The 57,671-nt window shown below is 35.2% G+C and carries 44 protein-coding genes and 2 tRNA genes; 28 read left to right on the forward strand and 18 right to left on the reverse strand.

What is annotated here, in order from left to right:
• The first annotated feature begins 143 nt into the window (after nt 1-143).
• Nucleotides 144-2,582: a helix-turn-helix domain-containing protein gene (locus HM983_RS10350; protein WP_179345370.1), complete on the forward strand. Its 2,439-nt coding sequence runs from the start codon at nt 144-146 to the stop codon at nt 2,580-2,582.
• 51 nt (nt 2,583-2,633) lie between these two features.
• On the opposite strand, the gene HM983_RS10355 is transcribed toward HM983_RS10350, so the two are convergent.
• Nucleotides 2,634-3,776 carry an acyl-CoA dehydrogenase gene (locus tag HM983_RS10355; protein ID WP_179345371.1) on the reverse strand — a complete coding sequence of 381 codons (1,143 nt, stop codon included), beginning with the start codon at nt 3,774-3,776 and terminating at the stop codon, nt 2,634-2,636.
• Nucleotides 3,777-3,870: 94 nt separating this feature from the next.
• On the opposite strand from HM983_RS10355, the gene HM983_RS10360 reads away from it, so the two are divergent.
• The 9 genes from HM983_RS10360 to HM983_RS10400 all read left to right on the forward strand — a co-directional run bounded on the left by HM983_RS10360 (nt 3,871) and on the right by HM983_RS10400 (nt 11,262).
• Nucleotides 3,871-4,938 carry an anhydro-N-acetylmuramic acid kinase gene (locus tag HM983_RS10360; protein ID WP_179345372.1) on the forward strand — a complete coding sequence of 356 codons (1,068 nt, stop codon included), beginning with the start codon at nt 3,871-3,873 and terminating at the stop codon, nt 4,936-4,938.
• Between the two features lie 74 nt (nt 4,939-5,012).
• A complete protein-coding gene (locus HM983_RS10365) occupies nt 5,013-6,239 on the forward strand; it encodes a Glu/Leu/Phe/Val dehydrogenase dimerization domain-containing protein (protein WP_179345934.1) in 1,227 nt (408 codons plus the stop codon).
• Between the two features lie 18 nt (nt 6,240-6,257).
• Nucleotides 6,258-7,649: a sodium:proton antiporter NhaD gene (gene nhaD / locus HM983_RS10370; protein WP_179345373.1), complete on the forward strand. Its 1,392-nt coding sequence runs from the start codon at nt 6,258-6,260 to the stop codon at nt 7,647-7,649.
• Nucleotides 7,650-7,713: 64 nt separating this feature from the next.
• Nucleotides 7,714-8,409, forward strand: coding sequence for a MotA/TolQ/ExbB proton channel family protein (locus HM983_RS10375; RefSeq protein ID WP_179345374.1), 696 nt, complete (start codon nt 7,714-7,716; stop codon nt 8,407-8,409).
• Between the two features lie 2 nt (nt 8,410-8,411).
• Entirely contained in the window at nt 8,412-8,804 is a 393-nt protein-coding gene (locus HM983_RS10380; protein WP_179345375.1) for an ExbD/TolR family protein, read from the forward strand.
• Between the two features lie 53 nt (nt 8,805-8,857).
• Entirely contained in the window at nt 8,858-9,706 is an 849-nt protein-coding gene (locus HM983_RS10385; protein ID WP_179345376.1) for an energy transducer TonB, read from the forward strand.
• A 3-nt stretch (nt 9,707-9,709) separates the two neighbouring features.
• The gene (locus HM983_RS10390; protein WP_179345377.1) at nt 9,710-10,927 is read left to right on the forward strand and encodes a bifunctional folylpolyglutamate synthase/dihydrofolate synthase; all 1,218 of its coding nucleotides are present in this window, start codon (nt 9,710-9,712) and stop codon (nt 10,925-10,927) included.
• 63 nt (nt 10,928-10,990) lie between these two features.
• Nucleotides 10,991-11,065 (forward strand) — tRNA-Val (locus tag HM983_RS10395).
• Nucleotides 11,066-11,187: 122 nt separating this feature from the next.
• Nucleotides 11,188-11,262: transfer RNA gene (locus tag HM983_RS10400), tRNA-Val, on the forward strand.
• 60 nt (nt 11,263-11,322) lie between these two features.
• Here HM983_RS10400 and HM983_RS10405 read toward each other — a convergent pair.
• Nucleotides 11,323-12,603 (reverse strand): UDP-N-acetylmuramoyl-tripeptide--D-alanyl-D-alanine ligase, encoded by a 1,281-nt coding sequence (locus HM983_RS10405; RefSeq protein ID WP_179345378.1) that lies wholly within the window; start codon nt 12,601-12,603, stop codon nt 11,323-11,325.
• A 63-nt stretch (nt 12,604-12,666) separates the two neighbouring features.
• On the reverse strand, nt 12,667-14,343 hold the full coding sequence (gene gldJ, locus HM983_RS10410) for a gliding motility lipoprotein GldJ (protein WP_179345379.1): 1,677 nt from the start codon (nt 14,341-14,343) through the stop codon (nt 12,667-12,669).
• A gap of 314 nt (nt 14,344-14,657) precedes the next feature.
• On the opposite strand from gldJ, the gene porU reads away from it, so the two are divergent.
• From porU to HM983_RS10450, 8 genes are all read left to right on the forward strand, one after another.
• On the forward strand, nt 14,658-18,524 hold the full coding sequence (gene porU, locus HM983_RS10415) for a type IX secretion system sortase PorU (protein WP_179345380.1): 3,867 nt from the start codon (nt 14,658-14,660) through the stop codon (nt 18,522-18,524).
• Nucleotides 18,525-18,588: 64 nt separating this feature from the next.
• Complete coding sequence (gene porV / locus HM983_RS10420) at nt 18,589-19,857, forward strand: type IX secretion system outer membrane channel protein PorV (RefSeq protein ID WP_179345381.1); 1,269 nt, start codon at nt 18,589-18,591, stop codon at nt 19,855-19,857.
• Between the two features lie 76 nt (nt 19,858-19,933).
• Nucleotides 19,934-20,416: a cytidine deaminase gene (cdd, locus tag HM983_RS10425; RefSeq protein WP_179345382.1), complete on the forward strand. Its 483-nt coding sequence runs from the start codon at nt 19,934-19,936 to the stop codon at nt 20,414-20,416.
• 162 nt (nt 20,417-20,578) lie between these two features.
• Entirely contained in the window at nt 20,579-21,580 is a 1,002-nt protein-coding gene (pdhA, locus tag HM983_RS10430; RefSeq protein WP_179345383.1) for a pyruvate dehydrogenase (acetyl-transferring) E1 component subunit alpha, read from the forward strand.
• Nucleotides 21,581-21,583: 3 nt separating this feature from the next.
• A complete protein-coding gene (locus HM983_RS10435) occupies nt 21,584-23,272 on the forward strand; it encodes a pyruvate dehydrogenase complex dihydrolipoamide acetyltransferase (protein WP_179345384.1) in 1,689 nt (562 codons plus the stop codon).
• Nucleotides 23,273-23,415: 143 nt separating this feature from the next.
• Entirely contained in the window at nt 23,416-24,474 is a 1,059-nt protein-coding gene (locus tag HM983_RS10440; RefSeq protein ID WP_179345385.1) for a M28 family metallopeptidase, read from the forward strand.
• Nucleotides 24,467-25,150 (forward strand): SDR family NAD(P)-dependent oxidoreductase, encoded by a 684-nt coding sequence (locus HM983_RS10445; protein ID WP_179345386.1) that lies wholly within the window; start codon nt 24,467-24,469, stop codon nt 25,148-25,150. Before HM983_RS10440 ends, HM983_RS10445 begins: the two co-directional genes overlap by 8 nt.
• A 52-nt stretch (nt 25,151-25,202) precedes the next feature.
• On the forward strand, nt 25,203-26,270 hold the full coding sequence (locus tag HM983_RS10450; protein ID WP_179345387.1) for a serine hydrolase domain-containing protein: 1,068 nt from the start codon (nt 25,203-25,205) through the stop codon (nt 26,268-26,270).
• Here the strand turns inward: HM983_RS10450 and HM983_RS10455 are convergent.
• On the reverse strand, nt 26,267-26,563 hold the full coding sequence (locus HM983_RS10455; protein ID WP_179345388.1) for a chaperone modulator CbpM: 297 nt from the start codon (nt 26,561-26,563) through the stop codon (nt 26,267-26,269). The genes HM983_RS10450 and HM983_RS10455 overlap by 4 nt on opposite strands.
• Before the next feature lie 2 nt (nt 26,564-26,565).
• The gene (locus HM983_RS10460) at nt 26,566-27,456 is read right to left on the reverse strand and encodes a DnaJ C-terminal domain-containing protein (RefSeq protein ID WP_179345389.1); all 891 of its coding nucleotides are present in this window, start codon (nt 27,454-27,456) and stop codon (nt 26,566-26,568) included.
• A 197-nt stretch (nt 27,457-27,653) separates the two neighbouring features.
• Here HM983_RS10460 and HM983_RS10465 point away from each other — a divergent pair, with 197 nt between their 5' ends.
• Genes HM983_RS10465 through HM983_RS10475 form a run of 3 tightly spaced genes read left to right on the forward strand, consistent with a single transcriptional unit; the run spans nt 27,654 to nt 30,827 of the window.
• Nucleotides 27,654-28,250, forward strand: coding sequence for a SprT-like domain-containing protein (locus HM983_RS10465; protein WP_179345390.1), 597 nt, complete (start codon nt 27,654-27,656; stop codon nt 28,248-28,250).
• A gap of 11 nt (nt 28,251-28,261) precedes the next feature.
• The gene (locus HM983_RS10470; RefSeq protein ID WP_246277506.1) at nt 28,262-29,350 is read left to right on the forward strand and encodes a mannose-1-phosphate guanylyltransferase; all 1,089 of its coding nucleotides are present in this window, start codon (nt 28,262-28,264) and stop codon (nt 29,348-29,350) included.
• A gap of 1 nt (nt 29,351) precedes the next feature.
• Nucleotides 29,352-30,827, forward strand: coding sequence for a DUF389 domain-containing protein (locus tag HM983_RS10475; protein ID WP_179345391.1), 1,476 nt, complete (start codon nt 29,352-29,354; stop codon nt 30,825-30,827).
• A 2-nt stretch (nt 30,828-30,829) separates the two neighbouring features.
• Here the strand turns inward: HM983_RS10475 and HM983_RS10480 are convergent, their stop codons facing one another.
• Nucleotides 30,830-31,597, reverse strand: coding sequence for an ABC transporter ATP-binding protein (locus HM983_RS10480; protein ID WP_179345392.1), 768 nt, complete (start codon nt 31,595-31,597; stop codon nt 30,830-30,832).
• A complete protein-coding gene (locus tag HM983_RS10485) occupies nt 31,597-32,334 on the reverse strand; it encodes an MlaE family ABC transporter permease (protein WP_179345393.1) in 738 nt (245 codons plus the stop codon). The genes HM983_RS10480 and HM983_RS10485 overlap by 1 nt, the downstream gene beginning before the upstream one ends.
• A 113-nt stretch (nt 32,335-32,447) precedes the next feature.
• On the opposite strand from HM983_RS10485, the gene pafA reads away from it, so the two are divergent.
• Entirely contained in the window at nt 32,448-34,115 is a 1,668-nt protein-coding gene (gene pafA / locus HM983_RS10490) for an alkaline phosphatase PafA (protein WP_179345394.1), read from the forward strand.
• Here pafA and HM983_RS10495 read toward each other — a convergent pair.
• The 4 genes from HM983_RS10495 to gcvP all read right to left on the reverse strand — a co-directional run bounded on the left by HM983_RS10495 (nt 34,112) and on the right by gcvP (nt 39,652).
• Nucleotides 34,112-34,960: a glycosyltransferase gene (locus tag HM983_RS10495; RefSeq protein WP_179345395.1), complete on the reverse strand. Its 849-nt coding sequence runs from the start codon at nt 34,958-34,960 to the stop codon at nt 34,112-34,114. The genes pafA and HM983_RS10495 overlap by 4 nt on opposite strands.
• A 45-nt stretch (nt 34,961-35,005) precedes the next feature.
• Entirely contained in the window at nt 35,006-35,548 is a 543-nt protein-coding gene (locus tag HM983_RS10500) for a methyltransferase domain-containing protein (RefSeq protein ID WP_179345396.1), read from the reverse strand.
• Nucleotides 35,549-35,578: 30 nt separating this feature from the next.
• Nucleotides 35,579-36,637, reverse strand: coding sequence for a 3-oxoacyl-ACP synthase III family protein (locus HM983_RS10505; RefSeq protein WP_179345397.1), 1,059 nt, complete (start codon nt 36,635-36,637; stop codon nt 35,579-35,581).
• Between the two features lie 165 nt (nt 36,638-36,802).
• Complete coding sequence (gene gcvP, locus HM983_RS10510) at nt 36,803-39,652, reverse strand: aminomethyl-transferring glycine dehydrogenase (RefSeq protein WP_179345398.1); 2,850 nt, start codon at nt 39,650-39,652, stop codon at nt 36,803-36,805.
• Between the two features lie 120 nt (nt 39,653-39,772).
• Here gcvP and HM983_RS10515 point away from each other — a divergent pair, with 120 nt between their 5' ends.
• On the forward strand, nt 39,773-40,606 hold the full coding sequence (locus tag HM983_RS10515; protein WP_179345399.1) for a UbiA prenyltransferase family protein: 834 nt from the start codon (nt 39,773-39,775) through the stop codon (nt 40,604-40,606).
• On the opposite strand, the gene HM983_RS10520 is transcribed toward HM983_RS10515, so the two are convergent.
• From HM983_RS10520 to HM983_RS10540, 5 genes are all read right to left on the reverse strand, one after another.
• The gene (locus HM983_RS10520) at nt 40,589-40,840 is read right to left on the reverse strand and encodes a hypothetical protein (RefSeq protein ID WP_179345400.1); all 252 of its coding nucleotides are present in this window, start codon (nt 40,838-40,840) and stop codon (nt 40,589-40,591) included. The genes HM983_RS10515 and HM983_RS10520 overlap by 18 nt on opposite strands.
• Nucleotides 40,841-40,843: 3 nt before the next feature.
• On the reverse strand, nt 40,844-41,398 hold the full coding sequence (locus tag HM983_RS10525) for a sigma-70 family RNA polymerase sigma factor (RefSeq protein WP_179345401.1): 555 nt from the start codon (nt 41,396-41,398) through the stop codon (nt 40,844-40,846).
• A gap of 396 nt (nt 41,399-41,794) precedes the next feature.
• The gene (locus tag HM983_RS10530) at nt 41,795-43,831 is read right to left on the reverse strand and encodes a M3 family metallopeptidase (protein ID WP_179345402.1); all 2,037 of its coding nucleotides are present in this window, start codon (nt 43,829-43,831) and stop codon (nt 41,795-41,797) included.
• Nucleotides 43,832-43,998: 167 nt separating this feature from the next.
• The gene (gene purE / locus HM983_RS10535; protein ID WP_179345403.1) at nt 43,999-44,478 is read right to left on the reverse strand and encodes a 5-(carboxyamino)imidazole ribonucleotide mutase; all 480 of its coding nucleotides are present in this window, start codon (nt 44,476-44,478) and stop codon (nt 43,999-44,001) included.
• A gap of 34 nt (nt 44,479-44,512) precedes the next feature.
• Nucleotides 44,513-45,670, reverse strand: coding sequence for a 5-(carboxyamino)imidazole ribonucleotide synthase (locus tag HM983_RS10540; RefSeq protein ID WP_179345404.1), 1,158 nt, complete (start codon nt 45,668-45,670; stop codon nt 44,513-44,515).
• Nucleotides 45,671-45,837: 167 nt separating this feature from the next.
• Between HM983_RS10540 and HM983_RS10545 the strand changes: the two genes are divergently transcribed.
• From HM983_RS10545 to HM983_RS10565, 5 genes are all read left to right on the forward strand, one after another.
• Nucleotides 45,838-46,947 (forward strand): adenylate kinase, encoded by a 1,110-nt coding sequence (locus HM983_RS10545; protein ID WP_179345405.1) that lies wholly within the window; start codon nt 45,838-45,840, stop codon nt 46,945-46,947.
• A 2-nt stretch (nt 46,948-46,949) separates the two neighbouring features.
• Complete coding sequence (locus HM983_RS10550; protein WP_179345406.1) at nt 46,950-47,159, forward strand: PLDc N-terminal domain-containing protein; 210 nt, start codon at nt 46,950-46,952, stop codon at nt 47,157-47,159.
• 44 nt (nt 47,160-47,203) lie between these two features.
• The gene (obgE, locus tag HM983_RS10555) at nt 47,204-48,202 is read left to right on the forward strand and encodes a GTPase ObgE (protein ID WP_179345407.1); all 999 of its coding nucleotides are present in this window, start codon (nt 47,204-47,206) and stop codon (nt 48,200-48,202) included.
• Nucleotides 48,203-48,257: 55 nt separating this feature from the next.
• Nucleotides 48,258-48,779: a DUF4136 domain-containing protein gene (locus HM983_RS10560; RefSeq protein WP_179345408.1), complete on the forward strand. Its 522-nt coding sequence runs from the start codon at nt 48,258-48,260 to the stop codon at nt 48,777-48,779.
• 188 nt (nt 48,780-48,967) lie between these two features.
• Nucleotides 48,968-49,693, forward strand: coding sequence for an SDR family oxidoreductase (locus HM983_RS10565; protein ID WP_179345409.1), 726 nt, complete (start codon nt 48,968-48,970; stop codon nt 49,691-49,693).
• 50 nt (nt 49,694-49,743) lie between these two features.
• Here the strand turns inward: HM983_RS10565 and HM983_RS10570 are convergent, their stop codons facing one another.
• The gene (locus HM983_RS10570; protein WP_179345410.1) at nt 49,744-51,315 is read right to left on the reverse strand and encodes a hypothetical protein; all 1,572 of its coding nucleotides are present in this window, start codon (nt 51,313-51,315) and stop codon (nt 49,744-49,746) included.
• Nucleotides 51,316-51,405: 90 nt separating this feature from the next.
• Complete coding sequence (locus HM983_RS10575; RefSeq protein ID WP_179345411.1) at nt 51,406-57,555, reverse strand: alpha-2-macroglobulin family protein; 6,150 nt, start codon at nt 57,553-57,555, stop codon at nt 51,406-51,408.
• Nucleotides 57,556-57,671: the final 116 nt, after the last annotated feature.

Consider the following 57,671-nt stretch of genomic DNA (forward strand, 5'->3'; position numbering starts at 1 on the left):
TGGTACTGCAATCCGTGGGAGAGTAGGTCGCCGCCTTTTTTGAGAACCCTTACTATTTAATTAGTAAGGGTTTTTTTTTTGATTACTACTTGAGCCCAAAAGATTCAATTTTACTATCTTAACGCTTCATCTATACATTGTCCATGAGGGTAAATAAGGAACTTGATCTTGCCTGGAATTTTGTTAATAATACCAATAGAAATATCTTCTTAACAGGGAAAGCTGGTACTGGCAAAACTACATTCTTACATAATTTAAAATTACAATCTCAAAAACGAACGGTAATTGTTGCGCCAACAGGTGTTGCAGCAATAAATGCCAAAGGTGTTACTATACACTCTTTTTTTCAGCTTCCTTTTGGTCCAATTTTACCTAATGACGATTTGGGCTCATCTTCTAATTTTAATAGAAGGATTAGTAAAACTAAAATCAACATAATTAAGTCTCTAGATCTATTAATTATAGATGAGATTAGTATGGTAAGAGCGGATATGTTAGATGGTCTAGATAAAACTTTAAGACGTTATAAAAATAGAAGTTTAGTTTTTGGCGGTGTACAATTGTTGATGATTGGTGATTTACAGCAATTATCTCCTGTAATTAAAGAAAGTGAATGGCAATTATTAAAACCTTTTTATAAAAATGCGTTTTTCTTCAGCAGTGAAGCTTTTCAAAACTGTAATCCTTTAACTATAGAACTTAAACATATTTATAGACAAGAAAATCCTTTGTTTATTGATATACTAAACGAAATACGAAATAATAATTTGAGTATATCTTCTGCTAAAGAATTGAACAAAAGGTATCTTCCAAATTTTGAACCTACCAAAGAAGATGGATATATTTCATTGACAACCCATAACAATAAAGCGATACAGTCGAACAAACAAGAACTGGAAAAATTAAAAGGTAAGGAGTATATATATAAAGCAAGAATAGATGGAAATTTTCCTGAACATTCATATCCAAATAAGGAAGAGCTGAAATTAAAGGTTGGAGCACAGGTCATGTTTATAAAGAATGATAGTTCTCCTGAAAAGCGATATTACAATGGTAAGATTGGTAAAGTAATTTTGTTAGAGAAAGACGAAGTTATTGTGAATTGCCCTGATGATGATTTCAATATTGTAACAAAATCAGAAACTTGGGAGAACATAAAATACACAGTAGACTCTGAATCGAAAGCTATTACCGAGGACAAAATAGGTAGTTATTCTCAAATTCCATTACGCTTGGCTTGGGCTATTACTATTCATAAAAGTCAAGGATTAACTTTTGAAAAAGCTATAATCGATGCTCAGGGAGCCTTTGCTCATGGCCAAACCTATGTGGCATTAAGCCGTTGTAAATCTTTGGAGGGATTGGTTTTAAAAAGCAAAATTGAGCCCAATCAGATTATTAGTGATCGAGATGTTATTGACTTCAATAAAAATGCTGAAGCAAACCAACCCAACGAAAGTATTTTACAACAATCTAAACGTGAATATCAGCTTCAGTTAATTTTAGAAGTTTTTGATTTTTATAAGTTTTTATATCCTGCTGGTCGAATTTTAGATATCTATTACAAGAATAGGGGAAGTATAGAAGGTATAGTAGAGCAACCAATAAATACAATAAAAGAAAGCACAACTAATTTGCTAAAGGTCAGTAACGGTTTTAAATCTCAATTACAAACATTGGTGAGTGATAAGGAAATTCCAGAATCTAACGATATTGTTCAAGAACGATTTATAAAGGCCGTAACGTATTTCAAAGAACAGACGAAGTCTAACATAGAGACAGCATTAAACGATTTTAGTTTTACCACTGATAATAAAGCTATTCAAAAAGATATCGAAAAACAATTAGATAATCTTGAAGAATTATTAGAAACAAAACTATCTTATTTTGAAGGTTTGAAAGATGCTTTTAATACGGATCAATTTTTAACTCTGAGAGCAAAATCGGTCTTCTTGGGAAAAGAGAAACCAAAAAAACAGAGAAAGACAATTATTGATGGGACAACTAATGTTGAACTGTTTGAATTACTACGAGAGCTAAGAAATCAAATTGCAAAACGAGAAGATTTAGTACACTTTCAGGTATTTACACAAAAGTCTTTGTATGCTATGTGCGAAATTTTACCTACTACAATACAAGAATTAAAAGCAATTCATGGAATGGGTAAGACTAGAATAGCAAAATATGGAGACGAGATATTAAAAGTGATAATTGATTATTGTGATGAAAATGATATTCAAACTTCTACTGATGTGTCTGTTTTTGAGGATTTAAAACCAAAAAAACGAAAAGGGGACACCAAGAAAATATCTTTAGATTTATTTAAATCAGGAAAATCAATTGATCAAATTGCTTTAGAGCGCGAGCTGAATACCAACACTATATTTGGACACTTAGCCAGTTTTATTTCTTCTGGTGAAGTAAAAGTTCCGGATTTAATGTCTGAATCAAGCTATTCAGAATTAAAGAAAATTATTCCAACTAAAACTTTTGAAAATCTTTCAGATTTAAAGCACCAAATCGATGATAAATTCTCTTATGCTGAAATTCGATTAGTCATCAATGAATTAGCTGAAAACTAAAAAAGCTTCAAAATTTAATTCTGAAGCTTTTACATTTATATTCAATTAAAATTATCCTTTAATTAATCCTCGAGAAATTACAATCTTCTGAATTTCTGAGGTCCCTTCATAAATCTGGGTAATTTTGGCGTCACGCATTAAGCGCTCAACATGATATTCCTTTACAAATCCGTTTCCACCATGAATTTGCACTGCTTCAACGGTGTGTTCCATAGCAACTTTACTTGCGTATAATTTTGCCATTGCACTAGACATATCGTAATTATTACCTTGGTCTTTGTCCCAAGCAGCTTTCATGACTAGCATTCGAGCAGCTTCAATCTCTGTGTACATATCTGCCAATTTAAACGCAATGGCTTGGTGATTACAAATTTCAGTGCCAAATGCCTTTCGTTCTTTAGAATACTTCAATGATAACTCATAAGCACCTGCAGCAATACCCAATGCTTGTGCAGCGATACCAATACGTCCTCCAGAAAGTGTTTTCATGGCAAATCTAAATCCAAAACCATCATCACCAATTCTATTTTCTTTTGGCACTTTGACATCATTAAATTGTAATGTGTGTGTATCACTACCACGAATACCTAATTTATCTTCCTTCGGTCCAATATCAAAACCTTCCATGCCTTTTTCAATAATAAAAGCATTGATGCCGTGCGATCCTTTATGCTTGTCTGTTTGTGCAATTACTAAATACACATCAGAACGTCCACCATTTGTAATCCAATTTTTAGTGCCATTTAGCAAATAGTGGTCACCTTTATCGATAGCAGTAGTTTTTTGAGATGTTGCATCACTACCAGCTTCGGGCTCACTTAAACAGAAGGCTCCAATTTGCTCGCCTGTTGCAAGTTTGGTCAGATATTTTTGCTTTTGTTCTTCACTTCCATAAGCCTCGAGACCATAACAAACCAATGAGTTATTAACGGAGACCATAACTGAAGCAGAAGCATCGATTTTTGATAGTTCCTCCATAATCAATACGTAAGAAATCGCATCCATACCACTTCCTCCATATTTAGGATCTACCATGATACCCATAAACCCTAATTGGCCCATTTTTCTAACCAATTCATCCGGAAAGGTTTGTGAGTTATCACGTTCTATAACACCTGGGAGTAATTCGGTTTGTGCAAAATCACGAGCTGCGTCGCGAATCATTATATGCTCTTCTGTTAAACTAAAGTCCATAAAATCTAATAATTGTTATTGATTCGATAAAAAATTCATGCAAAGATAATTGTTTATTGTGGTATTTTCAATAAGGAATATTATTTTTACTAATATGCTAAAAAGTAAGTACTATGTTATAGGTGTTATGTCCGGAACATCTCTGGACGGAATTGATTTAATTTATGCCAAATTTAACTTTAGCAAAAACTGGAGTTTTAATCTCATTGGTTCGGAAACCATAAATTATGCAGAACATTGGAAAACTACTTTGAGTGGATTGGTGAATCAGTCAGCCGATGAATTATTACATGTTGATATTGAATATTCTAAATATTTGGCAACAGTAATCACTAAATTTATCAAAGAACACAACATAGAGTTTATAGATTTTATCTCGTCCCACGGCCATACTGCTCTGCATCAACCGCAGAAAGGTCTCACATATCAAATCGGAAATCAACAAATTTTAGCTAATGAAATTGGCAAAAAAATCATTTGCGATTTTAGGGTCCAAGATGTGAAATTTGGTGGACAAGGTGCACCGTTAGTGCCAATCGGTGACCGATTACTTTTTAAAAAGTATAAATACTGTCTTAATCTAGGAGGGTTTGCCAATATTTCGTTCGAAAGTAAAAATGAAAGAATAGCCTATGACATCTGTCCGGTAAATATTATTTTAAATCATTACGTCAATAATTTAGCACTAGAATTTGATGATAAAGGGATAATTGCTTCATCAGGAAAAATAAATATAGATTTGCTGAATCAATTGAATCAATTGAGCTTTTACGCTGATGAACCACCAAAATCTTTGGGGTTGGAATGGGTTAAACTTAAAATTCTACCACTTATTGATTCATTTCAACTTGAAATAAAGGATGTATTAAGAACTTTTGTTGAGCACATCGCTGTGCAAATTGCTGCTAATTTAAAGGATAATAACGCTGAAGTTTTAATAACTGGAGGGGGAGTGTACAACGATTTTTTAATTGACCGATTAAAATTTCGTACATCAATAACCATGGTTATTCCTGATAACGAAATTGTTGAATTCAAAGAAGCTTTGATTTTTGGCTTTTTGGGTGTCTTAAAAGAGAGAGGCGAAGTCAACTGTCTTAAAAGTGTTACTGGAGCGGATCGGAATCATTCGTCAGGGAAAATTTTGCTTCCTAGCCCTTAAATTTTATTTTGAATTAACTTTTAAGGCTTTAGAGTTTTTTATATTTGCTGAAACTAACTAATCATTATAAATTGATAAAGGAATTACTTCAAACGTACGAGAACAAGTCACCAGAAATAGTGTTCCATTGGAACGATCCCGAAACAGATGCAGAAGGTTGGACAGTAATTAACTCGCTTAGAGGTGGTGCCGCTGGTGGTGGGACGCGAATGCGAAAAGGACTGGATAAAAATGAAGTTTTATCGCTTGCCAAAACAATGGAGGTAAAGTTCACGGTATCAGGACCTGCGATTGGAGGTGCCAAATCCGGAATCAATTTTGATCCACAAGACCCGCGAAAAAAGGGTGTTTTAGAGCGCTGGTACGCAGCCGTTTCACCCTTGTTAAAAAGCTATTACGGAACTGGTGGAGATTTAAATGTCGACGAAATTCATGAAGTGATTCCCATCACAGAAGAAAGTGGAGTATGGCATCCGCAAGAAGGTGTTTTTGAAGGTCACTTTAAACCAACACAAGCCGATAAAATCAATAGAATTGGACAGTTGAGGCACGGTGTAATCAAAGTGATTGAAAATCCTGAATATTCACCAGATGTTTCAAGAAAATATACTGTCGCTGATATGATTACAGGTTACGGTGTAGCTGTGGCTGCGAAGCATTTTTATGATATTAAGGAAGATTCCATAGAGGAAAAGCGTGTGGTAGTGCAAGGTTTTGGAAACGTTGGTGCTGCAGCAGCATTTTATTTTTCTAAAATGGGTGCAAAAGTCGTTGGAATTATTGATATAGCAGGAGGGCTTATTAGTGAAGAAGGCTTTTCTTTTGAAGAAATTACTCAATTATATCTAAATAAAACGGGTAATACTTTAGTTGCCGATAATCTCATACCATTTGCAGAAATAAATGAAAAAATCTGGTCATTACAAACGGAAGTTTTTGCACCATGTGCGGCTTCAAGATTAATTACTCAAAATCAAATTGACCAAATGATTAGTACAGGACTGGAAGTTATTACTTGCGGAGCCAACGTGCCTTTTGCTGATAAAGAAATATTCTTTGGTTCTATAATGGAACATACAGACCAGAAAGTAAGTTTAATACCGGATTTTATTTCCAATTGCGGAATGGCGAGGGTTTTTGCTTACTTTATGGAACGTAAAGTACAAATGACGGATGAAGCCATTTTCAACGATACTTCAAAAGTAATTAGAAAAGCCATTAAAAAAGTAGACGAAATAAACCCAAATAAAACCGGTATTAGCGAAACAGCTTTTGAAATTGCATTAAGACAACTAATATAATTATAAACTACCCAAAATATGACAACAGTAATAATTCTTGTATTTGTTTTTGGCTATTTGGCCATAACCTTAGAGCATAATATAAAAATAGATAAACTCATTCCCGCACTTGTAATGATGGCCATCAGTTGGGCATTGATATCGTTAGGTATCGATGATTTTCAAGAGTGGTTCGACTCTGCAAGCCATGGTTTGGTAGAAGGTTTTGCAAATTTCGGTCATGAAGCCAAAATGGAATGGATGGAAGAGACACTGCTACATCATCTGGGTAAAACGGCAGAAATATTGGTGTTTTTATTAGGTGCCATGACAATCGTTGAAATAATCGATTATTTTGATGGTTTTTCAACAATTAAATCAGCGGTAAACTTTAATAGTAGAAGAAAATTACTATGGATGTTTGCTTGTTTAGCATTTGTTCTATCTGCCATAATTGACAACCTTACTGCAACAATAGTATTAATTTCCATTCTTCAAAAAATAGTAAAAGACAGGGATATTCGAATTTGGTATGCAGGTTTAATCATTATTGCGGCTAACGCAGGTGGTGCTTGGTCTCCAATTGGTGATGTAACGACTACAATGCTTTGGATCGGTGATAAAGTTTCAACAGGAAAACTGTTCGTTTATTTATTTATACCATCATTGTTGTGTATGATAGTTCCTACCTTAATTGCATCCTATTTAAAACCATTTCGAGGCACTTTAGAGTTACAGGAAGAAGATGATAAACCAAAAAGCAAGTTCAGTTCTACAATGTTGTTTTTGGGATTGGGAGCAATTGTTTTTGTGCCAATTTTTAAAGTAATTACACATTTACCACCATATGTAGGTATGATGTTATCTTTGGGTGTTGTAGCCATATTTGCAGAAATTTATAGTAATTCAAAATTTGCCATTACTCAAGCCGTTTCAGAAGAACATGATGCACACGCTAGCCATAGCCCAGTGCATTCTTCATTGTCAAAAATTGAATTGCCAAGTATCTTGTTTTTCTTGGGAATTTTAATGGCAGTTGCCGCTTTAGAATCTTTAGGAATTCTTTTTAATTTCGCAGGTTCGCTTCAAGAATCTATGCCAATGATGGGCACCGAATTACATGGTGAAGGCGTTTCGGATTTAGTAGTATTGTTATTAGGTGTGGGATCAGCTGTTATTGATAATGTGCCATTAGTTGCAGCCAGTTTAGGAATGTTCTCTGAGCCTATGGATAACGAATTATGGCATTTTATAGCCTATTCTGCAGGTACAGGTGGTAGTATGCTTATTATTGGTTCTGCTGCTGGAGTTGTTGCAATGGGAATGGAAAAAATTGATTTTTTCTGGTATTTGAAAAAGATTTCTTGGTTGGCATTCATTGGCTTCCTCGCAGGTGCGGCTGCCTTCATGGTAACAAGAGGTTTATTTTAAATATACTTAAGCGAAATTCTTAGCGTTATAACACATAGAACTTAAAATTTAAACATTTCAGTATATGATATTACCCAGTAATATTCAGGAGGGAGCAGATATTGCTACTGACGGTGAGTCGGTAGAAAAAACACTCTCTATCATTGAGCTTATCACAAGTGGTGGTACTGCAGGAATGGTAATAATTCTTATTCTTTTTCTTCTCTTAATTGTATCAACATATATTTATTTTGAAAGAATTTTCGCTATAAAAGATGCATCTAAGATCGATTCGAATTTTATGAATCAGATAAAGGATCACGTCAGTAATGGTAAGACTGAATCGGCGCAGATGCTATGTGCTCAAACCAATTCTCCTGTTTCAAGATTGATAGCAAAGGGTATTACAAGAATTGGAAAACCCCTCGAAGATATTAATACTGCCATCGTAACGGCAGGACGTTTAGAAGTTTATAAACTTGAGAAAAATGTAAGTGTTTTAGCTACTATTTCTGGTGTAGCTCCTATGATTGGTTTCTTGGGTACGGTGGTAGGTATGATCCTTTCTATTTTTGAACTTGCAAACGCAGGTGGCACCATTCAGATGGATGTATTGGCTAGCGGACTTTATACAGCAATGACAACAACTGTGGGAGGGCTTGTAGTCGGTATTATCGCCTATGTAGCATATAATCATATAGTTGTAAGAACTAATAAGGTAGTACACCAAATGGAAGCGAATTCAGTAGAATTTTTAGATCACTTAAACGAACCGATCTAATTATGAATATTAGAGGCCGAAATAAAGTAACACCCGAATTCAATTTTGCGTCAATGACGGATATTGTGTTTCTGTTACTCATTTTTTTTATGATTGCATCAACATTGGTCACTACCAATGCTATTGACATTATTCTTCCTACCGCAAGCGGAAAAACGGAGAACAAAAAATCTACATCTGTTAGCATTAAATCTGATTTAACCTATTACATAGATCAGAAAAGAGTTGGCGAAAGCGTTCTTGAAACGCAGTTGATAGCAGCAATGGAATCTCAAGAGCAACCAACAATTGTTCTAAGAGCAGAAAAATCTGTGCCTGTTGAAAATGTAGTGAAGGTTATGGATATAGCTAATAGAAACAAATTCAAGGTCATTTTGGCCGTTAAGCCCAACTAAACGGCAATTTTTTAAAAGCATCTTGTACTTGACAGATTTTAGAAAACGGTAAAGTGAAATATTTAGAGAATAAACACGAACGAAACTCAGCAAGAATCACAGCACTCATAGCTGTGATACTATTATTGCTGTTATTTGTAGTTGGTCCTCAATATTTAGATCCACCAGAAGAATATGGCGTCGCAGTCAATTTTGGCACTACCGATTTTGGAAGTGGAAACAGGCCTCTAAGCGAACCCAAAAAAGCGGTTGAAAATAAAGTAATTGAAAAATCCGAACCGCAAGAATCTCAAGTTGAACCAACACCTTCACCCTCAAAAGCAGAAGAGGTACTCACTCAAGAAAGTGCTGAATCCATAGCTATAAAAAAACAAAAAGAAGCTGAGGCCAAAGCGAAGGCCGAAGCAGAACATATTGAACGTCAACAACGTGAGGAGAAAGAAAGAAAACAGCGCGAAGAGGCCGAAAAAAGAAAAAAACTCGACAATCTCATTGGTGGAGTAAAAAATGCCGATGGCAAAGATGATGGTGGAGAAGGTCCGGACAATACAGAAGGTAATAAAGGACGTCCAGAAGGTGATCCTTATGCACCAAGTTATTTTGGTGGTTCAGGTCCGGGAAAAGGAGGCGTGGGTTATGGTCTAGGAGGCAGAGGGAAACCATCACGTCAGATTTTTAAGCAAGAATGTAACGAATATGGTTTGGTGGTTGTTAAAATTGAAGTTAACCAAGCCGGTAAAGTAGTCAGCGCAGAACCTGGGATAAAAGGTACTACCAATACACATCCATGCTTATTAGAGCCAGCTAAGAAAATTGCGATGTCACACAAATGGCCGGCAGATAGTGATGCGCCAGCGAGACAAATTGGTTTTGTTAGTATCAATTTTGATGTTAGTCAATAAGCTATGAACTACGAGGATACAATCCACTGGATGTTTCAGCAACTTCCAATGTATCAGAATAAGGGAGCTTCGGCTTTTAAAAAAGATCTTACAAATTCCCTAAAATTAGATTCCTATTTAAATCATCCACATAGAAAGTTCAGATCTATTCATGTAGCAGGTACTAATGGTAAAGGATCGACTAGCCACATGCTTGCATCTGTATTGCAGAAAGCAGGTTATAAAGTAGGGCTCTATACTTCACCACACTTAAAAGACTTTAGGGAACGGATTAAGATAAACGGAAAAGAAGTAAGTAAGCATTTCGTAATTGGTTTTATGCAACGACACAAATCCTTCTTTAAAGAAAATAATCTTTCTTTTTTTGAAATGACCGTTGGTATGGCATTCGATTATTTTGCAAAACAAAATGTAGATATCGCTGTAATAGAAGTTGGGCTCGGTGGAAGATTGGATTCCACTAATATAATCACTCCAGAATTATCCGTAATCACCAATATAGGTTTTGACCACATACAATTTTTAGGGGATACACTTGAAAAAATTGCTGCCGAAAAGGCCGGAATCATAAAATATAACGTACCAGTAGTAATAGGTGAAACACTAACTGAAACAGAACAGGTTTTTATCTCAAAGGCCAAAATGAACAATTCCAAGATATACTTCGCTGATCAATTAATTGAAACTATTTATGAAAGTGATTTAAAAGGAGTTTATCAAAAACACAATATGAAAACAGTTGTCCAATCTGTTGAAGTATTGAATAAACTTGGATATCAAATATCAAATTCAAATTTAAAAAGCGGTCTCAGTAATGTAGTTGATAATACGGGTTTAAAAGGAAGGTGGCAAATATTATCTGAACAGCCCAAAATTATTGCAGACACTGCTCATAATAAAGAAGGATTACGTTACACAATGCAACAATTGCAATCTGAAGAATTTAATAAGTTGCATATTATTTTTGGTGTTGTTAAGGATAAAAATTTAGAATCAATTATAGATATTTTACCTAAAGAAGCAACTTATTACTTATGCAAACCTAATGTAGAACGTGGTAAGAACGCTGAGGAATTAAAATCCTTTTTCAAAGCGAATGAATTAAAATGTAAAAGCTATTTCAATGTAAACGAAGCTTTGGAAAACGCAAAAAGCAATGCGTCAAAAAATGATGTAATTTACGTAGGTGGTAGCACTTTTGTAGTCGCGGAAATTATTTAACTTTTTTTGCTAAAAATCTTTTGAGATATTAAAAACTAATCTATATTTGCAATCCAATTTAGAGGGCGCGTAGCTCAGTTGGTTCAGAGCACTTGGTTTACACCCAAGGGGTCAGGGGTTCGAATCCCTTCGCGCCCACATCAATTAAAATTCCGATTTGATTTTTCAAATCGGAATTTTTGTTTCAAAATAGTACTGTGCGAATGCTTAAAATTAATTTTAGACTATATCTAATAATCGTTACTTTTGAAATTGAAAACGGGTCATTAACTCAGTTGGTTTAGAGTGTTACCTTGACAGGGTAGAAGTCACTGGTTCGAATCCAGTATGACCCACAAAACAAAAAAATCCAAACTTATGTTTGGATTTTTTTGTTTTTATAATAATAGATAGAATTATAGTATTTCTAAAATTCGCTCTAATGCCATTCCACGAGAACCTTTAATTAATATGGTTGCGTTTTCTATAGTAAGATTTTTTATTTTAGGTTCTAAATCTTCAAATGTGGAAAATTTATGTGTGGAATTCAGAGTTCTTGTTTTGTCGAAATTCTTTCCTATTAAATTTATATTTTCAGAAAAATTGTCTTCGGCAAAAGTTGCAATCGCTTGATGTTCTTGTTCGGCGTCTTTACCTAATTCAAACATATCTCCCAGGAATAAGTATTTGTTTTTAGCATTGAGTTGCTTGAAATTCTTAAGCGCTGCCAGCATACTCGTGGGATTGGCGTTGTAAGCGTCAAGTATAATCGTATTAGAGCCTCTGGAAATAATCTCAGACCGATTATTATTAGGCTGGTATGTTTCAATTGCTGATTTAACTTGTGCTTTTGGAACTTTAAAATGTTGCCCAATCGCTATAGCAACTGCAATATTGCCAAAGTTATAATCGCCAATAAGCTGACTTTGGATTTCTACATTATCATAAATTACGGTCACAAACGGATCAGCATTTTTAAACGTAACAACACAGTCATTATTTTTATGAGAACCAAAAGTGACTGTTTTGGTATAATTGCCAATTTGCTTTAACTGCAATTTATCAGTTGTATTTATTATTGCCGTCTTTTCATTTTGTTTCAAATAAGTAAATAACTCAGATTTACCCTCAATAACACCTTCAATGCTGCCAAAACCTTCTAGATGTGCTTTGCCAAAATTGGTTATTAGTCCATAATCTGGTTCAGCTATATTCGATAAAAATTCAATTTCTTTTATGTGGTTGGCACCCATCTCTACGATGCCAAAATCCAAATCTTTAGAGAAACTCAATATGGTAAGTGGCACGCCAATATGGTTGTTGAGATTACCTTTGGTCGCTTTTACATTAAAAGTAGTAGCTAAAACGGCATGAATAAGTTCTTTTGTTGTAGTTTTTCCGTTGCTACCTGTGAGTGAAATAATTGGAATGTTAATTTGCTTTCTATGATAATTGGCCAATTCCTGAAGTGTTAGTAACGTGTCATCCACCAATATGCAATTAGCATTTGTTACTGCTTGTTTAGAATCAACCACACAATATTTTGCACCATTTTTAAAAGCTTTGGAAACAAATTTGTTACCATCAAAATTATCGCCCTTTAGAGCAAAATACATACAATCTTTTGTTAGTTGGCGTGTATCTGTACATACTCCCGAACTTTCTCTAAACTTATGATAAAGCTGATTTATATTCATATGTCTAAAATAAAAAAGTCCTGAAAATAAAATCAGGACTTTTTCAATAATATTTAGAACGTATTAATTACGTCTTTTATTTTTATTTTGTGATTTAGAACCTACTCTAGAAACAGCACATCTAAATCCGATATAATCGGTTGCCATGTCCTGAGGGAAATAGCGACGTTGAGCTGGATCTATCCAATACGCTCTATCTCTCCAAGAACCACCTTTGTAAACTCTTACCTCGTCATTAATAAGTGAAGTTCTGGTGGCAGATTTATCGTATTCTCTTACCATTTTACCTCCAGCTGAATCTACTGCGATCCTATGTTTAGGTGAATTGTACATTTTACTGGTTTGGCTCTGATCAGAACCTTCGTCAAAATTATCTCTATAATAGCGTGAAGATCGCTTGTCCCCATCCCTAAAGTTTCGGTTATCACTAGTGCTAAATTGAGTTCTTAGATAGGTTTCATCAGTATCCACAGGAACCGTTGCTATTTCACCTGGTAAATCGCGTGCCACTATTTTTCCGTTACTAAGTGTATCGTAAACAATTTCGTCAACAGTAACTATTTTAACTGTACCATCTTCGTTAATAGCGTTTTTGGTATAAACATTACCTCTGTAATAATTAAAGTCATTAAACTCATCATCTACAATAGGTCTGTAAACATCAGCTACCCATTCTGCAACATTACCAGCCATATCATATAAACCAAAATCGTTTGGTTCGTAAGATTTAACTTCAGCAGTAATATCAGCACCATCGTCAGACCATCCTGCGATTCCGCCATAATCACCTTTACCTTGTTTAAAGTTGGCTAATTGATCACCACGCGTTGCACGTTTCCCTGATCTGGTATATTGACCATCCCAAGGGTATTTTTTACGACCTCTATAAATATTATAACTACGTAATTCACTTAAGCCTAACGCTGCATATTCCCACTCAGCTTCAGTTGGTAGTCTATATTTTACTGGAATAACACCAGTTTCTCTATTGGCATAGATGTTAATTGGATCTCCGTTTGCATCAAGTTGTTGTCTTCGTCTCCCTCCTTGTAATACCTCTTCCTTGCCACCGTAAGTTTGAGATGGTGCGTTGATGTAAGTATCAACATCAAAAGTGCTTTCCGCACTCAAATCGGTATATTGGGCATCCCTTTTGATATAACCTTCTTCTTGTAAAGAGCTTTCCGCTACACGGTTAGATCTCCAGTTGGCATATTCAACAGCTTGTATCCAGCTTACTCCTACTACAGGGTAATTAGCGTAACCAGGATGACGCAAATAATTTTCGGTCATCATTTCGTTATAACCCAAACGATTTCTCCAAACTAATGTATCTGGAAGAGCACCTTTATATATTAAAGCATAATTTGGATCTTCTGGAGGGTATACGCTCTTTAAATAATCTAAGTAAAAAAGATAATTTACATTGGTTACCTCATTTTCATCCATATAAAATGACTGAACGTGCTGCTGATTTGGTGTGTTATTCCAATCGCGCATCGGATCGTCCTGCACTTTACCCATGGTAAAAGTACCTCCTTCTACAAAAGCAGTACCTTGAGGTGTTTCTTGCTCTTTAAAGTCAGTGTTGTACTGAAAGCCGCCTTGTCTGTCGTTTATTCTCCAGCCAGTAGCACTATCTACATTGCCAGATCCCGAAGAACGCTTGCAACTCACAATTGATGCACAAAGCATAATTGCTATTAAAAATTTTAGGTTTGAGACATTTTTCATATCCATACGTTTAAGTAAGCTCGTTAAATTTAGACTCGCAATATAGTAATTAAAGGTAAACGCACAACTTTTTTTTAAGCAAAATTGTAAAAAAATGTGCATTTCATCCTTTTTTTTAAACATCACATCGGATTTTTTGACGTTTATCGGTGTATTTTGCTGTTTTAATAACGAAGCTAAAAATAAATTATTGTTGTATTTTTGAAATAAAAATTACGCTACTATAATAACGGGTTTTTATGCACGTTATTTTACTGTGAAATTTAAAGGTGAGGTGCTTGAATTTATTGAATTTTACAAAGAAACCTGAAAAAGTATAAATGAAATATTACTATACGATTCTTCTCTTCTGTTTCTCATTGCTCATATTTGGGCAAAAGAAACAATACACTATAGAATGGAATGGAACCAAAGTTGTGGAAACCTCACTGAGTAAAATAGAGGTGCCAGTGTTTAATGATGAACATTTCAGTTATACTGATACCAAAGGCATAAAATTTTTTGCTCAATGGGACAGTGAAGGTTTTGTTGATGAAAACTCAGCTTCGTTATCAAATGTAACTTACGAGCAAATCAGTCAGAATGATTTAAAAGGTCTTAATACTGAGCTCATACCTTCAAGCCCAAATTTAAAGTTTTATAATACGAATGCAAGGGGACAGTTGTCCAACTCCTTTGAGTTGTCTCCGATAATAAAAGATGGAAATAGGTTTAGTAAAATCACATCTTTCACCCTCAATTATAAATTTGGAAATAACAGTTCTTTAAATAGAAATTCTAATCGTTTCAATGTAATCACAAATTCTGTGTTGACTTCTGGTGAATGGTATCGATTCTATATTGACAAATCTGGAGTATTCCGACTTACAAAAAGCTTTCTGAATAGTCTTGGTATTAACACAAATTCGGTTGATCCTAGAAACATAAAGATTTATGGCAATGGCGGTAGAATGTTACCATATGCCAATTCGGCTAATTACCCATATGACGTTGTGGAAAATGCCATCAAATTTGTTGGAGAGGAAGATGGCAGTTTTGATAACGGAGATTATATTGTTTTTTATGGTGAAGGTCCAGATGTCTATAGCCAAGAAAGTAATACCAATATTAATTTGTACACGGATAAAACTTACTATTATATTAATGTAAGTTCAGGAAATGGCAAACGAATCGGTACAATGCCAGCTATAGATACTGCTCCCAGTATAAATATTAATACGTTTCAAGATTATCAATTTTATGAAGTAGACGAATTTAATCTCGCCAAATTGGGTCGTAGATGGTTTGGTGATAAATTTGATATTGAAAATAGGAGAACCTATGAGTTTGACTTCCCTAACTTAGTCGCAAGTGTTCCAGTTAAATTCAGTATCGCTGTAGGTGCGGTGTCGGCTACTTCATCCGTAATGAGTATAGATATCAATGGTAATAATGTGTCTAATCTACAATTAAGTGCAATAAATGAAGGTTTTGTCCTTGGGAGTGCAAATGCGTTTAATAACAGTATAGATATTGCTTCAGATAATATTTCTGTTACACTCAATTACGATAATAATGGAAACCCGACTGCAGATGGTTTTTTGGATTATATAAATATTGAAGCTACTAGACAATTGATATATGATGGTGATCAAATAAAATTCTATAATGAGGAGGTCAATAATATGCCAGGCGTTGTTGAATATACATTGTCTAATGCAAGTAGTGTAAAGGAAGTTTGGGATATTACCGACCGTTTTAATGTATCTTCTGTCCTAAATACAGATAGCGTTAGTGAGTTCTCATTTAAAACTCAGGCAGGTGAAGTGAGAACTTATATTGCATTTGGTAGTTCAGATTTGTTCGAGCCACAGATCGATTCTAGATCTATAGTTGCCAACCAGAATCTTAAGGGTACAATTTTCAATAATCCACAAGGGCAATTTCAGGATATTGACTACATCATTGTAACACCTGAAAATCTTTCTTCTCAGGCCGAAAGGCTGGCCCAGATCAATAGAGAACAATATCAGCTTAATGTTAAGGTTGTAACCCTTGAAGAAATATATACAGAATTTAGCACTGGTAGCCAAGATATAGCGGCGATTAGAAACTTCGTAAAATACGTTTATGATAATGCCAGCTCGCCAGAAAATAGACTTAAGTACTTATGTCTCTTTGGTGATGGCTCTTATGATTACAAAAACAGGATTCGTAATAACACCAACATTGTACCATCTTGGTATAGCAACAGCAGTTTTAGTTTGTCTTCATCTTTTGTATCTGATGATTTTTATGGAATGATGGATCCCAATGAAGGTACTTTAGATGGTCAATCTGGTATCGCGGCCAGATTGGACATTGCAGTTGGAAGAATTTTAGCTGAAGATCTGCAACGAGCACGGGAGATGGTAGATAAAATAGCAGCATACTACCAACCTGAGGCTTACGGCAGCTGGAGGAATAATGTCATTGTTATCTCTGACGATGTAGATGTTGTAAATGAAAGACAGTTACAGGAAACAACGGAAGGTCTAGGGACATCTTTAGAAACTGAAAAACCATTTATTAACGTTACTAAAATTCATTCTGATGCTTTTGTTCAGGAATCGTCCTCCGCAGGTGATCGATATCCAAGAGTTAATAAGGCTACCAAAGATGCTATTGAAGTAGGTGCAATTGTAGTTAATTATTTTGGTCATGGCGGTGAAGACGGTCTGGCAAAAGAACGTATATTCGATGTAGATGATGCCAAGGAGATTAATAACATATGCAAATTCAATGTGTTTGTAACCGTAACTTGCGAATACACGAAATTTGATGATCCCAATAGAGATACGGCAGGTGAATTCACGTTTTGGAATAAAAACGGAGGTGCAGTCGGTCTCATTACCACGACGAGACAAATCTTTCTATTCTACGGAGTGGACTTTAATGAAACTTTAGATGATTATTTATTTGCTTTTGGGTCCGACGACTATCCGTCCATTGGAGAAGCCTTAAGACTTGCAAAGTCAGATAATGCTGTTGCTGGTAATAATCAAAAATATTTGGTGTTTTTAATTGGTGACCCAGCAATGAAATTAGCTATTCCAAGACCAAATGTAAGGCTTACAAGAGTTAACGATGTCGCGATTTCTCAACCTATCGACACATTAAAGGCCTTAAGCTATACTAAGTTGGCTGGTGAAGTTGTTGATGGTGGTGGTAATTTACTGTCAAACTATAACGGTACATTAACAGCGACGGTTATGGATAAGGACATTCAACGTCAGACATTAGGAAACGATGGAGTGCAAGATAATAATGGCTTAATTATTTTGGATTTCAATACTTTGGGTGAAATAATTTTTAAAGGTCAAGCAACAATTGAGAATGGTCAGTTCGAATTTGATTTTATAGTGCCAAGAGATATTGGAATCCCTGTAGGGAATGGAAAGGTGAGTTTTTATGCTAAAAATGAAAACTCCACTTCCGACCAGACAGGCGCAAATTTTGATGTGCAAATCGGTGGAATTAATGAAGATGCACCAGAAGATAATATTGGTCCAGTCATCAATTTATTTATGAATGACGAGAACTTTGTGTCTGGAGGAATTACAAATGAATCTCCTACACTATTAGCAAAACTTCAAGACGCAAATGGAATCAATACCGCAAGTGGTATTGGGCATGACATAACCGCCATCATTGATGGTGACGAGACTAATCCAGTGGTACTAAATGATTATTATCAAGCTAATATAGATGATTACACCAACGGAACAGTTTCTTATGCTTTTAGGGATTTAGAGCCAGGCTTGCATACGTTGACGTTAAAAGCTTGGGATGTTTATAATAATTCTTCAATCTCAGAAATCCAATTTACCGTTTTTGATAAAGACGAAGAATTGGTAATTAATAATGTTTTGAATTATCCTAACCCTTTTGTGAGTTATACAGAGTTTTGGTTCAATCATAATAGTGTGGAGCCACTGGATATTTCTGTTCAAATTTTCACTGTTTCTGGTAAATTGGTCAGAACTTTGAATGGTCAAACCACAGGAGGGAGTAAGTCTGTGAGCTCATTGTCTAAAGACATTATATGGGATGGTAGAGACGATTTTGGAGATAAAATTGGAAAAGGTGTCTATGTCTATAAACTAAAAGTGAAATCTAACCGTTTAAATAAGCAAGTTGAAAGAATTGAAAAACTTGTAATACTCTAATAAAAAATTATATTTGTTAACTTATTAGTGCAACTCTCAGTGCATTAAGAACTTAAAAAAACTCATGAAAAAACTTATTCTCGGCTTCATAGCCTTAACAACACTTAGCTTTTCTTTTGCACAGAATTCAGTCGATTTTATCCCGAATGATAATGATAGTCGTGTAATAACTACGGGTTTACCATTTATGTTGGTTGCACCAGATTCTCGATCTGCAGGTATGGGTGATATTGGCGTAGCGACATCTGTAGATGGATTTTCGCAACAATGGAATCCAGCAAAGTATGTGTTTTCAGAATCAAAATCTGGAATTGGTTTGAGCTTTACGCCATATTTAACACGTTTGGTCAACGATATATCCTTAAGCTATGCTACTTATTATAATAGACTAAATGAAAATAGTGCAGTTTCTGCAAGTTTAAAATATTTCTCATTGGGCGAAATCGTATTAACACAAGATGCCAACGATCCCGGAATTGCCGTGAAACCAAATGAGTATGCAGTAGACGTTGCCTATACATTGCGTTTATCGGATCAATTTGCTATGGCAGTTGGCTTGCGTTATTTAAGATCTGCTTTACGTATTGGTGCTTTACCAAATTCAAACGCCAAGCCTGCAAGTACTTTTGGCGCTGACATTACAGGTTATTACCAAAGTGAAGAAGAGGCATATAACGATTTTAATGGAAGATGGAGAGCAGGTTTTGCGATTCAGAATTTAGGTCCTAAATTTAAGTATGATGATGGTGGAGAAGATTCGTTTCAGCCTACCAATTTAAGACTTGGAGCAGGCTTCGATTTTATTTTTGATCAATATAGTACGCTTGGATTGACTGCGGAAGTTTCCAAATATTTGGTACCAACTCCTCCAATTAGAGGTACAAGAGTTGAGTACGTTGATAATAATGGAAATGGTATGTATGATGAACCGAATGCAAATGACCCTCAGCCAGATGATGATGAGTTGATAGATACACAAGAAAATGTAATTATTGAAGGTCAAGATAATGACGTAGGTTTTATCACCGGTGTATTTCAGTCATTTGGCGATGCGCCAGGTGGTTTTAGTGAAGAGCTAAGAGAGTTTACTTGGGCTTTAGGTGCCGAGTATTTGTATCAGGATTCTTTTGCGTTGAGAGCTGGATATTTCAATGAAGCGGACGACAAAGGTGCTCGTAAGTTTTTCGCATTAGGAGCAGGTTTTAAATATACCACAATCAATATAGACTTGTCATATTTGTTTTCAGCATCAAGAATTCAAAGTCCTTTGGAAAACACATTACGATTTTCATTGACATTTAACTTTGGAGATGGAGAGTACAGCGAATATTAAAAACACATAAATGATCTAATTTAAAAACTATTGTTTGTTAAAAAGCAATAGTTTTTTTGTCTAAAATAGTTCCGATATGAGGGAGGTTACGATAGAAACAAAATTAAAAGTTTACGAAGGTCCAGAACATCTTAACGAAGAGATTCAGCAGCTGATGAACGCTGCAATAGAAGCTCGAGATAATGCTTATGCTCCATATTCAAAATTTCACGTTGGTACGGCCATATTATTAGATAATAATAAGGTGGTAATTGGTAGTAATCAGGAAAATGCGTCTTACCCGTCAGGGTTGTGCGCAGAACGTACAGCCATATATTACGCTGGTGCAAAATATCCAAATGCAAAGATTTTAAAAATGGCGCTAACTGCCTCTTCACAAAATCAGGTAACGGATAAACCAATCCCGCCATGTGGTGCATGCAGACAAGCAATAGCAGAGTACGAACTTAAACAAGATCAACCCATTGAAATCTATTTTATGGGTGCCAAAGGCAAAGTGGTCAAGTCAGATTCCCTATCCAATTTACTGCCCTTACTTTTTGAAAATTCAGTTTTATAGGGTTTCGGTAACGATTATTTATTTTTTTCATATTTTTTTTGCCAATTTCAATTTCTTCATTCCTAGCTAAAGTGTTATTTTTGTTATTAAACTTTTCCTTTTGATAAAGGGATTTCGAAACAGTTCAAATCAACCAAATCGAAAGATTTAATACATCATTTAATGCAAAAAGTAACAAAAGAAGTTTATCTAAAATGGTATGAGGACATGTTGTTCTGGCGTAAGTTTGAGGACAAGCTTGCCGCAGTGTACATTCAACAAAAAGTTAGAGGATTTCTTCACTTATACAATGGTCAGGAGGCTGTTTTGGCAGGGGCTTTACATGCTATGGACCTTACAAAAGACAAAATGATCACGGCCTATCGTAATCACGTTCAGCCAATTGGTATGGGAGTTGACCCAAAACGTGTAATGGCAGAATTATACGGAAAAGCTACAGGAACGTCTCAAGGTTTAGGGGGTTCTATGCATATATTTTCAAAAGAACATCGTTTTTATGGTGGCCACGGTATTGTGGGTGGGCAGATTCCTTTAGGTGCTGGTATCGCATTTGGAGACAAATATCATGATGTTGATGCGGTGACGCTATGCTGTTTTGGTGATGGAGCTGCAAGACAGGGCTCGTTGCACGAAACCTTTAACTTGGCAATGCTATGGAAATTACCGGTGGTTTTTGTATGCGAGAATAATGGTTACGCAATGGGAACATCAGTGGAACGAACCGCTAACCACACAGAAATCTGGAAACTAGGATTAGGGTACGAAATGCCTTGCGGACCAGTAGACGGGATGAATCCGGTTAAGGTGGCAGAAGCTTTTGATGAGGCTATTAAACGTGCACGTAATGGTGGAGGTCCAACATTTTTAGAGTTGAAAACCTATCGTTATAGAGGACATTCCATGTCTGATGCGCAGCATTACAGAACTAAGGATGAAGTAGCAGAATATAAAAAGATCGATCCAATTACTCAGGTAAAAGAGGTGATTCTAGAGAAGAAATACGCTACTGAAGATGAAATTAAAGAAATTGACAAGCGCGTTAAGAAAAAAGTAACAGAATGTGAAAAATTTGCGGACGAGTCTCCTTACCCAGAAAAGAGCCTCATGTACGACGCTGTTTACGAGCAAGAAGATTATCCTTTTATAGAACATAAAATAAAATAAGCAATGGCAGAAGTAATAAATATGCCACGTTTGAGCGATACCATGGAAGAAGGTACCGTTGCATCTTGGTTAAAAAAAGTAGGGGATAAAATTGAGGAAGGAGATATTTTAGCCGAAATTGAAACCGACAAGGCAACTATGGAGTTTGAATCTTTTCATGAAGGGACGTTACTTCACATTGGTGTGCAAGAAGGTGAAACCACCAAGGTAGATGAGTTATTAGCTATTATAGGTGAAGAAGGAGAGGATATTTCGGATTTAGTTAATGGTAAATCAGCATCAACGGAAGATGATTCAAGTGGTGAAGAAGACGACTCTGAATCAACAAGTGATCAAGACAACAGCGAAGTAGAAAATAAAGAAGATGATTCTGAAGGTTCGGAAAGCTCAGCGAAAAAAGAAGATTCAAATGAGTCAGAAGAATTACCGGAAGGTGTAACAGTAGTTACTATGCCACGTTTAAGCGATACCATGGAAGAAGGTACTGTGGCAACTTGGCTAAAGAAAGTAGGTGATGAGGTTGAAGAAGGCGAAATACTAGCCGAAATAGAAACGGACAAGGCCACTATGGAGTTCGAATCGTTTCAATCTGGAAACTTGTTACATATTGGATTGGAAGAAGGTGAGTCTGCAAAAGTAGATGCGTTGTTAGCCATTATTGGTCCAAAAGGAACTGATGTTTCTGGTATAGCCAAAAACTTTAAAGCAGGTGGAGACACTTCAGAAGAAAAGAAAACTGAACCTAAAGATTCGACAAGCTCAGCTACTAAAGAAGAACCAAAGAAAGACGATTCTAAAAAGTCAAGCTCAAGTTCAACTTCGGATACAACTTCAGATTCTGGAAGAATTTTTGCTTCACCATTAGCTAAAAAAATGGCTGATGAAAAAGGTATTAAGCTAAATCAGGTTAAAGGATCAGGAGAAAATGGACGGATTGTAAAACGTGATATTGAAAACTTTACACCAAGTTCTTCAACAGCAGTAATAGGTAAATTTGTTCCAACTGGTCAAGAGGATTATGATGAGGTTGCGAATTCAAATATGCGAAAAGCAATTGCTAAAAATTTGGCTAAATCCAAATTCACAGCACCTCATTATTATCTCAATGTAGAATTTGATATGGAAAACGCTATTGCGTTTAGAGCACAATATAATTCACTGCCAGATACAAAAATATCTTATAATGATATGATTGTTAAGGCTTGCGCCTTGGCATTAAAGCAACATCCACAAGTTAATTCACAATGGTTTGACGACAAAATGCGAATGAATAATCATGTGCATATTGGTGTTGCGGTTGCGGTACCAGACGGATTGGTTGTACCTGTTGTAAAGTTTGCTAATGAGCAGTCTTTACCACAGATTAATGCAGCAGTAAAAGAGTATGCTGGTAAAGCAAGAGATAAGAAATTAAAGTTGGACGAAATGGAAGGTAGTACTTTTACAGTTTCAAATTTAGGCATGTTTGGCATAGAAAGTTTTACGTCTATTATCAATCAACCAAATTCTGCAATACTTTCAGTTGGTGCAATTATAGAAAAGCCAGTGGTTAAAAACGGTAAGGTTGTGGTAGGTAATACAATGAAATTATCTATGGCCTGCGATCACAGAACGGTAGACGGTGCGACTGGCGCTCAATTCTTACAAACATTAAAAGGATATATTGAAAATCCTGTGACCATGTTGGTGTAGCATTTAAAAATTATTCCGAACTACTGTGAGGAATCTAAACACAAAAATCCTGATTTGATAATTCAATCGAATCAGGATTTTTTATCTTTAAGCTCAAAATTTAATTTAGTTCCAATTTATTGGAATGAAAAAAACTTATCTCAATGAACAAAGCACTTTCACTATTAGTCATTTTATTTCTACTTGCGTGTTCTTCAAGTCAAAAAACTGTTGAAAATCCGGTAGAAAACAATACTGCAAATCAAAATGTAGAAAACAATAATTTACCTGAAGAAGTTATTGTAACGGCTTCACCTGTGCAGCCTACGGTTTCTGCTGAAGCTGTTAAAGCCAGCATGGAGTTTTTAGCTTCAGATGAATTGGAAGGTCGCGCCACAGGAACTGAGGGTATTGAAAAAGCTGCGGTTTTTATTGAAAATTATTTAAAAGTAAATGGAATTAAACCCTATTTTGAAACGTATCGAGATAAGTTCGAATTCAATAATAGAAGAAGTTCTGATCTTGATAAAATGATAACCGGCTATAACATTGTTGGCGTTGTTGAAGGTACAGATCCAGAGCTTAAAAATGAATATGTGATTCTGGGTGGCCACTACGATCACATTGGTTTCGATAAGGAGGTGAACGGAGATAAAATTGCAAATGGTGCAAATGACGACGCGTCCGGGACTATTGCAGCAATGGAGTTTGCTAAACATTTCGCTAAGGCAAAAACTAATAAACGCAGTATTCTTGTTACACTATACTCTGCTGAAGAAATGGGATTAGTTGGTTCAGGACATTTGGCGGAACGTTTAAAAGAACAAGGTATGGATGCTTATACCATGATTAACTTTGAAATGATAGGTGTGCCAAGAGCTGAAGATAAATCAATGGCTTATATGAGCGGTTATGAGCGCTCCAATTTTGCCGAAACCCTAAATAAATATGCAGGATCTGAAGTTGTAGGGTTTTTTCCCGATGCAAAAAAAATGAACCTCTTTATGCGCTCGGATAACTATCCTTTTTATAAAGAATTAAATATTCCTGCTCATGCCATTTCAACGTTCGATTTTACAAATTTTGACTATTACCACCATGTAGATGATGAAGCGGATAAAATGAATTATGAGCATATGGCCAGTTTTATAAACAAAATGATTCCTGCTTTAGAAGGAATGATGAATGCACCAAACAAAGAAGTGACATTAAAGGATGAGTAAAAATATAATTATCACAGGTACAAGTCGAGGTATAGGTTTCGAGCTTGTCCATTTGTTTGCCAATCAAGGATATAATGTTCTGGCTTTATCTCGAAACGCTGCACCAGTTTCCAATCTTCAATTTGATAATATCTCGTCTTTTGCGTTTGATTTATGTAAAGCAGAGGACTATCTGAAAGTCAAGGATTTTATAAATAAGGAATGGAAACAAGTGGATATTCTAATTAATAACGCAGGTCTTTTGCTCAATAAGCCTTTTGCTGAAACTTCTTTTCAGGATTTTGAAAAAATCTACCAAACCAACGTTTTTGGTGTTTCAGAATTAACTAGAATTGTTTTGCCATTTATGAGAAATAATGGCCATGTAATAACCATTAGCTCAATGGGAGGCATTCAAGGCAGCGTTAAATTTCCTGGATTATCGGCTTATAGTTCAAGTAAGGGAGCGGTAATTACATTGACAGAATTACTAGCCGAAGAATATAAGGAAACTGGTCCACAGTTTAACGTTTTGGCTTTAGGTGCCGTGCAGACTGAAATGCTGGCAGAGGCTTTTCCGGATTATCAAGCGCCAACAACGGCTAAAGAAATGGCCAGTTATATTCAGGATTTTGCCTTAAATGGTAATAAATTTTACAATGGTAAAGTGTTACAAGTTTCAAATTCTACACCTTAAATAAAATTTAGTGCAACACTAAAATTATTTATTCGTCTTTAAATAAAACTACATGATTAAAAACTTACCATTTCTGATAGTTATATTTATAATGTTAATTGGGTCGGGTTGTTCAGAGAAAGAAAAATTCTTTGTTAAAGTTAATCCAGCAGAGAAAGGATTTTCCCAAACAAAGTTAGATTCATTAGGTAATTACTTGCAGAATTCTGGATCTCAATCTTTAATGATTCTAGTTGATGGAAAGGTGATTTATGATTGGGGAAATACCGAAAAAAAGATTCTTATACATTCCATTAGAAAAGCCATATTAAATTCCCTGTATGGTATTTATGTTTCTAATGGGACTATAGATACTACAATGACTCTTGGAGAGCTCCAAATAGATGATATTTATTCTCTAAGCAAAGTGGAGAAAACGGCCACCATCGCTAATTTACTAAAATCAAGATCAGGTATTTATCATAGTGCTGCAGCTGTGTCAGAAGGTATGCTAGCAGATATGCCAGAAAGAGGTACTCACTTACCAAATGAAAATTTTTATTATAATAATTGGGACTTTAATACACTCGGTTTTATTTTAGAAAAGCAAACAGGTAAAACAATTTTTGATTTGTTTTATCAGCACATTGCCCAACCTCTGGGAATGACATATTCCAATAATTACATAACCGTAAAAAATCCAGATGACAATTGGGAAATTCCAGATGTGGATGGCTTTTATCAATATGAAGATGACAAATCTAAGTATCCCGCTTATCATCTCAGATTATCTGTAAAGGATTTGGCTTTGTATGGTCAACTATATTTAAACAAAGGAAAATGGAACGGTATTCAAATTATTCCTGAGCAGTGGATTGAAGTTTCTACTCAACCTTATTCCATTACAAATGAGGCTTATGGAATTGGATATGGTATGTTATGGAATGTGTTGATTCCAACCGAAAATAGAACATCCAAATCATTTTTTCACACTGGAAATGCAGTACATATGTTAGGTGTTTATCCTGGATCTAACTTAGTTTTGGTACATAGAGTTGATACTGAGAACGCATATAAATTTCATCAAGGCAATTTTTACGATATGATTTCATTGGTTTGGGCTTCGCAAACGTCTGATTAAATATCTTCATACCGTTTCAGCTTATTCTTGGTAGAAATTAATTCTTCCTGTAATTCATCGATTTTTTCTAATAAATTAAAGACCGTATCAATACCTTCAAAATTAAGATTGAGATCCTGATGCAAACGAATTATTTTTTCAATACTACCTATGTGATCGGCATGAACGCAAATGTCTTCTTCTACTGTTATTGTTTCTATTAGACCATAATCGTTTAGCTCATTAAAAAAAGACATTTCTAATTGATAATGGGTACATAATTTTGGTAAGGTTATATAATTCGGCTTCGTCATCTCTATTTTAGTTTTGCTAATTCTTCAAACAGCTCTTTTTCCTTTTGGCTGAGTTTTTTTGGAAGCTCAACTTTATACTTAATATACAAATTTCCAAATGCTCCTTCTTGTTTGTATTTTGGAAATCCTTTGCCTTTTAGTTTTACTTTGGTATCGTTTTGAGTCAGCGGTTTAATATTCAGTTTAACTTTGCCATCAAATGTATCTACAGTTTTGCTGCCTCCCAAAATTGCTTCATATAAATCAAGATTTACAGTACTGTGTAAATCGGAGCCATCTCGTCTAAATTGTGTGTTGTTTACAATTTTAAATTCAATCAATAAGTCACCATTAGGTCCTCCATTTACTCCTGGACCACCTTTACCCTTTATTTTTATTACTTGTCCGTCGGATACACCTGCGGGTATAGTTAATCTAATGTTTTTTCCGTTTACAGTAAGTATCTGTTTTTGTGAGGTATAGACATCTCGTAAATTGAGTTTTAATTGTGCGTTAAAATCTTGTCCGCGGTACTTTACGTTAGAACCTCTTTGCGAAAATCCACCTCCAAACATAGACTCAAAAAAATCTGAATATTCACTTTCTCCAAAACCTTCAAAATCAGATGTTCTCTGATAGTTTTGGTAAGATTGTCTTTGCTGTTTTTGAGCCTGCTCATAGGCTTCACCATGCTGCCAATTTTCACCATATTGGTCATATTTTTTCCTTTTTTCATCATTGCCCAGTACTTCATGGGCTTCATTGATCTGCTTAAATTTAATTTCAGCTTCTTTATCGTTAGGGTTTAAATCGGGATGGTATTTCCTTGCGAGCTTTCTGTAGGATTTTTTTATTTCAGCTTTTGAAGCATTTTTATCGATTCCTAAAATGTCGTAATAGTCAATAAATGCCATAAATGATTAATGTTTTAATGCAGCTCTCGCTAAGTTAAAAGTTTTTTGAGTGAATATCAAGCCCAATAAAAATTAAGATTTGCTATTTCGAAGCAATTACACATATATTATATTCGGGATTTTGCTGAGTCTGTAATTTCTGATATTTTGTTTGTTTTAGAAGGAAAATGAAACTATAATCTTTTATTTTTGCTGCGATGATTACAACGCTGTTAAAATTTATACCAAATCAATCTATTTCTATGGTAAAGGAATTATTAGCTGTTGATAATCTTACTGTTAAGGTTAAAAACGAGCGTAAAACCCGACATGGGGATTATCGTCAATTACCGGACGGAAAGCATCAGATTACCATTAACTCCAATCTTAATCCTTACCGATTTTTAATTACGCTAATTCATGAAATTGCTCATTTTGAAGCCTATACAAAACATGGCAGATCAATTAAGCCGCACGGCAAAGAATGGAAGCAAATCTTTCAGCATTTAATGTTGCCGTTTTTACGACCAGATGTTTTTCCAAATGAATTATTACCGCTATTAGCCAAGCATTTTAAAAACCCAAAAGCTTCTAGCGATACAGACGTCGATTTGGCATTGGCGCTAAAACAATTCAACCCACCTAACGACAAAACTTATGTATTTGAGGTACCTTTGGGCACAGATTTTAAATTGTATAATGGTAAGATTTTTAAAAAAGGTCAAAAACGAAGAAAGCGCTATGAATGTGTTGAAGTAATTTCTGGCAAATTGTATCTTTTTAATCCCAATGCAGAAGTAAAAGTTTTAGATTAAGATAATTAATTATGAAGAGTAAAAATTCAAATTATTACGCCATTTTAATGGCAGGTGGAGTTGGTTCGAGATTTTGGCCAGTCAGTACCCAAGATTTTCCAAAACAGTTTCATGACATGTTGGGTACAGGAGATACATTGATCCAAAAAACCTTTAAACGTTTGGCACGTTTAATTCCAGAAGAAAATATATTTATTTTAACTAATGAACGCTATAACGATTTGGTATTTGAGCAGTTGCCATCTGTAACAAAAAGACAAGTTGTATTGGAGCCAGCTATGCGTAATACGGCACCTTGCATTTTGTATGCATCGCTAAAAATTCAGAAAGAAAATGAAAATGCTTTGATGATCGTAGCTCCTAGCGACCATTGGATTGAGGATGAAGACGCATTTGCAGAAGATGTGGAGAAAGCATTTGATTTCTGTAAGACTAATGATGCACTTATGACTTTGGGCATTACACCATCATTTGCAAATACGGGTTATGGTTATATTGAATATGATAAATCTACTTCGGACGAAATTAAATCCGTAACCCAATTCAGGGAAAAACCGGATTACGAGACTGCAAAAACATTCATTGAAAAGGGTAATTTTCTTTGGAATGCAGGCATTTTTATGTGGAGCGTAAAAAGTGTAGTAGAGGCTTTTAGGAACAACCAAACTGAACTCTTTCAATTATTCTCTAGTGGTATCAACGATTATAATACTGAGCGAGAGGAGCAGTTCATTCTTCAAAATTATGTGAAGGCCAACAATATTTCTGTGGATTATGCGATTATGGAATCATCTAAAAATGTTTATGTGATTCCTGCTACATTCGATTGGAATGATTTAGGTACTTGGGGAAGTTTGTATGATAAACTAGATAAGGATGAGCATAAAAATGCCATTGTAAATGCTCAGACACTATTACAGGACGCATCTGGAAATATGATTAGATCCAAGAAAGGTAAGGTAGTAGTTGTCGATGGTTTGGAAGATTATATTATTGTAGATAAAGACGAAGTTTTGCTTATCTTTCCTAAGGTAAAGGAGCAGAATATAAAAAAAGTGCTTCAAGATGTAAAGTCCAAGTTTGGAGAACATTACGGATAATATGAGTGAAGAAAATAAATTCAATTTTTCTGAAAGTAATCAACAAGAAATCGATAAGGATAAAATTGTTGAAGAAAAAAAGGAAGCGGTCAGAAAAGATGCCAAAGGTTTATTTGAAAGTTTTAAGTCATTTCTGAACGAAATTTTTGACTTTAAACATGATACCGATCGTGATGCAACAATTGCTGCGATCAAGGCAGATATTCCGTTTAAAGGAGCTACGGCATGGATTTTAATTTGTTCCATTTTTGTAGCCTCTGTTGGTTTAAATGCGGACTCACCTGCTGTAGTCATCGGTGCGATGCTTATTTCACCATTAATGGGTCCAATCTTGGGTTTGGGTCTATCCATAGCAATTAATGATATAGATACATTAAAACGGTCGTTAATTAATTTGGCGATAATGATTGTCCTTAGTTTGCTAACAGCGTTTTTGTTTTTTAAGTTTTTTCCGACAGCAGATATTAGAACAACCGAACTTTTTGGTCGTACCAAACCAGATTTAAGGGACGTTCTTATTGCATTTTTTGGTGGTTTGGCATTGATCATTGCTAGGACAAAAAAAGGAACCATTGCCTCTGTAATTTTTGGTGTGGCCATCGCTACAGCACTCATGCCTCCTTTATGTACTGCAGGATACGGTTTGGCTCATAATTGGGACGATTTTGTTGGAGCGATGTACCTATTTACTATCAATACAATTTTTATTGCTTTAGCTACCTTTTTAGTATTAAAGTTGTTGCGTTTTCCAATGCTCAAATATGCAAATTCCAAAAAGCGTAAACGCATCGCGCAAGTGGCTTCAGTTATTGCCATTCTTGTTATGGCACCTGCTATATGGACATTTGTTAACGTATTACAAGAGAGTAATTTTAAAAGGGATGCCAACCAATTTGTTGAAAATGAATTGGATGCACTTCCTCATGCGGAATACATCAAAAACAATGCCTATTCTGAGTACAATCCAGATGGCAACTCTGAAATAGTGATAAACACATTCGGCTTGGATGAAGTTTCCGAGTCCTCCATAAATTTATTGCGCAGTAGAATGAACGATTATGGAGCATTAAAAGGAAGTCAGTTAATTTTCAATCAGAACAGAGTAAAGAATCTTGACAATATTCGATATATGGAAGAGCTGCGCTCACGGGATTCTTTAGAGCTCATGAGTCAACAGGAAAAGATAGCATTTTTGGAAGGTAAAGTTAAGGATTTATCTTATTTGGAAAGAGATCAGATACCATTTAAAGATTTGATAGAAGAACTGAAAATCAATTATGAAAATTTAGAAATGGTTGCATTTTCGAATGAAATCAGCTCAAATATGAACTCTGTTGATACCCTCAAAGTGTTCACTGTGAAATGGGTGGATTCTTTGACAAATAATGAGATGCGACAAAGAGATAATAAAAAGATAGAGTTGTTCTTAAAGAAAAGGTTGAACCTGGATACACTAGATTTAAGAGTAAAGCAATAAAATTATTGGTCTCCTTCTATATACATTTTCCGTACTTTCTTGAATAGTTCTGACGAATAAACAAAGTTGGTAACTGCTTCGTTATCGGTTTTAAAAATGTTTTCCTTTGAGCCTTCCCATTCTTTCAACCCATCTTTGAGAAAAAGTATTTTTTCGCCAATTTCCATTACGGAGTTCATATCGTGTGTGTTGATCACTGTAGTGATATCGAATTCATTCGTTATTTCTTGAATTAAATTGTCAATGACCATAGCTGTTTTTGGATCAAGGCCAGAATTTGGTTCATCACAAAACAAGTACTTAGGCTTATTTACAATAGCTCGTGCAATGGCCACGCGTTTTTGCATCCCTCCAGAAGCTTCACTAGGCATTTTGTTGTGAGCGTCAGACAGGTTAACACGGTTCAAAACAAAATCTGCACGATCTTTCATCTCGCTTTTACTCTGTCTAGTAAACATCCGCAAAGGAAACATTACGTTTTCCAAAATAGTCATGGAATCAAAAAGTGCACTACCCTGAAATACCATTCCCATTTCAGCTCTCAAATCCGCTCTTGCATCTGTACTTAATTCATTAAAATCCTTTCCTTCATAAGAAATAGAACCTTTTTCAAAATTAAAAAGACCTAATAAGCATTTTAAAAATACAGTTTTACCAGACCCACTTTGCCCAATGATTAGGTTTGTTTTACCTTTTTCAAAAGTTGTAGAAATCCCTTTTAGAATATGAGCATCGCCAAAAGACTTATGTATGTTTTTAACTTCAATCATTAGCCTAAAAGTAAACTGGTTAGTAAAAAATTGAGAAGTATAATCACCACACTTGTCCAGACAAAAGAGGTAGTACTAGCTTTACCGACCTCCAAAGCACCGCCTTTCATAAAATAACCGTAAAAAGAAGGAATTGTGGCAAGTACAAAAGCGAATACCATGGTTTTGATAAAGGCGTAAATCATATGAAATACAATGAAATCAGTCTGTACACCTTCAATATAATTTTCATAAGTGCCATAACCACCATAGACACAGGCGACCAATCCACCTAAAATGCCTAAAAACATAGCGATGGAAATAACAAAAGGATAGAGAGCAAGTGCTATAAATTTAGGAAAAACTAAATAGTTAATAGCGTTGATTCCCATCACCTCTAAAGCGTCAATTTGTTCTGTAACTCGCATGGTACCGATACTGGATGTAATAAAAGAGCCTACTTTACCAGCCATAATAATTGATATAAAGGTTGGGGCAAATTCTAGGACAATGGATTGTCGAGTAGCAAACCCAACCAAATATTTTGGAATTAGAGGATTGCTAATATTTAATGAAGTCTGTATTGCAACAACACCACCAACAAAAAACGCAATAAAGGCAACAATACCCAAAGAGCCAATAATTAAGTCGTCGATATCCTTTAAGATTAAGGTTTTCATCACAGACCATTTAGTCGGTTTGCGAAAAATATCCTTAATCATTATAAAGTAAGCGCCAATATTATGAAGGTACGTCATGCAGGATTTTATTAATGTAAAAGTATAAAAAATGATTAGTTTATTAATGTTAATTTAAATTAAGATATTCTAAAAGTCGTATTTTTGAACAGCAACGGAAATTCATTTATTCTATGAAAAGATTACTTGTTCTTATTTCAATTTTTACGCTATCTATGTCTTGCGGTTCCCAAAATGTTAAAACGGAAACTTCAAAAAAAGAAGTAGTTAATGGTGTTACTGGAAAACCAAAATTGGTTGTAGGAATAGTAGTAGATCAAATGCGTTATGATTACCTAACACGATTCAATTCTAAATTCGGAGAGGGCGGATTTAAGCGAATGATACGAGAAGGATTCAATTGCAAGAACAATCACTTTAATTACGTGCCAACTTATACAGGGCCAGGACATGCATCAATCTATACAGGCACAACACCCAAATATCATGGCATCATTGGAAACAATTGGTATGATAAAGAAATTAAAGAGTCTGTTTACTGTGCAGGTGATGACAATGTTAATTCCGTTGGTACAGAGCACGTTGCAGGTAAAATGTCACCGCATCGTATGCAGACCACTACGTTTGGAGACGAAAACAGATTGTTTACACAAATGCAAGGAAAAACCATTGGTGTTTCTTTAAAAGATAGAGGAGCAATCTTACCAGCAGGTCATACTGCAAATGCAGCCTATTGGTTTCATGGAAGGGATGAAGGCGTTTGGATTACGAGTTCATTTTACAGAAATGACTTGCCAAAATGGGTAACTGATTTTAATAATTCTGATACGGCTGAATCTTATTTTAAAGTTTGGGATACATTTCATGACATTTCAACATACAACGAAAGTGGAGCAGACGACAACACGTTTGAAGGTGGATTTAACGGAAAAGAAAAGGCTACCTTTCCTTACGATTTAAAACAACTCAAAGAAACTAATAGAGGCTTCGAAATTCTAAAGGCTACACCTTACGGAAATAGTCTCACGGCAGACTTTGCCATGGCTGCCATTAAAGGCGAAGATTTGGGACAGGATGATATTACGGATGTGTTGGCTGTTAGTTTTTCTAGCACGGATTATGTGGGTCATAATTTTGGTGTAAATTCTAAAGAAGTTGAAGACACCTACATAAGATTGGACAAGGATTTAGAGCGCTTATTTAAATATCTCGATGAGACCGTTGGTAAAGGCGAGTATACTGTTTTTCTTACTTCAGACCATGGAGCCATTGATGTGCCAGCTTATTTAAGAAGCCTGAAAATACCAGCGGGTTACTTAAATAACAGAGCAACAAAGACGCGATTTGACGAATACCTTTTAAGCACTTTTGAAAATTCTGATTTGGTTGAAAATGTAAGTAATGACCAAATCTTTTTAAACAGAAATAAGGTTGATAGTTTAGGTTTAAACATTAACGCTCTTACCGAGAAAATGGTAAATGAACTAATTAAATATGACCACGTTTACAAAGTGTATTCTGCGCATACTATGGTGACTACGGATTTTACTACTGGTATTGAACAATTGCTTCAAAATGGCTATAATCAAAAACGATCGGGAGATATCATTTTGGTACCAGATCCAGATTATATTTCATACGGAAAAACAGGTTCTACGCATGGTAGTGGTTTAAATCACGACACGCATGTACCGCTATTGTTTTTTGGGAAAGGTATTAAGCATGGCGAAACATATGATAAAACTGTAATTCCCGATATTGCTCCCACAATGTCTGCATTGTTAGGAATTAGTTTTCCAAATAGCTCAACAGGTCAACCTTTGGGATTTGTGTTAGATTAAAAGAATTTTTTCCTAATGCCTTTCCAGCGTAAATTTCTGATAAATTTACCTTCGTCTTTTGAGACTAAAAATTCAAGATTATGAGATTGGGCCTTAAAGTAGCCACTCATGTAATCTCTTAATAATTTTAATCTTCCTTTTTTATAAGCCAGTTTTAAAGCTGAAATTAAGGTAATCCAAAAACCATAACGCATTTTGTACATCGCTTCTCCTTGAAGATGTTTTGAAGCTTTATTGTAGAATAGGCCAGTGGGTTTTAGATGTTTTACGTGGAGCGATTCATCAGTTTTAATGTCCCAACCATGATATTTAGCCAAAAGTTCATCTACTGTGTCCCAGCCCATGGATGGTTTTAATTTTCCTATTTGACGAAAACACGCTTTTCTATAGGCTTTTAGAGCACCTCTAATATGGTCTTTATTTGTAAGGTCTTCTAAGATCCAATCATCGTTTTTTTCAATGTAACAGAAACCGGAAGCCATACCTAACCTTTCATTCGAGTTAAAATGAAGTGAAAGTTGTTCTAAATAATTGGGTGGAAAGATAAGGTCTGCATCAAATTTACAGATGATGTCGTAGTTGACATCTATTTTGTCAAAACCCTTATAAAATGCATTAACTATTTTACTGCCAGGCAAATGTTTTGTTGAAGATTGAACGTTTACTAAATGTACAAACGTAAATTTTGAAACATATTTTTTGACAATGCCTTTTGTATTATCTGTTGAGTTGTCATTAACTACCACAATCTGTTTTGGCAGTAAAGTCTGATTTACCAACGATTCTAAAGTTTTATCGATGTAATCTTCTTCATTATGTGCTGGTATGATGATATGGAAATTCAAGTCTTAATGTTGATTCCTCAAAACTAACAAAAGCATATTGGAGTTTTAAATATAGTTTTTTGAATTTCCAGACTTTTCGGCATAAACAATATAATATCTGGGAACAAAACTTCTTAAAATCGGTCTTAAACCTAATTTAGCTACAGGATTTGTCCACTTTTCTCTATCTAATATTTTCCAACCTGTTTTTTCCAATAACCAATCAAACTGCCAATCCTCAAATTCGTGAAAATGCCTGTCGCGCACATCTGTTTCACTTCGGTAAGCTGATGAAAACCAAAGTCGAAGCGGCACACTAATTACTATCTTGTTGGCTTTGATGGATTTTAATACTTCGTAAGGAGATAAAAGATGTTCAAAAATTTCAAATGCTGTTACTACATCGGCTGAAGAGTTTTCAATTGCTGTTCTATCTTCATCCAAATCTTCTCCAAAAGTGTTCGTAACATCATAGTTTTCAGAAATCATTAATTCTGATAATGGATTGTTAACTCCGAGATCTAAAATTGATTCAGACGTGCTGATGTGTTTTTTCAAAAATTGAATCGTATGTTTAAATCTTTTATTTGGATATGTTTTTTCGTACATATTCAGTTACCGACACATCGGAAATTGATTTTAAGATTGATATACGATCGCATTAATATTCATACCAGCGCCTACACTAGCAAACACGATAATATCACCTTTGTTGATGCTTTGATTTTTAAGTTGTCCTTTTAAAATCATATCATACAAAGTAGGGATTGTTGCGACACTGGAATTTCCTAAGTGATTAATGGTCATTGGCATTATACCTTCTGGCATCGGTAGCTTGTGAAGCTTATATAAACGTTTTACAATGGCCTCATCCATTTTTTCATTTGCTTGATGAATCAATATTTTTTTGACGTCATTTATTGAAACACCAGCCTTTTCTATAGTAGATTTAATGGCTAGTGGCACATTTGTTAGGGCAAATTCATAGATTTTACGACCATACATTTTTATGTACCTGCGCTTATCGCTTACATTAGGATGATTGGTTTCTCCGAAGTAAATAAAATGAGCTTCATCTAGAGCATAGGTTGCGGTTTCATGGGCTAAAATACCACCTTCTTCATCCTTTTCTTCAATTACAACTGCGCCTGCACCATCACTGTATATCATAGAATCTCTATCGTGCTTGTCAATAACACGCGATAAAGTTTCAGAACCGATAACCAAACATTTCTTGGCAATACCAGAACTTATAAATGCTTTTGCTTGAATGATACCTTCCACCCATCCTGGACAACCAAATAGAAGGTCATAGCCCACACATTTTGGGTTTTCAATTTTAAGAAGATGTTTTACTCTGGATGCAATGCTGGGAACAGTATCACTCTGTTCGGTGTTTTGTTTGATATCGCCATAATTATGTGCAACGATGATATAATCTAGGCTCTCTTTGTCAATGTTAGCATCTTCAATGGCTTTTTGAGCAGCAAAAAATGCTATGTCAGAATTATTTAATTCCGATTTAATATAGCGTCGCTCGTGTATACCAGTTATGGCTTTAAATTTTTCTACAATAACTTCATTTGGACTGTTAATCGAAGTGCCATCTGCGTTTAAAAATTCGTGATTGTAGAAATCCTCATTTTTTTCGACATTGCTTGGTATATAACTTCCCGTTCCTGTGACTCTAATACCCATAGTTATGTTATCTCAATTCAAATTTTGCTAATCTAATTAATTAAATAGAGTTTTCTACATACTGAGCATTGAAAACTCTAATTTTTAGGAATTTCTCAATAAACACCTACAATTTATTTCAATCGATTAAAATAGTCTGAAAAAATATGTCTTCAGCAATTTATTCTATGCATCGGCATATGCCTCTATAGGAGCGCAACTACAAATTAAGTTTCTGTCGCCATAAGCATCATCAACTCGTCTGACGCTTGGCCAAAACTTGTTATTTTTTACATAATCCAAAGGAAAAGCAGCTGCCTCTCGTGAATAGGGTAGTGTCCACTCATCTAATGTAAGCATTTCCATTGTGTGTGGTGCGTTTTTCAATACATTGTTTGGTTCTTCTTTTGAAGCTGCATCGATTTCATTTTTTATGGAAATCATCGCATCACAAAAACGGTCCATTTCAGCTTTGCTTTCACTTTCGGTAGGCTCAATCATCATAGTACCTGCAACTGGGAATGATACGGTTGGAGCGTGAAAACCATAATCCATTAAACGTTTGGCAATGTCAACAACTTCAATGCCATTGTTTTTAAAATCACGACAGTCTATAATCATTTCGTGTGCAGCGCGTCCGTTTTCTCCTGTATAAAGTGTAGGGTAAAATCCTTCTAAACGTTCTTTAATATAATTGGCATTTAAAATGGCAGTTTCTGTTGCTTTTTTTAACCCTTTTGAACCCAGCATTTTAATGTATCCATAGGATATGATACATGCCAAGGATGAGCCGAATGGTGCAGCAGATATTGCCGAAATAGCCTGATGTCCACCAGTTTTTATAATTGGATTTCCAGGTAAAAATGGTACTAACTGCTCAGCTACACAAATTGGTCCTACTCCAGGTCCACCACCTCCATGGGGAATGGCAAATGTTTTGTGAAGGTTAAGGTGACAGACATCCGCGCCAATATTACCAGGGTTTGTCAGTCCGACTTGAGCATTCATGTTCGCGCCATCCATATAAACCTGTCCGCCATTATCGTGAATGACTTGAGTAATTTCTCTAATAGCCGATTCGTAAACACCGTGAGTAGAAGGGTAGGTAACCATTAATGCCGAAAGGTTATCTTTATGTTTTTCGGCTTTTTCCTTTAAATCTTCTACATCTATGTTTCCATCTTCAGAAGCTTTAGTTACCACAACTTTCATTCCGGCCATAACGGCACTTGCAGGATTGGTACCGTGTGCAGAAGAAGGAATTAAACAAATATTTCTGTGATGGTCACCACGAGATTCATGGTAAGCTTTAATAACCATTAAACCAGCAAATTCACCTTGCGCTCCTGAGTTAGGTTGTAAAGACGTGGCTGCAAAGCCAGTAATTTCTGTTAACTGATTTTCAAGTGCATTAAGCATTAACTTGTAGCCAATGGCTTGATCAACAGGTGCAAACGGATGCATGTTTCCCCAACTACTGTAGCTCAAAGGCAACATTTCGGCTGCCGCATTTAATTTCATGGTGCAAGAGCCTAGTGAAATCATAGAATGGTTGAGTGCCAAATCCTTACGTTCTAGACGTTTGATGTAGCGCATCAATTCTGTTTCGGAATGGTAGCAATTAAAAATTTCTAACGTCAAAAATTCTGTTTGGCGTTTTAATTCATTTTGTATCGTTTCCGATTCAGATAAGGTTTCAATTTCGTCTGTAGTATTTCCTGTCACTTTTTCAAAAACAGAAATTATATCATTAATGTCTGAAATAGTTGTGGTTTCATTTAGTGCAATGGTAACTGTATTTGTATCTGGATAATGAAAGTTTATTTCCTTTTTATCAGCTTCATATTTAGTTTTTACTGCATCAGCTTTAACTTGTATGGTATCGAAATAATGCGAGTTCACTTGTTCCAAGCCTAAGTCTTCTAACGCCTGCGCTAAAGTTGTAGCAGAATTTTTTACCTTATTAGCAATAAAAGATAAACCTTTAGGCCCATGATACACGGCATACATACCAGCCATAACAGCCAATAAAACCTGAGCAGTACAAATATTAGAAGTTGCTTTATCTCTTTTAATGTGCTGCTCTCTTGTTTGCAATGCCATTCGTAAAGCTCTATTGCCATCTGCATCTTTAGTGACACCTATTATTCTGCCAGGCACGTCACGTTTGTAAGCTTCTTTAGTTGCAAAATAAGCAGCATGTGGACCACCATATCCCATTGGAATTCCGAAACGTTGTGTTGTGCCAACAACTACATCTGCTCCAAATTTGCCAGGTGCTTCAAGTTTTACCAAACTTAAAATATCTGCGGCAACTGCAACTTTTATATTCACCGCATTGGCTTTTTCAATAAACGATTTAATGTCTGTTATCTGTCCATTTTTACCAGGATATTGTAATAAAGCACCAAAAAATTCGTCCGATAAGTTAAATTCGGCTTCATTTCCTATAACTAATTCAATACCAATAGGATTGGCTCTCGTTTCTAATAAATCTATTGTTTGTGGCAAAACAGCATCTGATACAAAAAATTTGTTGATATTGTTTTTCTTTTGGTCACGTTCCCTAACTGAAAATAGTAAGCTCATGGCTTCGGCAGCAGCAGTACTTTCGTCCAAAAGAGAAGCATTGGCCATTTCCATTCCTGTTAAATCCATTACCATAGTTTGAAAGTTCAACAAGGCTTCTAAGCGTCCTTGAGCAATTTCGGCTTGATAAGGTGTGTATGCGGTGTACCATCCTGGATTTTCTAAAATATTTCGTTGAATAACGGCTGGCATATTACAGGGATGGTAGCCCAAACCAATATAGGATTTATAGATTTTGTTATGTTGAGAAAGTTTGTAAATATGTTCTAAATACTCTTGCTCACTCATAGCTGGCTCTAAGTCCAAGTCTTTTTTTAACCTAATATCCGCAGGGATAGTTTCTGAAACCAACTGTTCAATACTGGTGACACCAATAGTATCAAGCATGGCTTTTTGTTCCTGTGGACTAGGTCCGATATGTCTGAGTGCAAAAGAGGTTGTATCCATTAAAAAATCGTGTTTATTTTGTTTTGCAAAAATACGGAATACAACGTTTTATTTAGTTAAGGAAAATGAAAGTTTTTAACCGAAAGTTGGGTTTATTAACACTTTCGTTATTTTTACGATATGAAGATCTTAACACGTATTTTCAACTTTTATCTTACCAGTAGTATACATGTGGCTCTGGCGAGTTATGCGCTGACTTGGGTAACGCTCATTCAATTTGATTTACCGTACGATGAAAACTGTCTCCTTTTTGTGTTTTTTGCCTCAATAACTGGCTATAATTTTGTCAAATATTTTGGTTTGGCGAAATTTCATCACCGTAGTTTAGCGCGATGGCTGCAGGTGATACAGTTGTTTTCGCTTTTTTCTTTCGTAGCAATGTGTTATTATGCATTACAGCTAAAGGTTGATACGCTAATAGTGGTCGGTGTTCTGGGATTCGTTACATTTTTATATGCAATTCCACTAATTCCGAAAAAATACATATATGATGAACACCAAAATCTAAGACAGATAAGTGGTATAAAGGTCTATGTCATAGCTGCTGTTTGGACATTCTCATCTGTGGGTTTGCCCCTAATCAACAATGAATATAGATTTGACAACGATGTCATAATTACATGTATACAACGCTTTTGTCTCGTTCTGGTTTTAATGTTACCTTTTGAAATAAGGGATTTAAATTACGATAGCCTTAAGCTTGCTACTATACCTCAGAAAATAGGTGTGAAAAAGACTAAAATAATAGGTGTATTATTATTGATTGTGTTTTTTTTGTTGGAATATTTTAAGAATGAATTAAATTGGAAATCAATTGTATCGACCTTAATTATTACACTTGTAACACTGCTATTTTTAATAGGCTCCAATAAGAAACAGTCGGAATATTACAGTGCATTTTGGGTTGAAGGTATACCCATTATTTGGCTCGCAATCTTATTGGTGCTTAGCTAATTCTCGATCAAAAGCGGATTTTAGCTTTTCTTTAGATTTATAATCCATAGCTTCAACGTTACTGGTTTTGAAGAGTTTACTCAGCTTATTGTTTTTTGCAGAATACTTTCTGCAAATACCACAGTAAATTAAGTGTATATTGAGCTTCACTTTTTCCCAAAAGGTAGCTTCTCTATACTGATTTTTGTCGCAAACATGGTTAGCTTCGCGACAACTTATTTTCAATTTACTCATAATTTAGAACCAATTTTCTTTCATGCATTCTGCAAGTGCAGTACGCGCTCTATGGATAATTACCCATAGATTAGACGCAGTAATATCCAATTCATTACAAATAGTTTCCGTTTCGTAATTTAAAATAGTTTTCATTTTAAAAACCTCGGCTTGTTTCTCAGGCAATTTTGCTAGACAATCATAAATGGCATCTCCTAATTCCGAGTTTTCCATTGTGTCCTGTGCTGTTTTATCAAAGGGATCTGCAATACGTTCTTCCATCCAATCACCTTCGTCTTCATTGCCTGTGTTGTAGCTCATTCTGACCTCTGCTTTTCCTTTTTTTGAATTTATTTTACGATAGTGATCAATGATTTTACGTTTTAGAATCGAAATAAGCCATGTACGTTCGCTCGCTTCTCCTTTAAAATTTTTCATGGATTTGAGACCGGCCAAAAAAGTCTCAGACACCAAATCTTGTGCAATAACCCTGTCGTTAACGCGTGTTATGGTGTAATTAAAGAGATAATCGGAATATGCTTTTATCCAATTATTAGGATTTATTAGATGGTTTGGCATTTAGGGTTGCATTGCTTTTTTCAAAAGTAGGATAAAAATTTTGAAATTACCGAAACAATATTAACAGCTGTGGCCCTTTATCTTTGTTGATGATCTAGTGCCCGAGGTTTTTGAAGTGAAACCTAGCAGGTAAAGGTTACATAGAGCCGTGAAAACGTAAAAGCTTTTTTTAATAAACTTTTGCAGTTCATCAATTTCTATAAAAGAAACCGGTTGTAATGAATGAAACATACAAAATAAAAGTGCACCTCTAAAAAAGCATCAGAGATTTTTAAGTTTATTTAGGCTAATTCTACTATGTTCTATTTAATGTTTTACTAATTTATCGAGCCTCCAATAGTTACATTATGAATATCCTGATTAAAGATTCTATAAAGCCTTAGTCGCTACAATAAATCAGCTTTTTTTAATTAATCCCGCACGTCGCAGCAAAGCTTCTGGCTCAGGTTCTTTTCCTCTAAATTTTTTGTACAATACCATCGGATTTTCTGTACCTCCTTGTGAGAGAACAAACGTCTTGAATTTCTCAGCAACCGTTTTATTGAAAATACCTTCTTCCTTAAAATATTCAAAAGCATCGGCATCTAAAACTTCTGCCCATTTATAACTATAATAGCCTGAAGAATAACCTCCTTGAAAAATATGAGCAAATGAGGTACTCATACAATTTTCTATAACATCTGGGTAAAGTTTGGTGTCTTCAAAAGCTTTAAGCTCATGTGCTTTTACCACTTTGATGTCAGAAGGGTCAATGCCATGCCAGCTCATATCTAATAATCCAAAACTAATCTGTCTCAGCGTTTGCATGCCTTCATGGAAAGTGGCTGAAGCTTTTATTTTTTCAATATATTCCATCGGAATTACTTCACCTGTTTCGTAATGTTTAGCAAATAATTCTAGTGATTCTTTTTCGTAACACCAGTTTTCTAAAACCTGACTAGGTAATTCAACAAAGTCCCAATAAACGCTTGTTCCTGATAAACTCGGATAAGTTGTATTTGCCAACATACCATGTAGAGCATGCCCAAATTCGTGAAATAAGGTTGTGACCTCATTAAAAGTTAAAAGTGAAGGCTTGCTTTTGGTTGGTTTTGTAAAGTTGCATACTATTGATACGTGTGGACGTTCATTGTTTTCGTTTTTAATCATTTGAGTTTTATAGCTCGTCATCCAAGCTCCGTTACGTTTTCCAGATCGCGGGAAAAAATCTGCATAAAAGATGGATACCATTTCACCATCAGCATCCGTAACCTTATAAGTAAGTACGTCTTTATGGTATTTATCAATTGTATTGATTTCTTCAAATTGCAAACCGAATAATTTGTTGGCCACCAAAAAAGCTCCATCGATTACATTTTCTAGTTTAAAATATGGTTTCAGTTTTTCGTCATCCAAATCAAATAATTTCTGCTTCAATTTTTCGGAGTAATAAGCAGAATCCCATTTTTGGAGTTGGTCGATACCATCTAATTCTTTTGCAAATTTTTCGAGATTGTTAAATTCGGCTAAAGCAGCTGGCTTAGCTTTATCCAAAAGCTCATTTAAAAATGTATTAACAGTCTCTGGAGTTTCTGCCATACGTTCTTCCAATACAAAATGAGCATGTGTCTTGTAGCCTAATAGTTGCGCACGTTGAAAACGAAGATTGGCGATTTTTAAAACGATTTCTTGATTGTCTAATTCATCATTGTGAAACCCTTTGCTCCCAAAAGCTCTGGACAGATCTTCACGCAATTCCCGACGATCTGCATAGGTCATAAATGGGATATAACTTGGATAATCTAACGTGATGAGCCATCCGTCTTTATTTTTGCTTTCGGCTAATTGTTTGGCCGCTTCTTTTGCACCATCTGGCAAACCTGAGAGATCGTTTTCATCGGTAAGGTGCATTTCAAATTTATTGGTTTCGGCTAAAATATGTTCTCCAAACTTTAATTTTAATTGACTCAATTCTTTGTCAATAGCACGTAATTTTATCTTTTTATCATCTGAGAGATTTGCTCCATTTCTTGAAAAACCTTTGTATTTCTTATCTAGTAAGGTAGCTTGTTCCGTAGACAAATTGAGATTTGATTTATTGTCGTAAACGGATTTTACTCGTTTGAATAAATCTTCATTCAATGTAATGTCATTACTAAAATCAGATAATAATGGAGAGACCTCTTGAGCGATTTTTTGAATTTCATCGTTGGTTTCAGCAGAGTTCAAATTGAAGAAAATACTTGAGATTCTATCCAGTTCCTCTCCAGAATATTCCAATGCTTCTATAGTGTTTGAAAAATTAGGATCCTCAGAATTGTTCACTATAGTATCAATCTCCGCTTTTGTTTTATCAATGCTTGCTATAAAGGCAGGCAGAAAATCTTCTGTCTTGATTTTAGTAAAAGGAGCTGTATTATATTGGGTATTGAAACGTTGATTTAAAATGTTCATGTTATGTTATTTTTCCTATTAATTAATTGGAAATCTGAATTTTAACTAAATTTAAGATGATGAAGTAAGACTTGATAAGTACCTTTGCAGAATCTTAATAGCATTTGATGATATTGAGAAATTGATTAATAGCTAAAGGCCTTGATACGAAAGTATTGAGGCTTTTTTTATAGATTTTTAGCGGAATCAATTACTTTGGATTTTAATCCTTCTTTATAAATCATAATTTTATCAAGAACGCATTGGTCTGAGCTACCTAAAATTTGAGCTGCCAAAATTCCAGCATTTTTAGCTCCGTTCAAAGCTACCGTAGCAACTGGGACTCCTCCTGGCATTTGTAAAATAGATAAAACCGAATCCCAACCATCAATGGAGTTGCTGCTTTTTACAGGAACACCAATTACAGGTAAAGGCGATAAAGAGGCCACCATACCTGGCAGATGCGCTGCACCTCCTGCGCCAGCGATAATAACTTTTATATCTCTTGTGTGGGCGTTCTTCCCAAAGTCAAATAATTTTTCTGGTGTACGATGTGCCGAAACGATATCTACTTCGACTTCAATATCAAAACCTTTTAAAATATCTATAGCGTCTTGCATTACCGGCAAATCGCTTTTGCTTCCCATTATTACGGCTACTTTACTCATTTTGTTTTAATTTTGAAATTCAAATTTCAACTTGTTATTTTTCACTAATAACTTCTATATTTTGTTTTACTTTCTCAGCAATTTCGCGGGCTTTTGATACATCTTTATTCACAATTGTGACATGCCCCATTTTTCGAAATGGCCTTGTCTGTTTTTTACCATAAATATGCGGTGTTACTCCCTCCATGGCCATGATCTCTTCAATATTTTTATAGACCACATTACCTGTATGGTTGTCAGCACCTACCAAATTTACCATTACTCCAGCGACCTTACTATCCGTATTTCCTAAAGGTAAATTTAGTATGCATCTTAAATGCTGCTCAAATTGCGAAGTGTAACTGGCCTCAATACTGTAATGACCAGAATTATGAGGTCTGGGCGCAGATTCATTTACAATGATCTCATCATCTTTAGTTTGAAACATTTCAACCGCCAATAAGCCGACGTGTTTAAAGGCATTTGCCGTTCTCAAAGCAACAAGTTCTGCTTTTTTTGAAACGTCTTCTGTAATTCTTGCTGGGCAAATGACATATTCTACTTGGTTGGCTTCAGGATGAAATTCCATTTCAACCACAGGATAGGTCCTAACATCTCCTTTTTCGTTTCTAGCTACAATGACGGCCAATTCATTTTTAAACGGAATTAAATTTTCTGCTATACATTCTACGTTAGGTAATTCGTTTAAATCATCAAGCGTTCTAACAACTTTAACACCTTGGCCATCGTACCCAAATCTTGCGCTCTTCCATACAAACGGGAGTTTCAATCCTCCGTTTTTTATAGCATCTTTAATTTCGGATGTATGTGCAAAACGAGAAAAATCGGCTGTAGGAATTTTGTTGTCTCTGTAAAATAATTTTTGTGTGCCTTTATTTTGAATTGTACGCAACGTCTTAGAAGATGGAAATACTTTTACGCCTTCATCCTCAAGAGTTTCTAACGCATCAACATTGACATTTTCAATTTCAAAGGTCAATACGTCAACTTGTTTTCCAAAATTTAGGACTGTATTGTAATCCATTAAATCGCCAACTGTAAATTCGTTACAGGCCATACGAGAAGGAGCTTCTTCACTTGGATCTAACACGCAGGTGTAAATATCATATTTACGAGTATCATATAACAACATTTTGCCAAGTTGGCCGCCACCAAGAATGCCGAGCTTAAAATTGGAAGAAAAATAGTTCATCAATTTCAGTTGTTCCTTTAAAAAAAGGAATTTTTTTTAAGGTTAAATTAATCAGCTTTGAGACACAAAAATACACTAAATAAGGTATATACTTATAAAATGGTAAATCAAAAAATAGTCAAACGTCAATCAAATATGTATCTTTGCAACTCTAAAATAATTTCAGCGTGCTAAAGCTTCACGATCTTTATTTCAAACCTTTTATTTCTGAGCAGGAAATTCATGCTGCCGTGGAAAAAATGGTACAAGAAATTGCTACGGATTTAGATGACGAAATGCCTGTTTTTGTTGGTATTTTAAATGGCTCTTTTATGTTCGTGAGCGATTTTGTGAAGAAATATCCTAAGCCTTGTGAAGTAACCTTTATTAAACTAGCCTCTTATGAGGGTGTGAAATCCACAGAGGATATTCAGCGATTGATTGGGTTGACTCAGGATTTAACTGGGCGAACCGTTGTTATTTTAGAAGACATTATAGATTCGGGGAAGACATTGGAAGAAGTACATCGTATTTTTAAAAATGAAAATGTCAAAGAGCTGATTATAGCTACACTGTTCTACAAACCCGAAGCTTATGACAAAGACTTTAAACTTCATTATGTTGGAATTGAAATTCCCAATAAATTCATCGTCGGCTACGGTCTTGATTACGATGGTTTGGGAAGGGATTTGCCAGATGTATATCAACTTAAAACCACACAACACATGACTAATTTGGTCCTATTTGGCCCTCCAGGAGCAGGCAAAGGAACACAAGCTAATTTTTTAAAAGAAAAGTACGATTTAGTGCATATCTCAACTGGAGACGTGTTTAGATTTAATATAAAAAATGAGACCGCTTTAGGTATGTTGGCCAAATCTTACATGGACAAAGGTGAATTAGTGCCAGATCAAGTCACTATAGATATGTTGAACAAAGAGGTTGAAAAAAATACTGACGCTAAGGGATTTATTTTCGATGGTTTCCCAAGAACTAATGCACAAGCTAAGGCATTGGACGAATTAATGGACAGTAAAGATTCGCAAATTAATGCCATGGTAGCATTAGAGGTTGATGATGAAGTATTGGTCAATCGATTGCTCGAAAGAGGTAAAACAAGCGGAAGACCAGATGACGCAGACGAAAGTATTATTAGAAACAGAATTAAGGAATATTACGCAAAAACTGCTATTTTAAAGGATTATTACGCAGCACAGAATAAATATTATGGAGTTAATGGTGTTGGTAGCATCGAAGAAATTACCGAGCGATTAAGCCAAGTAATTGATAAACTCTAACAATGGATTTTATCGGACCAGAACTGATATTAGTGGTTTGGGCAGTTTTAATCATTTTTGGAATAGTATTACCCTTTATTGCATTAATAAGCATTCTAAAAAATAGATTTAAAGACAACGATAAACTAATTTGGGTGTTAGTGGTGCTGTTCTTACCGATATTAGGTTCAATTTTATATTTTGTTATGGGACGTTCTAAACGTCTTAGATAGGATTTAATTAATAAACGAGGTTCCCACTTTAATGGGAAATAACTATGACTGAAGGCAACTTTGTAGACTACGTAAAAATGCACGTCACTTCCGGTAATGGAGGTAAGGGTTCTACACACTTACATCGCGAAAAATATATTGCAAAGGGTGGTCCAGATGGCGGAGATGGTGGTCGTGGAGGTCATGTAATTATTAAAGGAAATTCCAATCTTTGGACATTAATTCACCTTAAATTTAAAAGGCATATTAGAGCAGGTCACGGTGAACACGGCAGTTCTGGCAGAAGCACAGGGGCAGACGGAGAAGATGCTATTGTAGAGGTACCATTAGGAACAGTTGTACGCGATACTGAGTCGAACGAAATTCTTTTCGAAATTACTGAAGATGGAGAAGAAAAAATTATAGCCGAAGGTGGTATGGGAGGTCGTGGCAATTGGCATTTTAAAAGTTCCGTGAATCAGACTCCACGCTATGCCCAGCCTGGTATTCCTCATGAGGAGCGACATATTACCTTAGAGCTTAAAGTGCTCGCAGACGTTGGTTTGGTTGGATTTCCAAATGCTGGAAAATCTACCTTATTATCTGTTTTAACATCAGCGAAACCTAAAATCGCTGACTATGAATTCACAACTTTAAAACCAAATTTAGGTATTGTGCAATATCGCGATTTTCAATCGTTTGTTATGGCAGATATTCCTGGGATAATTGAAGGTGCTGCCGAGGGTAAAGGCTTAGGTTATTATTTTTTAAGGCATATTGAGCGTAATTCAATTCTACTATTTTTAATACCTGCAGATGCAAAGGATATTGTTGAACAGTATGAAATTCTTTTGGATGAATTGAGGCGTTACAATCCTGAAATGTTAGATAAAGAACGTTTTGTTTGTATCTCAAAATCAGATATGCTCGATACAGAATTAAAATCTGAAATGTCTGCAATTCTTGATAAAAACCTTGATGCCAATTACATGTTTATTTCATCTGTTGCTCAACAAGGCTTGACTGAATTGAAAGATAAGCTTTGGAAAATGTTGAATGATTAACAGGTCATCGAATCAATCATTTTTTTCAATTTTCGTATCTTTAAAATAAAAAGATATGAAAATCCTCAAATTTTTAATTGCAGCACTATTGCTTACTTCGTGCGGAACTGTAGTCAACTACGACTATGAAAAATCTACAGATTTTAACCAATACAAAACCTATAATTACTTTTCTGATATGCAAACCGGCTTAAGCGGTTTGGACAATAAACGGTTAATACGCGCTATCGATTCTGAATTGGAAAATATGGGATTAACGCTAAGTGATAATCCAGATTTTTACATTGATATTCAAAGTCAAGATTTACAAAATAGAAATAATAGCAATGTTGGAGTGGGAGTTGGTGGAACAGGTAGAAGTGTTGGTGGAGGTGTTTCTGTCGGAATTCCATTGGGTGGAAGTCAATACTCCCGTGAAATTGTGATTGATTTTGTAGATAAACAGCAAGGCGAAAAACTATTTTGGCAGGCCGTAAGTGAAAGTAGGTACAATCAAAACGCTAGTCCGGAAAACCGTCAAGCTTATTTTGATGCTTTAGTAAAAAAGATATTTGAAGGTTACCCTCCTGAGAAGTAATTTTGCCATAACGTACTCGATGCCTAATATCTTTTGAATAATAGATTCTTGTCTATGTAGGAATTACAAAGTTTATTATCGGAAAGCAGAATTACTAAATTCTGTCTTAATTTTATCATTTCCCTAACATTTTAAACTTCAAATTCCATCTGCGGTTTCGTAAATTTGAAAGAAACCAAAAAGAAATTATGGAAAATTTAAAAGGAAAAGTAGCACTTATAACTGGTGGTACAAAAGGTATAGGATATGGCGTGGCAGAAGCACTACTCAATCAAGGATTAAAAGTAGTGATAACAAGTCGCGACAGGCATTCGGCGGATAAAGCGGCTAAAGATTTAGCCTCAAAAACCAATACTACAGGCGCGGTCATTGGAATACAGGCCGATGTTAGATTTTTAGACAATCAAAAAGATGCAGTTGACCAAGCGGTAAAAACCTTTGGACAATTAGATATTGTAATAGCTAACGCCGGCTTAGGTCATTTTGGAAGCATTGAAGAACTTACTTCAGAACAATGGAGCGATGTTATTGATACAAACTTAACAGGTGTTTTTAATTCTATAAAGGCCAGTGTGGACGCGCTTAAAAAATCAAAAGGATATTACATCACCATTTCGAGTTTAGCAGGAACTAATTTCTTTGCAGGAGGTTCAGCCTACAATGCAAGTAAATTTGGTGTTACAGGCTTTACTCAAGCTGTGATGCTGGATTTGAGACAATATGGAGTAAAAGTTAGTACTATTATGCCAGGTTCGGTTTCAACACATTTTAATGGTAATGAACCAAGTGACGAAGGAGCATGGAAAATTCAAATTGAAGATATTGGAGAGTTGGTTGTAGACTTGTTAAAAATGAATCCGAGAACGTTGCCTAGTAAAATTGAGGTTAGGCCAACAACTCCACCTAGCAAATAAAAAAACTCATTTATAAAATAGAAAAGGCTTCCGTTAGGAAGCCTTTTTGCTTAAATGGCCAGCTTTAGTATTCTGGTTTTCTTCTTTCGTTTTCCTGTTAATATAACTGTTTGGTTATCGATATTAATATTACCATTGTTTACTTTGTAATAAACTTTCGATTCCTTATCATCAATTAATTTTTTAAAATCAATATTACCACCTTCATTAATCATTATCATATATAGATTAGATTTTTTCGCATTAGTTTGTTTAAAAGCTATTCTATCAGCGGTCAGTTTTTTTATTTTATCAGAACAGTTTATAAAAAAGTATAAATTTTCTCCAACTGGTAGCGATGTGAACGAACTATTAGTAAATCCAGTTTGTGTCTTGTTTATGTTTCGTGCCCATTTTAGATTTCCATCTTTATCTAATCTCACACTCATGATATCATTAAAATGATAAATGGAATAGGTTCTCATTCCTCCGTTAGCACTCATGGACGTATGTGTTGTGACATAAAATTCTTCAGCATTAACAATGATATCTCCATTTGCCATCATATATACACCTCTAAAATCAATGTTGTTTACTCCTTTTTTCTTTTTTCGTTCTTTCTTTCCTTTTTTATCGCCGTACTTATCTGTCATAAACTCTTCTGAAAAAGGCGTGAATTTTTCGTTCTGCATTGCTAAGTTGTTAGGATCCAGATTTAATAAGCAAACACCATTATATCTGCCTTCATCTTTCTTACCATAAAAGCCCACACAGGCTAATCTATTGTTTTGTTTTATCAATTCTAAAGAAGAAATAAATTTATCAGCGTATTTAAAATTGGTCTTGTTTTGTCCTTTGGCATTAACCTTATAGAGTTCAAAGTGGTAGTTCGCTTTGCCATTCTTTTTTGTTTTTTTTGATTTATTTTCAAATGATTTACCCAAAAAATAGACTGTGCCGTCCTTATCATCTACATCAATACTATTGTATTCAAAAAATTTGTCTTTTATATCTTTCTGAATAAGTTGCTCATAGACTTTTTCGAAATTGGTATTAAAAACAAAAACTTGGTGGGTTTCTTTATCTTTATTTTTGATATCAAAATTTATGACGAAAAAATTGTTCTGGCTTGATAATACTACCTCGCCAAGGTGATTACCATCTAATCTAGACGAATTATCTATAAAAAAAGGGAATATGCCAAATCCGAAATATTTCTGCAATTTATCTTCAGAGAAAGAGATGATTTCTTTTGTGCTAAATTTCAAATCCTCAATATCAGAAGAGACCGAATTGAATTTTATTTGATCACTCTTTTTATCATGTTCAAATTCAATTAAATGTAGTTGATTGTTTTTTATAAACGCATTCTTTATGAGCTTGTTTTTAACTTCATATTCAATTTCTTTAATAAGATTTAGATCAGAATCAAAATGTTGTATGTAGTATCCTTTTAATTTTGGTATAAGTCCTCCAAGAAACGATCGGATTGTAATTAGACCTCCATTTTCGTCTTCTAAAGAAAAAACCAAATTGCTATGCTTTTTGGAGTCTTTGAAAATTTCACTTTTAACCATTAAGACCTCTTGTGCCGAAAAAGTTACGGTGAAAAACAATAATAGTAGTAGTGTAATTCTTTTCATGTTAAATTTAGTTTAGTAAACAAATATAAATTTTTATAAACGCTAAACTAAAATCATATGGAAAAAGCCTCAAATATTAAAACCTTCTACTTAATCTACAATAATTCTAACTCCCTCACTATGACTGCTAAACTCTGGTGCATACATGCTTTGGATGGTACTAATTCCATTGCTCATATCACCAGCATTGTTTACTCTAAGATCATATTCAAAGACATAAACTCCTTTTGGTAAATAGTCCATAAAGAAATTGGTGGCTGCATCTTTAGTGCTTTCGTAATACCCCAAACCATCTTGCCATTTGTACTGCGATAATACGTTGATGGGCTCTAAACCAGAAGCTCTCATATCTTTTAGGTGAATGAATTCCATATTGCGGTCAGTTCGTAATTCAATTCTAACTCTGATTAAATCACCAACTTTTAAATCGGTTTCTTTTGTGATTTCTGAAATTTTCTCACCTTTATCTGTATTCTTTTTCAAGAATAATTTCTTACTCAATTGCAATGGTGTTTCGGCAGAGGTGATTTTATCCAAATCCTCAAAGTACTGCCAATACATTGCGCCCCAGGCAATACCGTCACCCTTTTTAGAAATAGTAACGTCTGCCATTTCTGGTTTAATTTCAGAACCTGTCCAAGACGTTTTATAGTAACCTGTGCCAGCTTCTAATTTTACATTTTCTAAAGTTGAAGGGTCAATGGTTTTGTTCCCAACTCTTACATCGACCATATCTGTAACATTCAACCAATCGCTACCTTGTAAAAGCAATGCGTAAACGGCTTCAGTAGTAGCTTTGGTCGTTTTCCATCGATTGGTTTGCTTATTTTTAAGTAACCAAATTTTCATGTTGTCGACGTCCGTAAGGTTTTTTGACTCACTTTGGATGCCAGTTCCAACTTCAGCGAAAGCTTCAATTAACAAGGATTGTGTTTCTATTGGTGCTTGATACCAGTGCCACGAATTGGTATTGCTTTTCCAGTACATGCCTAATTCTTCAGAATTAATGCTGTTTTCTTTTAAAGACTTTACAATTTTATTTGCTGTAGTTGCATCATCCATTCGGTTCATTGCCAACGCCATTAAGCCTTTTGCATATAAAGAACGTGATAACCAGTATTTCTTTATTTGATTTTTATAATAATCCATTACGGTCTTCACTTCTTTTGAAGCCTTAATCTTAGGGTAAAAGCTTCGAACATACAAATAGTGAAGTTGCATGTGTGATAAATGATCTTTGGTCAAGTCCACATTTTCATTATGCTTTTTTAGGTTATTGTATTCTTTTATAAATTCAGCATCTAAATATTGAACGGCCCTCTGGATCATTTGCATTTCTGCTTCGCTCGAAGCGACATTCAATTTTTTTAAGTGTCCAAAACCACCAACAATATGTTGGGTAATATAACGGTTGTCACGACCACCATTAAACCAAGGCCACGCACCAGAAGTGTATTGGTTGTTTTTTAGTTTTAGCATGGCAGACTGTAATTCATTATTCATTTTATTAAGGTCGAATAATAAACCGATACGTTTTTTTTGCTCAGTTTCTGAATGTGCATCACGTAACCATGGTGTTTCTTGGATTAAAATCGATTTCAATTCTTGATTTTTTTCAAGGTTAGAAATTAAGGCTTCCTGAGAGGCCCATTGGTTGAAAACCGCTTCAATCTTTGGATTGGATTTTACAATGTGCTGCGCCAATGCGTTGGCATAATAACGTGCAAATGTTTGCTCATTACAGTCGTATGGGTATTCCATTAAATATGGTAATGCCTGTACGGCATACCATGCTGGATTTGATGTCATCTCTAACGTCAATTTGTGATGATTGAGCGTAGTTGAATTTTGGTTTTTCAGCTTATCTAACGTAAACGTTTTGGTTTCATTAGAACGAATCCACATTGGTAAGGTTTCTGTAACCAACATTCTGTTGCTCAGAACAGGTAATGCGCTTTGCTCGCCATCGCTAAAATCTCCAGCCTTGGCGATAACTTTGTATTGTACGGCATCGGTACCATTTGGAATGGTTAAATTCCATGAAACTTGTGTATTGCCTTTAGAATCTACGCTGAAGTTTTTGGTCGCTGAGATTGTTGCTGAGCTTGTTGAAGTGCCCGAGCCGACATTTTTATTTTTAGCTTCTGTGTACTCCAGAGTATTAGTCATCAATAGGCTATTATTAATGTTTTCTCCAGTAATTGGATTTGTTAAAATCAATTGTGCAGAACCAGACAGCTTATTTTCCGTAAGATTTGCGATTTTGCTACTAATTGTAATTTGGTCTCCTTCTCGCAAGAAACGTGGTGCATTTGGGATAACCATCAATTCTTTTTGAGTCACTGTTTCCATTTGCGTTACAGTACTTTCCAAAGTTTTGGTGTGTGCCAATAATTGCAATTTCCATTTGGTAAGAGCTTCTGGTGCTGTAAAATTAAAACTTACGTTGCCTTCTTCGTCAGTTTGTAATTGCGGAAAGAAGAATGCGGTTTCGTTTAGGTTTTTACGGATTTGGATGTTGTCTCTATCTAATTCTTTTTCATTATTTTCAAATTCATTATTGGAATTTTGTATTGATGAATCAGCTTCTTCCATTTCTGCTGTTTCATAACCGGTTACAACAACTTCATCCAAAGTTGATTCAGCTGCTGCATCTTCAACTATCATAGCTTCAGGCGAACTTATTTTGCTATAAGAAACGTTTCCTCTGGTTTGTCTCAACCTATAATTGTTGCCAAAATAAAGCCCAAACCAATTTAATCGATCATAGTTTTGGTATGGATAACTTGGAATGCTTTCAAAATTATTAAACAGTCTAAAATTAGTAGTGCCGAAACTCTGTCTGGCGTTTCTATTAATTCTTCCGTAATAAGAAGGATTGCTGATTGGGTTGAAACTCCAGTCATGTCCTCTAAATTCGTCCAAAGATGCATCGTACATACTAGCCAACAACTCGGCAGACACTTTATCTCCTTGCGGTCCCTTAATCTTAAAGCTCCAAGTTTCTTCTTGTCCTGGTTGTAGCTTATCTCTAAAAGTTAGGGTTTCAATTTGTAAATCGGTTTTTGGATAGGGTACATTAATCCTGATGTTTTTGGACACAAAAGAGTTGAATGCGGCAAAACTACAGTGCACAACAAAGCCACCTAAATCACCTTCCAAAACGGGAATGCTTATGGTCTGTTTTGAATCGCTGAGGTTGACTAACTGTGTCATGAAAATTTTATTATTTTTTTCCACTTCAACAGTTACTGTGATGTCTTTCGCAGCAGTACAAAGATTTAATTTTGCAATATCTCCAGCTTCGTAACTGTCTTTATTAAGATACATTTCAAAAAGTTGATTATCCGCTACGTTCTTGTCGTCATGGTTATATAAGTCAACAAAAGCTTCATCCTTAATCTCTAATCCAAATTTATCTTTACTTTCTAAAACGATAATATATTTACCGGAATCCCATCGATTTATATGATCAATGATGATGTCTTTATTCTTTTCAGTATTAAATGTAGTGCTGAAGACTTCTTTACCGCGTTTCCAGTTGGTCACCTTATCTTCGTTTTCATAAGGTTCGTGAGGAAATAGGTTTTTAAATTCATCTTTTGAAATCACTTGATAATCTGGAGCATTCCAAGGTCTGGTGCGTAGCACATTTTCTGGCGCATCTAGCTTATAGATTGTTATAGTACCTTTTGCATGTACATATTCTCCATTTAGATTTCTTGAGTTAATAGACAATGCAACTTGTTTCTTTGATTTATCTATGCGTTGAGGTGCCTTAACCGTAACCGTCATGGTATGATGGCCAACATTGACAATTGTTGTAGTCGTCCGTGTTTCGCCATTTATATCCGTAACATCTGCAGTAACTTCATATCGGAAAACAGGAAGATTCTCTTTTGAAACACTTTCATCTGGTATGGCTTTAAATGTAATATCAAACTCCCCTTTGTCATTGGTTTGTGTTTCTCCAAAAGTAATTTCCTGAGGTTCGGAATTAAAAAACGGTCGTCTCCAATAATACCAACTCGGATATTGTACTTGGCGTTTTACACGATACACTACTTTAGCGTCCGTGATATTGCTTCCGGCAAAAGCAACGGCTTTTCCGTTTACCGTAATACTGTCATTAACCTTAAAAGTATCTGTAACTGGGTTGAATTCTGGTTTGAATTTTGGGCGCTTGTATTCTTCTACAGAGAAATAGGTGTAACCGCTATTACCACAGAACATTTCAATAGAAAAGTTACCTGTTAGTCCACCATTGGGTAAAATGAATTCTCCATGAACAGAACCAAATTCATTGGTTTGTAAAGAAAGTTCGCTCAGTACTTCTCCATTTACATTTTTTAAGCGGACTTGGGCTGGTTGATCGGCATAAACCTCTGCTTTTTCATCTTTTCTCTCAGTGGAAATACCTTTAAAATATACAGTTTGGCCTGGTCTGTAAATACTACGATCGGTAAATAAAAAGTTGGTGTATTGAAAATTGGTGTTTGTTCGTGGTTCATATTTCTGTGATATATAATAATCACCAAAATAGGCGGTTTCTCCGTTCAAAACGGCTTTTACTTCAATATCCCTGTAACGGTTGTAATCTTTTTCAAATTGAAATTTACCATATCGATCTGTGGTAAATGATTTCTTCCAAACCCGGTTGAACTGATTCTGGACATAAGCAACTTCAATTTTTGCGTCTACAATTGGTTTACCATTGTTTCTATCGATCAATTGGTAATTGTGAGTATTGTTGTCGCTCGACTCTATGAGAGCGAAATCCGTAACTTGAAAATGTGTTACACCAAAAACATTGGCATCTGTGTTAGTAATGGCTTGAATGAGATATAGGCCGTTTTTCAATCTTGGAATAATAATCTCTGTGCTATGCTGTTGGTAATCGCCTTCGTTTTTTAAAGTTGAAGAAAATGATACTTCTTCATTTAACGCTTTTAAGAAATTCTGCTTGGCAACAGTGTTATGGATTTTGTTGTATGCCTCTAATTTAGACTTTGTAATTTTAAAAATTTTAAAATCTAGGGCGGAAAGATTTTTGTAAGTCACCAACAGTTTTGAAGGTGAGTTAATCGGTAAAAATTCTTCGGCTTGTAATCTTAAATTGGGTTGAAGAATGTTTTGTTTTAAGATGTAGCACTTTTCCGCTCCATCACTTTTTGGATGAGCAGAAATAACTTGGTTGCAAAGTTCCAAGGCTTCTTTGAGTTTCCAACGATGCGCCATTTCTTCTTCACCTTGCAGTTGGTTGCTTTGATATCTTAACCCTTGTTGTTGGTATGCGGCAGCAATTTCAAAATTGTATAGAGAAGATAAAGGTGAATCCTGTAATGCCAAAGCTTTTTGTTTAAGGGACTCAAGGTATAATACTTCTTTATTTTGAAATGTGGCATGTTCAAGCACAAATTGAAGGCGCTCAATATCCACGGCAACAAATGCTTTAGAATTCATATCCTTACTGTGAAACTGCAACAAATTTTGATAGATTTTAAGCGCATTCAACTGTAAAGACAATGAATCTTTTGATATTAAATTGAGTTGAATAAATTTCTCACTATTGGTAATGTATTCGGTATCATCAATTGTAAATTTATAAGATGGTTTGGTGATGCTATTTTCATCCGTTTTATAAAATTCTAACGCATTGTGACTCAATAAATCATACAGCATAGGACGATAGTCTTTTGAGTTCTTTACTTCATGAATCAATACACTGTATTTATCCAAGTTTTCATCTTGAAGCAAATTCTTATCCTGAAGCGAACGTTGGTAATAGGTGTGTATTTCATTAAAAAGGGTTTCTAAATCCCAAGTTCTAAAATCCACCTCGTCGACTTTGGCTTCCGTTGTTGTTCGATCATAAAATTTATAGCGATTTTGTTGAAAATACTGCCAATAGAGATTGGCCAGCATATTTTCTAACAGATGTTTTGTTATGGTATCTGCAGAAGCAATTTCAGATTTAAAAAGGTCGACGATATTTATTTGCGCATCTTCTTCTAGCGTGAGCATGTATTTACTTTTATAAAGAAGTGCTTTGATGCGTTGTGGTTTATCGTTTTCTTTAATCGCTTTTTGGTAAATGTCTTCAACCTGTTCTGCCGCACTTTTTGTGAGACCTTCGTTTTCAAGTTTAGTAACAGCTTTCCACTGACCACTAAAGATGTTTTGTGCATATGTAAAAGTGGCGAAGCATATAAGCATTAGTATAGATATATATTGTTTCATGGCAGATGGAAATGTTTGTCAAAGTACCTTCAAAAGGTATTCCAAAAAAAACAGAAACACGTAAAGTGTGGCTTTCAATGAGTGAAGTTAAGCAATTTGTTAGTGAAACATTACGT

This window comes from Winogradskyella ursingii (assembly GCF_013403975.1).
Taxonomy (GTDB): Bacteria; Bacteroidota; Bacteroidia; order Flavobacteriales; family Flavobacteriaceae; genus Winogradskyella; species Winogradskyella ursingii.

What these genes read in the sequence shown, in the direction of transcription:
- HM983_RS10350 (WP_179345370.1), top strand. Translation starts at nt 144, where the DNA reads ATGAGGGTAAATAAGGAACTTGATCTTGCCTGGAATTTTGTTAATAAT.
- HM983_RS10355 (WP_179345371.1), bottom strand. Translation starts at nt 3,776, where the DNA reads ATGGACTTTAGTTTAACAGAAGAGCATATAATGATTCGCGACGCAGCT.
- HM983_RS10360 (WP_179345372.1), top strand. Translation starts at nt 3,871, where the DNA reads ATGCTAAAAAGTAAGTACTATGTTATAGGTGTTATGTCCGGAACATCT.
- nhaD (WP_179345373.1), top strand. Translation starts at nt 6,258, where the DNA reads ATGACAACAGTAATAATTCTTGTATTTGTTTTTGGCTATTTGGCCATA.
- HM983_RS10375 (WP_179345374.1), top strand. Translation starts at nt 7,714, where the DNA reads ATGATATTACCCAGTAATATTCAGGAGGGAGCAGATATTGCTACTGAC.
- HM983_RS10380 (WP_179345375.1), top strand. Translation starts at nt 8,412, where the DNA reads ATGAATATTAGAGGCCGAAATAAAGTAACACCCGAATTCAATTTTGCG.
- HM983_RS10390 (WP_179345377.1), top strand. Translation starts at nt 9,710, where the DNA reads ATGAACTACGAGGATACAATCCACTGGATGTTTCAGCAACTTCCAATG.
- HM983_RS10405 (WP_179345378.1), bottom strand. Translation starts at nt 12,603, where the DNA reads ATGAATATAAATCAGCTTTATCATAAGTTTAGAGAAAGTTCGGGAGTA.
- gldJ (WP_179345379.1), bottom strand. Translation starts at nt 14,343, where the DNA reads ATGGATATGAAAAATGTCTCAAACCTAAAATTTTTAATAGCAATTATG.
- porU (WP_179345380.1), top strand. Translation starts at nt 14,658, where the DNA reads ATGAAATATTACTATACGATTCTTCTCTTCTGTTTCTCATTGCTCATA.
- porV (WP_179345381.1), top strand. Translation starts at nt 18,589, where the DNA reads ATGAAAAAACTTATTCTCGGCTTCATAGCCTTAACAACACTTAGCTTT.
- cdd (WP_179345382.1), top strand. Translation starts at nt 19,934, where the DNA reads ATGAGGGAGGTTACGATAGAAACAAAATTAAAAGTTTACGAAGGTCCA.
- pdhA (WP_179345383.1), top strand. Translation starts at nt 20,579, where the DNA reads ATGCAAAAAGTAACAAAAGAAGTTTATCTAAAATGGTATGAGGACATG.
- HM983_RS10435 (WP_179345384.1), top strand. Translation starts at nt 21,584, where the DNA reads ATGGCAGAAGTAATAAATATGCCACGTTTGAGCGATACCATGGAAGAA.
- HM983_RS10440 (WP_179345385.1), top strand. Translation starts at nt 23,416, where the DNA reads ATGAACAAAGCACTTTCACTATTAGTCATTTTATTTCTACTTGCGTGT.
- HM983_RS10445 (WP_179345386.1), top strand. Translation starts at nt 24,467, where the DNA reads ATGAGTAAAAATATAATTATCACAGGTACAAGTCGAGGTATAGGTTTC.
- HM983_RS10450 (WP_179345387.1), top strand. Translation starts at nt 25,203, where the DNA reads ATGATTAAAAACTTACCATTTCTGATAGTTATATTTATAATGTTAATT.
- HM983_RS10455 (WP_179345388.1), bottom strand. Translation starts at nt 26,563, where the DNA reads ATGACGAAGCCGAATTATATAACCTTACCAAAATTATGTACCCATTAT.
- HM983_RS10460 (WP_179345389.1), bottom strand. Translation starts at nt 27,456, where the DNA reads ATGGCATTTATTGACTATTACGACATTTTAGGAATCGATAAAAATGCT.
- HM983_RS10465 (WP_179345390.1), top strand. Translation starts at nt 27,654, where the DNA reads ATGATTACAACGCTGTTAAAATTTATACCAAATCAATCTATTTCTATG.
- HM983_RS10470 (WP_246277506.1), top strand. Translation starts at nt 28,262, where the DNA reads ATGAAGAGTAAAAATTCAAATTATTACGCCATTTTAATGGCAGGTGGA.
- HM983_RS10475 (WP_179345391.1), top strand. Translation starts at nt 29,352, where the DNA reads ATGAGTGAAGAAAATAAATTCAATTTTTCTGAAAGTAATCAACAAGAA.
- HM983_RS10480 (WP_179345392.1), bottom strand. Translation starts at nt 31,597, where the DNA reads ATGATTGAAGTTAAAAACATACATAAGTCTTTTGGCGATGCTCATATT.
- HM983_RS10485 (WP_179345393.1), bottom strand. Translation starts at nt 32,334, where the DNA reads ATGACGTACCTTCATAATATTGGCGCTTACTTTATAATGATTAAGGAT.
- pafA (WP_179345394.1), top strand. Translation starts at nt 32,448, where the DNA reads ATGAAAAGATTACTTGTTCTTATTTCAATTTTTACGCTATCTATGTCT.
- HM983_RS10500 (WP_179345396.1), bottom strand. Translation starts at nt 35,548, where the DNA reads ATGTACGAAAAAACATATCCAAATAAAAGATTTAAACATACGATTCAA.
- HM983_RS10505 (WP_179345397.1), bottom strand. Translation starts at nt 36,637, where the DNA reads ATGGGTATTAGAGTCACAGGAACGGGAAGTTATATACCAAGCAATGTC.
- gcvP (WP_179345398.1), bottom strand. Translation starts at nt 39,652, where the DNA reads ATGGATACAACCTCTTTTGCACTCAGACATATCGGACCTAGTCCACAG.
- HM983_RS10515 (WP_179345399.1), top strand. Translation starts at nt 39,773, where the DNA reads ATGAAGATCTTAACACGTATTTTCAACTTTTATCTTACCAGTAGTATA.
- HM983_RS10520 (WP_179345400.1), bottom strand. Translation starts at nt 40,840, where the DNA reads ATGAGTAAATTGAAAATAAGTTGTCGCGAAGCTAACCATGTTTGCGAC.
- HM983_RS10525 (WP_179345401.1), bottom strand. Translation starts at nt 41,398, where the DNA reads ATGCCAAACCATCTAATAAATCCTAATAATTGGATAAAAGCATATTCC.
- HM983_RS10530 (WP_179345402.1), bottom strand. Translation starts at nt 43,831, where the DNA reads ATGAACATTTTAAATCAACGTTTCAATACCCAATATAATACAGCTCCT.
- purE (WP_179345403.1), bottom strand. Translation starts at nt 44,478, where the DNA reads ATGAGTAAAGTAGCCGTAATAATGGGAAGCAAAAGCGATTTGCCGGTA.
- HM983_RS10540 (WP_179345404.1), bottom strand. Translation starts at nt 45,670, where the DNA reads ATGAACTATTTTTCTTCCAATTTTAAGCTCGGCATTCTTGGTGGCGGC.
- HM983_RS10550 (WP_179345406.1), top strand. Translation starts at nt 46,950, where the DNA reads ATGGATTTTATCGGACCAGAACTGATATTAGTGGTTTGGGCAGTTTTA.
- obgE (WP_179345407.1), top strand. Translation starts at nt 47,204, where the DNA reads ATGACTGAAGGCAACTTTGTAGACTACGTAAAAATGCACGTCACTTCC.
- HM983_RS10560 (WP_179345408.1), top strand. Translation starts at nt 48,258, where the DNA reads ATGAAAATCCTCAAATTTTTAATTGCAGCACTATTGCTTACTTCGTGC.
- HM983_RS10565 (WP_179345409.1), top strand. Translation starts at nt 48,968, where the DNA reads ATGGAAAATTTAAAAGGAAAAGTAGCACTTATAACTGGTGGTACAAAA.
- HM983_RS10570 (WP_179345410.1), bottom strand. Translation starts at nt 51,315, where the DNA reads ATGAAAAGAATTACACTACTACTATTATTGTTTTTCACCGTAACTTTT.
- HM983_RS10575 (WP_179345411.1), bottom strand. Translation starts at nt 57,555, where the DNA reads ATGAAACAATATATATCTATACTAATGCTTATATGCTTCGCCACTTTT.